This window comes from Mucilaginibacter sediminis, from assembly GCF_051903035.1.
Classification (GTDB): Bacteria; Bacteroidota; Bacteroidia; order Sphingobacteriales; family Sphingobacteriaceae; genus Mucilaginibacter.
The window spans coordinates 3,342,780-3,400,450 of record NZ_CP170602.1; the positions used below are offsets into that span (position 1 = coordinate 3,342,780).

The window sequence follows — 57,671 nt, forward strand, 5'->3', positions numbered from 1 at the left end:
CCTGTCGGCTTGTAATCCGCCCGCGGTAATTAAATATTTTGTATTAAAGGTACCTTTGCTGGCAATAACTGTGGTATAATCGGCATGGTGTTCAAATGCTTTGGCAGCGCAATTGGTAAGTACTTTGCTTTGGGGGAATTTAGCCTCAAACAGTTCGCGGTATTTACGCGTAACGGCAGCAAAGCCAATAATGCCGGTGCAAGGCACCCAGATGCCTTCAATCCCTTCACAATAAGGTTCAATTTCTTTAATCTGCGCACTGTTTATACGTTCAATCCCTTCTACGCCGTTGGCCAGGCCGTTATTAAAAACCTTGTTCATGTGGGCCAATTCCGATTGTTTGGTAGCTACAATGACTTTTCCGCAAATATCATGAGGTACCTTATGCTCTTTTGCGAACGCAACCAGTTCCCGGCGGCCATTTACGCATAATTTAGCCTTATATGAATTGGGTTTGTAGTAGATACCCGAATGAATAACGCCCGAATTATGCCCCGTTTGGTGGGCGGCCACCTCACCTTCCTTCTCCAGCACAAGGATTTTTTTATCAGGATTGCGTGTATTGATTTTATAGGCTGTCGCCATCCCAACAATGCCGCCACCTACAACAATAAGATCATATAGGTTTTCCATTGCTTGATTATTCCATGTTACTTTAATAACGTTAATTTACGCCTAAACTTTTAAGTCCGTCCAAAAATACAAAAAACGGATTGGCGCAGTCAATCCGTTTTCATTTTAAAACCCCATATAATTGGGTACTATGCTGCTATTCTTGTATACCTTGAATATATTTCCCGTATCCGCTTTTAATATATTTTTGAGCTAACACTTGCAGCTGTTCATATGTTATAAAGCCCATCCTGTAAGCCACTTCTTCAATGCAGCCTATTTTGGTACACTGTCGTTTTTCAATAACCCTCACAAATTCCGACGCATCGCTTAGCGAATCAAAAGTACCGGTATCAAGCCACGCGGTACCGCGGTCCATTACACCAACCTGGAGTTCTCCTTTTTCAAGATAGATCCTGTTTACATCAGTAATTTCAAATTCGCCCCGCGGGGATGCCGGGATGTTCTTTGCAATTTCTACAACCTGGTTGTCATAAAAATACAAGCCGGGCACGGCATAATTTGATTTTGGCTTTAAAGGCTTCTCTTCGATAGACAGCGCCTTAAAGTTTTTGTCAAACTCAACTACGCCATATCTTTCAGGATCAGCAACGGGGTAAGCAAATATAGCTGCACCATTTACGTCGTTAAAGCTTTGCAACAACTTGCTAAAGCCCGATCCATAAAATATATTGTCGCCAAGTACCAAAGCTACCTTATCAGTGCCAATAAAATCAGCTCCAATTACAAAAGCCTGCGCAAGCCCATTAGGTACTTCCTGCACTGCAAACTCAAAACGGCAACCAAGTTCGCTGCCATCGCCCAGCAAACGCACAAAACCAGGCTGATCTTCGGGAGTTGTTATTATTAATATCTCGTTTATCCCGGCAAGCATCAATACCGATAATGGATAATAAATCATTGGTTTATCGTAAATAGGCATCAGTTGCTTGCTGATGGCTTTGGTAATGGGGTAAAGGCGGGTTCCGGAGCCGCCTGCCAGGATAATTCCTTTCATATGAGGGTTGTTTAGATTTTTATTGTGCAGATTCAAGCGCTTCAATACAAACTTTAAGACTGTCACGCCAGTACGGGATACCAATGCCAAATGTTTTCTTGATCTTTGATTTATCCATTACAGAAAAAGCGGGCCTTGTTGCCCTTGTAGGATATTCGCTTGTACGAATGGGATAAACTTTCACCTGGGTATTTGATAAATCAAATATGCCCTTCGCAAAATCGTACCACGAGGTAACGCCTTCATTACTGTAATGATAGGTACCGTAGTTGCCTTGTCCCGAAGCAATGATATCCAATATAGCGCCCGCCAGGTCAATAGCGTATGTGGGTGTACCCACCTGGTCGACAATGATCTTCAACTCGTCCCTTTCGGCACCAAGCTTAAGCATAGTTTTAACAAAATTATTGGCAAATTCAGAATACAACCAGCTGGTACGGATAATGTAATGCGCCGGCAAAATTGTGGCAACCTCCTGCTCACCTTCTAATTTTGTAAGGCCATAAATGCTTATTGGTTCGGCAATATCATCTTCTGCAAGTGGGCTGGGTACGTCTCCCCTGAAAACAAAATCGGTTGAGATTTGTACCAATACAGCATCGTGTGCCTTACACTGAATTGCCAGGTTTTTGGCACCTGTCTTGTTTATTTTTCGGGCAAGGTCAATATCGTCTTCTGCTTTATCCACAGCGGTGTAAGCTGCGCAATTAATAACATAAGCAGGTTTATATTGTTCAAATACCTTATTTAGTAACCCTGCGTCCAGGATATTGGCTTCAGATTCGGGAGGAAAAAACATGGAGGTGATACCTTTAACGGCGGCTACCTTTTTCAAACACTGCCCCAACTGGCCAGAAGCACCGAATACTACTATATTTTGCATATCGAAATTTTATAATTTAAGTACTGGCGATAAATGTAATTATTAAAAACCCAGCTCGCCTGCATCTTTTAAAAATGGCAGTTCAAGGTCCTTTTCAGATACTAACAATTCGCTTGCCGGCATACCCCAATCAATATTCAACTCCGGATCAGCATAATGTAACCCGCCTTCGGCCGCTTTATGGTAATAATTATCGCATTTGTATTGAAAAACCGCAATATCGCTCAATACGATGAAGCCATGTGCAAAGCCACGGGGAATAAAAAGCTGCTGGTTATTTTCTTCAGATAGCCTTACCGAGAAGTGCTGGGCATAAGTGGGCGAGCCTGTCCGCAAATCGACAGCTACATCCAACACTTCGCCTTTAGTTACCCTCACCAGCTTTGCTTGCGCATATTCGCCTTTTTGCAGATGCAACCCCCTGAATACGCCTTTTGTTGAATACGATTGATTATCCTGAACAAAATTCACCTCGTAACCTACTGCATTATTAAAGTTTTGCGTGTTATAGGATTCAAAAAAGTATCCCCGGGCATCATTAAAAATCCTGGGTGTTATAATTATGCATCCTTCGAGCGGAGTGGGTGTGATTAGCATCGTGTATGGAAATGATTATTTGTCGGTTAAAGTTTTATATTTTGTATAATATAAGTAATTATAGCTTGTATCCTTATTAATGCAATATTATTGGTTATTTTGATGTTCGGGATGGCCTTTCAAAATAAGCATTGCCCATTTGTTTATTTATGCGTAACTTCTTTTTAATTTTGTAAAGGTACAAAATCAAAAATTTCAATACGGCTGCTTTACTGGTCTTGGCTATATTTAATCACCAATAAATAATTTTAACAATGTTTTCTGCCCGCTTGGTGCAGGAGACCACGCCATCGAAATAGCATAAGCTGTGTATCACAATAATTTATCTTTTTTTGTCCAAACATCGCCAATACTTTACTTTAAACATCCCCACACAAAAAAATGTTTTTCAGCAGAGCTGGCAGCTATTTCATCCAAACTATCCAAAAAAGATTACTTCCTGGCTAACCAACCCTAAAAAGCACACCTGCAACAAATTCCTTATCTTTGCGGCACAATGCAATTAACAGGAGAGAAAACAGCGGTTTGGGAAAAGGGTTATAACAATTATGGCCCCTGGCTTAAGGAAAAATACAAAGGTCACCGGGTATTTAAAGTTATTGTTGATGGCGGCTTTACCTGCCCTAACCGCGACGGCAGCAAAGGCTATGGCGGCTGCACCTATTGCAATGTCGATTCGTTTACGCCATCGGTAAGCCGTAATGCCCCAACCGTACGCCAACAGGTTATAGAAGGCATGGAGCGCGCCCGCAAAGGCAACAAGGCCGATAAATTCATCATCTACTTTCAGCCTAACACTAATACTTATGCTCCCGCGCATTATTTAAAAATGATGTACGACGAGGCGCTGAGCTACGGCACCGAAGATATTGTTGGCCTGAGCGTGGGCACACGACCCGATTGTATTGATGCCGAAAAAATTGCCCTGCTTGAAAGTTATACCGATAGGTTTGACGTTGACCTTGAAATGGGCATGGAATCGATATACAACGAAACCCTGGGCCAGATAAACCGCGGCTGTAATCACGAAGAATTGGTTAAAGCCCTTAAACTGGTTGAGAACAGCAAACTGGATATTTGTGTGCACACCATTTTTGGTTTCCCCTGGGAAACCCACGAAATGATGCTAAAATATGCCGATGAGATAAACCGTTTCCCGCAAATAAAATTTGTAAAATTCCATCACCTGCACATCGTAGAAGGATCTGTAATGGGCGTAAAATACAAACGTGAGCCATTTAAACTTTTCGGTATCGATGAATACGCCGACTTTTTATGCGAGCTTCTCCCCCGAGTTCGTCCTGATATCGTAATCCAGCGCCTGTTTGGCTTAAGCGACCGTGAACTACTGATAGCTCCAAACTGGGGCTTAAAAAAATCGGAGATCCAATATTATATTGATCAAAGAATTTTGAGCCGGGGTGTGGTGCAGGGGAGTGCGTTAGGTTAAACCTCATCATCATATCAGTATAAGCTCATTGCTATTTATGGTAGTAAAACTTATACATCCTGTCCATCTTTTTGTTGATATAAAAAATCATGGTATACAAAGTGCCGTCTGAGTTGTATATTAGTTTTTCGGTGTATTTGGTTCTCTGCAAACCAACAACTTCAAAACCTATTATTTCAGTACACTGATTATAGCGGTTAAATTTGTAGGTACACCAATAATCCTCGTCTTTTCCAGGTACAATTTTAGATATATTGATGATTTTATCTCCATACGCAGTTGTATCCGTTTTCATATTATAGCTAAAATCAGGCGTAGTTTGTTTGTAGAAGTAGTCTATCACTTCCAGGTTATTATCATCATTATAACTGGCCATATTGGAGACATATGGGGGTAAATTATTTGTCGTCTTTGTAATCCGGTAAAGACGTCCCTTCGTATCATAATCTCTTCTATCGCGGTTTACAAACAATGTATCCTGATTATAACTTACATGATATTGCAACCTGCCGATACTATCATACGCAAACTCATGCGTCATTTTTAAACTTTTGGGATACAACTTTCGCTTGGGGTATTCGTATTCGACCTTTTTACTAATCAAACCAAAATCATAGTAAAAATACACGTATTTTTCGTCTAAATAATTGTCTTTATCAAAGTGAACCTGGTCGGTCAACCGCCCTTCACTGTTATAATTAAAATTTATCGATCCCATATAAGTAGAATCAGCAATACCATGGCGATTCAGTTTATACTCATAGTTGACCCTTCGTACAATCTTGTTTGCGATAATAAATTTATTGGGGAAATTATCAATGCCCAAAAACTGTTCTATGATTTCCTGCCCCCGCAGGTTATTAAAACAAAAAAGCAAAAGCAGCGATAGTAAAAGTTTATGCATAAAGTTTAGTATGCTTCTAAAATATAAAATATTTTCTATTTGCAATCTTGCGATTGCTATTTTAGTTGGATAACAAATCTACAGGCATTAAATTTCCCTTTGGTACCAGTTTTGTTAACCCATAGTTGAAAAATCCCGTATAAAAATTTTAACTTAGATACGTTTTGTCACAAAGAGCGCAACAAAATTACATTCCAGCATTAACCGGTGTACGCGCGATGGCTGCTTACCTGGTTTTTATATCGCATTTTGCGTATGTTTTTGATGAAAAATTTCCTCACTCTGTGCAACGCTTTTTTAACGAGTTCCACATTGGGGTTACCATTTTCTTTGTACTATCGGGCTTCTTAATTGCTTTCAGGTACTTTGATAGCTTTAAGCTTACCAAAAATTGGTTTAAGCAGTACCTTAAAAACAGGGTTGCGCGCATATACCCCATGTATGCCATTTTAACCGTCGGCGCTTTCATTGCCTTTTATTTTACCAACAATCAAATTGTCACCGCGGGGCATAACCCCATAGCCATGTTCCTGATGAACATCGTTTTTTTGCGGGGCTTTTTTGATCAGCTTAAGTTTACCGGGGTAGCGCAGGGCTGGTCGTTAACGGTTGAAGAATGCTTTTACTTTTCGGCCCCTTTCATTTTCCTGATTGCTACCAAATACAAAAAGTTTTATATTCAGCCTATTGCTGTTACCGGCCTGGGCGTTGTGCTTGTGCTAATATTCAGCCATGTTAACTGGTATGGCTTTTTTGGCAACTTCACTTTTATGATGTTGTATACCTTTTTGGGCAGGTGCTTTGAGTTTTTTGCAGGCATACAGCTTGCACTTATAATACGCAGGCAAAAGCCGGAGGGTAATAGCAAAAAGAAACTTACCTATCTGGGTTTTTTCCTGATTTTCGTTTGCGTGTGGATTATGTCGGTACTACCTATTCCGAAGGGCCAGGAAGCCGGCTTGCATAACCCTTTGGGTATTATCACGAATAACTACCTGCTGGCCTTATCAATTACGCTGTTTTTTTATGGCATACTAACCGAGACAACTTTGCTGAAAAAAATCCTGGCCACCCCGTTTGTGGAACTTCTGGGCAAAAGCTCGTATATATTTTACCTGGTACACCTGGGCTACATGTACAACTTTTTACATTTTGGTTTTAACTGGCTTAACGATTATACTTTTACACTTTATGACAAATGGGGGGTCGACTGGCATTCGCCGTTTCAGTATGATAGCTTAAACCTTCTGTATGCTTTTATCGTTTTAAATATAATTTCTATCACCTTATTTAAGCTAATTGAGGAACCGTTAAACCATTATATCCGAAAATCAGATTTTCTGATCAAAAACAAATCACCCAAGCCCGAAAATGAACCGGCAAATATCAATGCTTAGTGAATATATTATGGTGCGTAAATTAAAAAGATACCTGATTCTAATCGGGGCGTTATTGGCTTTTCAGCAGGTACTTGCGCAGCACGATTCGCCGGTTAACCCTAAAAAAGAAGATGAAGAAAGCGTATCAACTATATTAAATATTAATAACAAAGACGGTATATTTAATTCGGTTGCGTCATTTACCTTCGACGTAAAAAACACCTATGATACCCAACAGGAAGGCACTGTTTCATACCTGATTACCGACGAAAAAGGTGTAAAAGTTAAAGCCCTTTCAAAACCTGTAAAAATTGAAAGAAAAAGCACAGAGCACTACAGCTTTGAAATCCCTGCGCTTAAAACCGGGTTTTATAAGCTTAACATGATGATCAATGTATCTGACTATGACGATACCACCCGCCGGGCTTTTGGCATCAGGGCCGATGAGATCAAATCAGCGTATCCTAAGCCGGCAGATTTCGACAGTTTTTGGGCCAATGCCAAAGCCGAGCTGGCTAAAGTAAAACCACAATTTAAGGTAACTGAGGATCCATCCCAAAACACCGATAACCGCAGGGTTTTCCTCATCGAAATGAAATCATTAGATAACCTGACTATCCGGGGTTGGATGACGGTTCCCAAAAACAATAATAAAAACAAGCAATTTTCAGTACTTTTAGGTTTACCAGGTTACCAGGTTAGTTTGCAACCCATTGTAGGGCGCGATGATGATTTAGTAATTATCACCTTAAATACCAGGGGACAGGGTAATAGCCGCGATGTTATACATACCGAACGCGATGCCTTTATATCATACAACATTGAAGACAGGGATAAATATGTAATGCGGGGCGTAATTATGGATTGCGTACGTGCGGTTGACTTTATTTACTCGCGTAAAGAGTTAAGGCACGATCAAATCCTGGCTACCGGCGGCAGTATGGGCGGCTATCTGGCCATTGCCCTTGCTGCATTAGATAAGAGGATAACTATTTGCTCGGCCCAAAACCCTATCCTGAGCGATGTGCACAATTTGGTTGGTACCGTGGAATGGCCAATAAAGGATATCAGAAAATATGTAGCAGGCAGGCCTGGCGTAAACTTTGACCAGGTACTGCATAATATGGAATATTACGACACTAAAAACTTTGCAACTGATATTAAGTGCCCTATTCTGCTGGGTTTAGGCCTGCTTGATCCCTATGTGCCGCCGGGCAACGGCTTTGCGGTTTACAACTCTTTAAATACCAATAAAAAAGTAATGGTGTTTAAAGACCTGGGACACGAGGTAAGCCAAAAATACAAAGATTACGAGGGTGCCTGGATGCGCGATACCTTTGGATTATTTTAACTATACACCTATGGATAAAAACATAACCGCAAACAAAAAATTATTCAAATACCTGCTTGCAGCGGCAATACTCATGGCTTTTTCACCACGCTATAGCTATGCCGATGGCTTTCCGGTAAGGCCGGGCCGGTTTATTTTATCACCGTCGGTAAGTTATTTTTTTGCCAACAAACAATTCGATTCAACAAGCCATAGGCGGGCGTTTGATGATAACGGGCGTTTTCATTCTGTTAGCTACTCGTTTTATAGCGAATATGGTATCAGCAGGAAGTTTACACTATCTGCCCTGGTGCCTTATTCCATGAATTACTTTAATACCGACAGTTTAACACATGCCATCACCACATCGGGTTTGCAGGATATTGAAATTGGCCTTAAATATTACCTGGCCAACATCAACTACAAATATTATTTCAGCATAAAAGCTACCGGTATTATACCTACCTACCGTAATAATGCAAGCCTGGGTTATGGTTATTATGGCTCCGAACTTAAGCTTGCCTTTGCGGGCAGCGGGCATTTATTTGGTAAGCAAAGCTATTTTGTTGCCGAAAATGCCGTTCGCGAATATTTTGGAAGCGAATCTGTTTTCCAGGACAGGTATAACCTTACGTATGGCTTAACGCTCGATAAAAAATTCAAGGAACAGCTCTCGATAAGTATCGGCGGCTTTTACGCAACAAGCAGTAATTCATTTATAAATCCTAATCCTATTATTTCGGCCAATCCTAATACCAGCAAAAACTTTGCGTTTAACCAGGTATCGGCAAGTTACGGGCATGCTTTTACTAAAAATTTATCGCTGTTTTTAACCGGCGGAACCTTTATAACCGGCCGCAATACAGGTGCGGGTACCAGCCTGTCGGCATCGTTGAATTACCGGTTAGATACCCGATAGTTTTAATACATATTTGAAACAGAATTATGAACAGCCTAAAATCCTTTATCCTCGTGTTACAACTTGTCCTGCTTTTAATAACAGGCAGCGCGAATGCAATAACAACTGTTCATAAGGCTGATCAGGAGATATCAACCACGCTCATAGCCGGCAGTAAAGATGCCATTTTTAATGGCCTCGCCAGTTATACCTTTAACGTAAAAAATGCGACGGATGTGCCGCAAACCGGCACTGTATCGTACATAGCAGTTACGCCTACAGGGGTTACGGTTGCAAAAGAAAGCAGGAAGGTAAATCTATCCAAACATAGCAGCGCCAGCTATGACTTTACCGTACCGGAGCAAAAACCAGGATTTTACAAGATCAATTTTATGATCAATGTATCTGACTATGATGATACAACACGCCGCGTGTTTGGCATTCGCCCGGAAGAGATCCAATCACAACATGGCCGCCCTGCCGATTTTGACAGTTTTTGGCAAAATACCAAAAGCGAATTGGCCACGGTTAAGCCGCAATTTAAGATGACCGAAAAAGCCGAGCAGGAAACAGAAAACCGCAAGGTTTATTTGATAGAGATGCGCTCGCTGGATAATATCACTGTACGGGGCTGGTTAACAATTCCTAAAACCAGCATCAGGAACAGACGCTTTAGCACCCTTTTGGCATTGCCGGGCTACCAGGTTGATTTAAAACCCATGTTAGGCGAAGACAATGATATCGCCATTATTACTCTTAATGTGCGCGGCCAGGGCAACAGCCGCGATGTAATTCATCCTAAAAGACCAGATTATATTAGCCTAAACGCCGAGGATAAAAACAAATATGTACTTCGCGGCGCCATTATGGATTGTATCCGCGCTATTGATTTCATTTATTCGCGTCCCGAGCTTGACCCTAAACGTATTGAGGTATCGGGTGGTAGTCTGGGCGGTTTTCTCGCTGCTGCGGTAGCCGGGTTGGATAATCGCGTACAGCTCGTATCGTCACAAAATCCTATCCTGAGCGATATCCGTAATCTTCCCGACCAGGAAGACTGGCCTTTGTATGATTTGCACAAATACGCAGGCGAAAAAGGGATTAAATTTGATAAAATATTGGATAACCTGGATTACTTCGACATCAAAAACTTTGCGCAAAATATTCAAATTCCCATCCTGTTGGGTATCGGTTTGCTTGACCACCTGGCACCGCCCAATAATGAGTACGCTTTTTACAACCTAATTCCCCAAAAGCACCGCGGCATTATGGTTTTTAAAGACCTTGGCCACGAAGTACCAATGACCTACGTGCTGAAAGATGGCCATATGATGCGGGATAAGTTTGGCTTATTTTAAAATGCTGCCGCGGGTTTAACGAAACGTAATCCGTGGTAAAAATAATATAAGCATCAAACGCTACCTTGTTTTATTACCCGATACTGATTAAATGATCGAGGTATCCAAGGGACTGGTAGTGGTCAAAAACAGGCACAAATATTTGGATGCGCCTAAATTGCGCTATCAGTTTAATGTTAACCATAATTAAATATAAAATATTGAATATAAGATATTTATAAATATTTTATCTAAAAAGTGTTAAGTTATGTTAACCCAATCAGATGCGCCCTGGGGATTGATTTAATGTTGATTTAAATCGTGTTTATTAATTTAAGCTGGAAGCTTAAATTAAGCCTTACCACGGGTTACGCTTCGCTAAACCCGCGGCAGCTTGTTTTAAAACGTTACAACAAATCCTTCAGATGTTTATAGTTGGCCTTAACGGTGTCCAATACCTCGTCCATATGGCCGTTAAGCATTAGTTTGGTCATGGAAACCGCCATGCCTGCAACCTGTTTCAGTTCAATTTTCGGCGGCATGGCCAGGGCATTAGGGTCGGTAAAAACGTTTAACAACGCGGGGCCGTCAAAAGCAAGGGCATCACTTATAGCCTGTCTTACCTCGCCGGGTTCGGTAACGGTGAAGCCTTTAATGCCCATAGCCTGGGCAACCAGTGCAAAATCGGGGTTGTACATATCGGTTTGCCAATCGGACAGGCCGGCAACTTCCATCTCCAGCTTTACCATGCCCAATGAGCGGTTATTAAAAACTACAATTTTAACCGGTAATTTATACTGAACGATTGTTGCCAGATCGCCCAAAAGCATCGAGAGGCCGCCATCGCCGCAAAGTGCTATCACCTGCTGCCCTGGCCGCGAAAGCGCCGCGCCTATGGCCTGGGGCATGGCATTGGCCATCGATCCGTGGTTAAAGGAACCTATCATTTGTCGCTTGCCAGTAGCATTAATATAACGCGAGCCCCATACGCACGACATCCCCGTATCTACCGTAAAAATCGCATCCTCGGCGGCGAGTTTATCCAGTACATGAGCCACAAACTCGGGGTGAATTTTGTCGGTTTCGCCGCTATCGTCAACATAAGTTTGCATTTTATCTTTAACATCGGCATACACTTTTAGCTGGGCCTGCAAGAAGATATCATCTTGTTTTTGGGCGATGAGGGGCAGCAGCGCTGTTAAAGTATCTTTCACAGTTCCGCATAAACCAATATCAACTTTGGCGCGGCGGCCAAGCCGTTCGGGCTTAATATCTACCTGCACTATTTTACAATCTGCAGGCATAAATGGTGTATACGGAAAATCGGTGCCCAGTAGTATCAGCAGGTCGCACTCATGCATGCTGTGGTAGGCCGATGGCAGGCCAAGCAGGCCCGTCATGCCCACTTCATTAGGATTATCATACTGGATATCCATTTTAGCACGAAACGAATAGGCAACCGTAGCATTCAGTTTTTGCGATAACTCCACCACTTCGTCATGCGCGTCGGCAGCGCCTATACCGCAAAATATAGTAATTTTATCATACCGGTTAATTAATTCGGCCAACTGCTGCAAATCGGCATCTGTAGGGCGGATAATAGGAGCCGGATTAAAGTTTTGGATTGATGTTTCGATATCAACGGCATCCATGCCGGATAAATCGCCCGGCAGGCCAATTACGGCAACACCTTTTTGATGCAACGCGCTTTGGATACCGGCCTGCAGCATGCGCGGCAATTGTTTTGGCGTGGTGGCTATCTGGTTATAGTAACTACAATCATCAAACAGCTTAATAGTATTGGTTTCCTGGAAATAGTTTGTACCAAACTCAAAACTGGCAATTGTTGACGCAATGGCTATAACGGGCGCGCCCGAGCGGTGGGCATCATATAATCCGTTTATCAAATGTACATGACCTGGCCCGCTGCTGCCTGCACAACAGGCAAGGCCGTTCAGCTGTGCTTCGGCACCGGCAGCGTAGGCGCCGGCTTCTTCATGTCGGACGTGGACCCACTGAATGCTGCCTTCGCGGCTTACGGCATCATTTACTTCGTTAAGGCTATCGCCTGTTACCGCGTAAATTCTTTTGATGCCGGCATCTACCAGCATCTGTACCAATTGGTCTGCAACTTTTTTTGCCATTGTAATCTTGATTATCTCCGTATAGCTTAACCAAATTACAAGGCAAGGGTTTTCAGTTTATCCCTTATTGCAAATAAAATATTTTAAAGTGCCGTCAGGCTTTTTGTTTATAAGCCACCGAAACATTTTTTAACTTCTCTATAATTTCGTTCAGTTTCATGGGCTTTGCTATATAATTATCCATACCGGCCTGCAGGCAGATTTCTTTATCTTCGGCCATGGCATTAGCCGTCATGGCTATTATATAAGGCTGCGGCCTGCCGTTTCTCCGGATATGGGAAGTTGCTTCAAGCCCGTCCATGCCGGGCATTTGGATATCCATTAATACTACATCAAAATCATTTTTCTCCATTTCATTCAAAACTTCAATACCATTTTGAACCATTTCGGGCATATAGCCCAGCTTATTTAAAACACGCTGTATCAATTTTTGATTTACAGGATTATCTTCGGCAACAAGTATTTTAAGCGGGTTTTCCGTTGCAAAATCAACCGAAAGCATTTGTTTACTTTTATCTTCAAACAACGGGTTGTTATTATTTAAATTTAAAGCTACCTGCAGGCTGCTAAATAAGTACTGCTGCTTGACAGGTTTTGTCAAAATGGCCGCGAATAATCCCGGGAACTTCTTTCTGCTCTCGTCGCCTATCGAGCTGAGCATAATAACAGGTATTAGCGGATTAACGCTTTTGATAGCTTTGGTTAAACCCACGCCATCCATTTCAGGCATCTCCATATCGGTAATAATCAACTGTATACTACTATCTGTTAACAATTGGTTAAGGGCATCTTTAGCCGAAGTAGTTGCAGCAACTTTCATCTCCCAATTTTCCAGCTGGTTTTTTAAAATTTTAAGATTTGTTTTATTATCATCTACAATTAATACCTGTATCCCATTAAAACCTGCTGTGGTATACATATCATCCCGGGGCGCTTTTGCATTACTTACACCCGCATTAATAGTAAAATTAAAAACCGAGCCTTCTGACGGCAGGCTTTGAACCCAGATTTCGCCGCCCATAAACTCAACCAGCTTTTTGCTGATTACCAAACCAAGCCCGGTACCCCCATATTTGCGCGTGGTTGAAGAATCAACCTGGCTAAAAGGTTTAAATAAATTTGATAACTTATTTTCCGGAACTCCAATACCGGTATCCTTCACGCTAAAACCAATTAGTATGTTACCGTCGTGAGCTTTGGATGCAGCAAATACCCTTATAAATATTTCTCCTTCCTCGGTAAACTTGATGGCGTTACTCACCAGGTTTATCAAAACTTGTTTAAGCCTAAGCTCATCGCCTACAATACATGCCGGTACATCTGTATCTATTTCATAAATTAAATCAATATGTTTTTCGGCAATTTTGGTCGAGAACACATCCATCACATTTTCTATGCTCTTACGAAGCACGAAATCCTCGTGTTCAATTTCAATTTTCCCCGATTCTATTTTAGAAAAATCAAGGATGTCATTAATCACATTCAACAGGCTTTCGCCGCAATTGATAATCGTATCGGTATACTCGCGCTGTTCGCTATCAAGGTTGGTTTCGGCCAATAATGATCCCATCCCGATAACACCATTCATAGGCGTACGTATTTCGTGACTCATGGTGGCCAAAAAAGTACTTTTTGCCAGGTTGGCTTTTTCGGCTTCTTCGCGGGCCAGGTGCTCCTGGTGTTTTTGTTCGGTAAGCTGCTGGTTAAGTATTTTCAGGTCGTCGGCCTGCTCAAGCAACTTATCTGATTTGATGGTCAATTCAGTATTTAACGAATGTAATTCTTCTGATTGTGCCTGCAATTCCTCGGCCTGTGCCTGCAATGCTTCTGATTGCGTTTGCAGTTCTTCGGCTTTATTGGCAATATCGGCAGTCCGTTCTTTAACCTGCTTTTCAAGCTCTGTTTTTTGCTTGTTGATACCGTTGATACGGTGGCGGTAGTAAGAATAAATACCGGCAATAAAACTAAGCGCGGCTAAAATGCGAAACCAAAGCGTTTGCCAAAACGGAGGCGTAATAATTATTTGAACCGAGGCTGTTTTTGGGTTCCAAAAGCCATCGTTATTTGATGCTTTTACGCTAAATGTGTAAGTACCAGGATCAAGATTGGTGTACGTTGCTTTTTTTGTCGCATCGGCAGTTGTCCAACCGGTATCAAATCCTTCCAGCTTATAAGCATAGTTGTTATTTTCGGGGATTACATAATTTAACGCGTTAAATTCAAACGTAAGGGATGTTTGCCTGTAGTTTAAATGCAGCTGCTTTGTTAAAGAGATATCGGTTTTTAATATCGAATCCTTTTGCCCCGGAACAATAGTTTTATTAAAAACTTGAAGCCCGGTAATAAAAACTGGCGGAAGAAAGCTATTGATTTTGATATTTTTAGGATAAAAAGTGGTAAGCCCTTTGGTGCCACCAAAAAACATTTCGCCATCTTTTGCCCTTAAAAACGAATTGGATTCAAATTCAATCCCCTGCAGGCCATCATGAATATTAAATTTTTTGTAGGTGTGCTTATCCGGATTAAACATAGACAGGCCATCATTTGCGGATACCCATAGGTTGCCAAATTCATCTTCGGTTATGCCTTTAATCACATCATCAAGCAGCCCTGGCTGTTGGCTGTAAGGTGCAAACACATTTTTTTTTGCATCAAAAAGATACAAGCCTGTTTGACCTATCCACAAACGCCCTTTATGGTCGGTAAATATTACCCTTATATCGGGTTTCCTGGCAAATTCATTAAAATAGTGCGAGAAGCGCCTGCTTTTTAAATTATAGCAGTTTAAGCCGCCATCGTCGCCGCCAAACCAAACATTGCCGGCTTTATCCTGGTTAATTACAAACACGTTATTGCCCAGGAAGCTGGTAACCCCATCGGGATCTTTGGTAACACGCCTGAATTGGTGAGTTTTAGCATTCAGCAGGTTAAGGCCCCCGCCAAAAGTGCCCACCCACAGGTTGCCCTCGCTATCCTGGAATGTTTTAAATACCATATCCGAACTAATGGTTGTTTTGTCATTCGGATTATTTTTAAAACGGGTAAACCTGGTGCTCCCCGGGCGGAGCAGGTTTAACCCGCCGGCCCAGGTACTTATCCACAGGTTTTTATCCATGTCTTCGGTAATATCAAGCACTGCGTCCGAGCCAATGCTGGCCGGGTCGGCCTCGTTATATCTGAAATGTTTAAACGATGCTTTTTCCCTGTTAAAAAGGTTTAACCCACCCCCATCGGTGCCAATCCAGATATTGCCCCTGCTATCTTCGCAAAACGATTTAACATCACTAAAACTTAAACTATTGGGATCTTTTTCCTGCCGGTAAACGTTAAACCTGTTGGCAGCAGGAGTGTATAAGCTAATGCCTCCACGGCCCGTACCAACCCATAAGTTGTCCTGGTTATCCTCAAATAAACCCGATGCCGAGGTTTGTGCAAGGCTTGTCGGGTCGTAAAACTTATGGGTATAGTGATAAAAGCTGTCATCAGCCGGATTATAAAGATTAAGCCCTTCGTTTATCGTACCTATCCAAACATGGCCTTCGTGATCAATGAGCAAACCGGAAAGCGCTATCTCGTTACCCGATAGGCTACCCGCCTTGCCGGTGATATGTTGATACTGTTTAAAGGAACCATTTTGCGGATCGAAAACCAGCACCCCCGCGGTTTTAGTGGCCAGCCAAAGTTTGCCATCCCGGGCCAGCTGCATTGATTGTATATTGTTAGCCGCGGATCCGAACTTGTTTTTTATCAGGTTAAATTTTCTGGCAGAGCGGTTGTAAACATTTAAACCAGAATCAGTTGCTATCCAAAGCCTGTTCTGCCTGTCTTCTAAAATATAATGAACGGCTCCTGCACTAATGCTGTTGCCATCCTTCTTGCTGTGGGCAAAATGTAAAAACTGTTTTGTTTGACGGTTAAAAATATCAAGGCCACCACCTTCTGAAACCACCCATAAAACATGCTGTGTATCTTCAAAAATGCAGGCAATCATGCTTCCGCTAACGCTATTCTTATCTGTAACATCATGAGTGTAACGTGTAAATGAATTGCTATATGGGTTAAAGCTATTGAGCCCGTTTGCAGTTCCAATCCATAAAATTTTATTGCTGTCTTCGTAAATATACTTGATCAGGTTGTCACTCAAACTATGATTATCGCCCGGTATGTTGCGATAAACAATCATTTGTTGCCCATCATAACGGTTTAAGCCATCCTGTGTACCAAACCACATGAAACCCCGGCTGTCCTGCCGAGTTGCAAAAACATAACTGTTTGATAAGCCTTGCTCGATACTAATTTGCTTGAATTTTATTTCGGGCGCTTGTGTTTTACCATCTGTTGGATATAAAAGACACACAAGCACTGCAATCCCAGAAACCCAACATGTAAACCATCTGTGCGGTTTAATCATCACTATATAAAAATTGGTTTAGCTATATACTTTTTTATACGATTGCTTTTAAGTAAAGTTGGCATTAAGTAACATTTTATATATTTATTAAAAAATTGATTCATAGGCATATATCCATATTAAAATCTGTTCATATTATTGCATTAATAAAACCCTTATGGCACGCATAGTTATTATAGCTTACAAACCAAAGCCCGGCAAAGCACTGGAGCTGAAAGAACTCACCAAAACCCATGTACCGCGTTTAAGGGCCGAAGGACTTGTTACTAACCGTGAAGCTGTAATTATGGAAGCCGTTGATGGCACCGTGATAGAAGTTTTTGAGTGGCTATCGGCCGATGCCATCAGGCAGGCGCATGCCAACCCTGTTGTACACCAGTTGTGGGCCGAGTATGCAGAGGTATGCGACTATGTAAACCTAAGCAGCCTTGCCGAGGCCGGCAACATGTTTGCAGAATTTAACGCAGTTGATTAACCAGCTAAATAACATGCTATCCAATTAAACAAATTACCCGTATGCCAACAAAGCGCGTGTTTTGTTGTTATGGTAGGGTTTTACAGATAAAATATCAATGCAGAATTTACTTTAATACCAGTGAATATGAAATTTAACCTTGCGCCAATCATCACAATTTTTACCTTTTGTCTTATAGCGCAAAACTCATTTGCCCTTGTACAAAAGGATACAGTTAAAACCAACACCGTTACAGTGGCACCAGTTGAAGTGTTGCCGCAATTTCCAGGCGGGCAAGAAAAGCTTACCGCGTTTATTAAATCGAAATTACACCCTGTAAAAGGTGCATCAGGAAAAGTTTTAGTTTATTTTGTTGTGGAGAAGACCGGAAAACTAAACCATATTAAAGTAATTAAAGGGCTTAGTGCCGAGGCAAATAAAGAGGCGGTGCGTGTTATCAAACTTTCGCCCAAATGGAAGCCGGGTACTCAAAATGGCGTTGTGCGTAGGATAGCCTATACCACTCCGGTAATTTTTAGTTAAAAGCTGGTTCATAACAGGCTTTATTGGCCCCGGTGGTCAATACAAAAGTGTGATGCCCTTATCTAAAATGAAAATTATCGGCCTTTAACCGCTTCTGCATTTCCTGTTTATAGTTGCGGCCAATGGGCAATTCGTGCCCGTTCACTTCTACACTGTAGGCGTAAAAGGAACTGATATGCGCAATGGCTATAATAAAAGACCGGTGCGCACGCACAAACTTATTTTCAGGCAACATCCCTTCCAGCAGGCTTATTTTTTGTTTGCTGATATAAGCGTTACCCGTAGTTATTACCTTAACATAATCACGCAAACTTTCCACCCATAAAATATCGTTTACATTTATTTTAATGGTTTTACGTTCAACCTTCAGGTACAGGAATGCCTCGGTATCGCCAACGTTTTTTTCATAGTTGTCGCCTGCGCTGGCTTTGTTGCCATTAAGCTGGTAAACCTTATCAATAGCGCGCATAAACCTGTCAAGCGGTATGGGCTTAACCAAATAATCAACCACATTTAACTCAAAGCCATCAAGGGCATACTGGCTGTAGGCTGTAGTAAAAATAGTTTTGGGTGGATTTTTAAGGGTCTTTAAAAAATCAATACCCGTTATTCCAGGCATCTGAATATCTAAAAACATTAAATCAACAGTTTTTTGCTGCAACAACTGAAAGGCCTGGATGGCGTTACTACATTTACCTACAATCTCCATATCATCAAAGTTGCGCAGGTAATTCTCCATCACTTCAATGGCATAAGGCTCGTCGTCAACTATGAGTATACGCAATTTCATGAGTGTTTATTTTAGATGGGCTTTGAGGTGCAAAATTAAGCCTGAGATCGAGCACGGCCAGAAAAGTATCATTGTCATCCATTATTTTAAGACTGTGGGTGATTGGGTATATCAGTTCAAGCCGTTTCCTAAGGTTTTGCAGCCCGATGTTGCCGGTTTTGCCGGCACCTTTATTTGCGCCCGCTGCTTTACTGTTTGATATTTTGAGCTTAAGTTCATCGCGCATAACATATAAATTGATGTTAATCCACGCATCGCCCATTTGCTCGCCGGCACCATGTTTAAACGCATTTTCAACAAGGGGCAACATTAGCAATGGAGCTATCAGCTTTCCATCAGTATCGCCATAAATATTAAAATTGATATCCAGCCTATCTTCATAACGCAGTTTTTCAAGGCTTATAAACTGTTGCAGCATTGTAATCTCCTGGCTTAACAATACCTCGCCAGTATTACATTCATATAACATGTAACGCAGAATATTACTCAGGTTAAGGATCAGCTGCGGCGACTTTGCAGATTGGTTTAAACTTAAAGCGTAAAGATTATTTAGCGTATTAAATAAAAAGTGAGGGTGTACCTGCGCTTTCAGCGCATTTAGTTCTGCCTGTAAAGTAGCCTGTTTACGCTTATACCACATTTTAAAAAGCTTAATGGCCAATACAAAGCCTATTACCAGGTTGGTGCCTTTTAATGCGTTGATCATGTTTTGTAAATCGAACAGCTTCACTAAAAACGGCCGCCGTGAGGCTTCAAAATAGTCGCCTTCGGTAAGGTGCATCATGCGGATGGTATAGGGCGTTACAAACAAAATACCAACTATACGTGTAACAACAACCGACAATACAAACACCCCCAATGCCAGTAAACAAAACTTCAGGTACTTGCCCGGGAACAGGTATTTAGGGATAAGCCAGCCGGCTATAGCGTAATAGTAGGCTATCTGTATAGGCATAAAAATAAAATTGTTACGTAGCGATACCATGAAATTGGTTGGTACCGAATACATCAGTGTTATGATAAAGCTCACGATTAGCCAAAACAATATGTGCTGCATGGGCCTTGGCATTTTAAATTGGGCAACATCAAAATCGGCAAGCTGTTTCATATAGCTAAATTACTTATAGTCAATCAAAAGGATGAACCATTTAGTACACTCATCGACGGATGACACGCCGGCGTCGACAAAACGCATTTCAACAGGTTTATCCGGCATGTTTTTGCACATTAATGCAATTTATGTATGCCACAAGGCTGTTTGTATCCGGTATCCTGCTATATGACGCTATTGGTTTATAAAGTGTTACCCGGCCTGTAATTTAGTTACCAGATTTAAAAAATAACCGACATGAAAAAGACCATATTAACACTTGCCATTATTTGTATGGCGGCTGCAGGCAGCATAGCCCAAACAAAAATCAATAACACCGCTACCTGGGTTGTGGAAAGCAACCTTAACAACCCGGACATCCAAACGGTAAGGTTTTATAATAATGATAAGCACCTTATTTACAGCGAAACCATTAAAGCCCGTATAAATGTGAGCAACAAAAAAGTACAACAAAAGCTCAATAGCATGCTGGACCTTTTAATGACAACTGGCAAACCAATAAGCGACGGCAGCATGCTTGCTGCATCCTTCAAAGTAAAAAAGAGCTAAACGTGAAAAACAGAATTGAGGGGTGTTCATTTGCACTAAATCAAAAATTATATAAAGATGCTTTTTAATTATACTCAGGGGAGCGCGAGGCGACCCTGTTTATTTTTACAGATGCCATCAATTAAACAAAAAAGGCAAACTTGTTATAAGTCTGCCCCTTTTTTATGTACCAATATATAGTGAAGCCTTTTAACGGCTGCTTGTTTTTGTAGTGTTTGTTACCTATAGTTCTTAATTATCTGATGCCTTAATATATAAACCGCTGTCCCAACAGGATATCGGCTTTCAGCCTTGAGCATTGTGCTTTAAGCTTTACTATTACCTGTAAATGATAGTTAATATCTGGTAAGTACCAAAGTACAATTGCAGTAACCTGCTTTTTATAAGTTCGATGTTTTGCTTTTTCATGACCGTATTGTTTGATTGACATGTCAAAGGTACTGCGCATAGCAGGGCGCATCAATCTCAATAAATCGGTTTTAACAACCAATTTTTCCTGAGGCTGGTTATTACCGTCAGCCGATAGTCATAACGGTGATTTGGGCAAGATAAACTGGAGAGAGTTTTATTGAAGCTGCTTAAACTCCGAAGGATTATTACCGGCAAAGCGTTTAAAAAAACGACTGAAATGCGAACTGTTGTCAAAGTTCAGCCGCTCGGCAATTTCTTTGATACTCAAACCCGATGAAGATAGCAGGTATTGCGCCTCCAGGTACATCCGGTTATGGATAACATGCAGGGCGTTTTGGCCGGTCTCGGCCTTTACAATTTCGGTTAAATATTTTGCAGATATAAACAAGGCATCGGCATATTCCTGCACCGTTTTAAGGGTCAGGAACTGATCCTCGACCAGCTTTTTGAATTTATAAACCAGTTGATATTGCTTGCTGAGGTGGCGGGTAGAATGCAGGAGGCAGTTTTCGCAAGCCCGATTCATTTCGTAAAGCAAATCCGTTAACAGCAATCGCAGTATGGGTAAATGGAAAGCGCCTTTCTCCCGGCTTTCGTCACTTATTTTTTCATAAAGCGCCTTTAAAGATGCGCAACTTTTTTGCGACAGGCCATAAATTGGCGGATAATCGGGGTTTACCTCCAGCAGGTTATCCAGTATGTTTTCCTTAAGCAGGTTGTTGGTCAGGAATTCCTTTTTAAACAACACCTCGTACAATAACAAATCGGGCGAGGCATCTTCAAAAGATGTTATAAACTGGGGCGATACCAGGTGGATAGAATTGGTATATACCTCGAACACAAAATGGCCGATTGTTTTTTTACAGCTGCCCCTTAAACATAAAATAACCGAGTAATAATCGGTTTTAACAGGCAGGCCATGTGTAAGCCCCGGCTGGTTATTGAGCACTGCAAAATCATCCTGGTTCCAGCCGCCGTTAATAATTCCAAAATCAGGCGCATGATCGCCTGCCGATGCCAGGTGCTTTTTTAGCGTTGATGGGATATCTAAAACGGTGATCTTATCGCTCATACATTAGGTTTATTCCTGCTCAACCCAGTTACCGTCGTCTTTAATGATGCCTATAAGCTCATCTAAAGCGTTTGCTGCGCTGATGTTTTTCTTTACGGCTTCTTTACCACGGTAAAGGGTGATTTTATCTGTGCCCGAACCAACATAGCCATAATCAGCATCCGCCATTTCGCCGGGACCATTTACGATGCAGCCCATAATACCAATCTTCAAGCCTTTAAGGTGACTTGTGCGGCTGCGGATCATCTGCGTAGTAATCATCAAATCAAACAAGGTACGCCCGCAGCTTGGGCAACTGATATATTCTGTTTTGGAAATACGTGAACGGGTAGCCTGCAAAATACCAAAGGCGGTAGAAGTGATCACTTTGGTATCAACCTCAGGTGCATCAATCCAAATGCCATCGCCAAAGCCATCAACCAATAAAGCGCCAAGGTCGGTGGCGGCGTAAAGCTGCAGTTTAGATGTGAGATCAGTTGTGTTACGCCCATGGTCCATGATCGATGGTCCATGGTCTTTTTCAAACCCATAACTCCTTTTCACAATTACCGGCACATCCAATCCCAGTTCTTCCATTTTGAAGAAGAAGCTGCGTTGATCGGCCATACCATGCAGGGCGTTGGTTTCTAAAACAAACACCAGCGAATTATCAAACGGTAACGAGCCAAATTCTTCCGAATCAATATCTTCCGGAAACAGCGTCACCAGGTTTAACACTGACGTTTTGTTGGTGGCCCCGATATATTCTTTCAGTGTAAATAATGGATGACAAAGGGTTTTATCGGCCAGTTTTAACCAGGTTTGGTAGTTATACAACTGCTTTAAGTTACCGGGTAGGTTAAACGACGGTAACTCATCAGCCAGGTAAACAAAATCAACCGACTGCTCGGCCATGTTATATTTATCCAGCAAGGGCGAGTAGATATAACCGGCATCGGCCATAATACCCGGATCTTTCAGGTTCTTTTTTGACAGATCAAGCACCACCCTTGGCACCATATGCCCGCCAATGAAAGCATTAGCTTCGTAGGTGTGGCGTTTTTTGTATTCGTAGGGATTATGGGTTTGAGGCGAAAGGTGAAAGGTGAAAGGTGAAAGGTTCTTATCGGTAATATTCTCATTGCCTTTTGCCTTTAACCTTTCGCCTTTAACCTCCTTCTCCCTCAAAGAGTAGCGCTTCACCAACTCGATAGCCACGGGCGCTTCTGCCTCAGGTTCTTCGGTTAATGATACGCGGACGGTATCGCCAAGGCCATCTTCCAATAAGGTGCCTATACCTACGGCTGATTTTATGCGGCCGTCTTCGCCGTCGCCGGCTTCGGTTACGCCAAGGTGCAGGGGATAGTTCATGCCTTCGGCAACCATGGTTTCAACTAACAAACGATAGGCCTGCACCATTACCTGCGGATTGCTCGATTTCATGCTGATCACCAAATTATAATAATTCAGCGTTTCGCACATGCGCATAAACTCCATAGCCGATTCAACCATCCCTTGCGGGGTATCGCCATAACGGCTCATGATCCTGTCGCTTAAACTACCGTGGTTGGTGCCAATGCGCATGGCGGTGCCATACTCTTTACAGATGTTTACCAGCGGCGCAAACTTTTGGTAAATGCGTTCCAGTTCGCCCTGGTACTCCAGGTCGGTATAATCAATCTGGTCGAATTTCTTTTTATCGGCATAGTTGCCTGGGTTAACGCGTACTTTTTCGACAATACGGGCGGCCACTTCTGCGGCGTTTGGTGTAAAGTGGATATCGGCCACCAAGGGTACATTGTAACCACGGGCGCGAAGCTGTTTTTTTATCTCGGCCAGGTTTTTGGCCTCTTTAATGCTGGGCGCGGTAATGCGCACGTACTCGCAGCCCGCATCAACCATACGGATAGATTGCTCAACGGTACCCATGGTATCCATGGTATCGGTAGTGGTCATGCTTTGTATGCGGATGGGGTTATTGCCGCCCATGGGCACATCGCCAATATTTACCTCGCGGGTAACAAAACGCGAATATTGGGTTAACGAATTACAATAACGGCCTTGCAGCAATTTAACAGCATCAGTATTCATGCAGCGGATAATTAATAAGCTGCAAATTTAACGATTATGTTGGGGAATAAGTTGTTTGGACGTAAATGATAAATTAATGGGCGGTTAAGTTATGGTGAGGATAAAATTTATATTTTAGGGGGTGAATAACCTTTAATTATCACAATGAAGAATATACTTATTTTAATCTTAGTGTCGGCGTTAATGGCTTCCTGTAAAAGCAATACAAAACGGGGAGTAAAAGATTCATTAATAATCGCTAAAACTGCATACCCATCGCCAGAACTTATCAAAATATTTGTACCCGCCATAAAAGGCACCTGGGTTAAAAAGGCATATATTGATAAGATAGCTAAAACAAAATCGCCTTTAGCGGCGGCGGATGAGGCGGATTTAACAACTTTTGTAATTAATACTGAACTGATAAAGGGAGATAGCCTAAAAGTACTTGCTGGATGGGGAAACCACGATGGCAGTGAGTTAATTCTGAAATTCAAAAAAGGGACACGCCCCATGGCGCTCATTTTTGGAGCAGGCGAATTAAGTTTGTCATCAATAAACGGAGAACCCATTTTAACATATTATCACCCCGACGAAAAAAGCAAAAAGACTATCGCAACCCAATATATAAAAGCTTTATCAGACAAACCAACCGAGTTGGGTGAAGGCACATACTATCTGGTAAATAAAGCGCTCATCGCAGGCGACTATGTTATGACAGATAGCCTGGGAGTTGTTTCAAAAATCAATTTTGATCCGTATGAAAAGGTGAAAGGTTTTTTTGACTTTAAAACCTACCATATAAATATCGATCTGAATTCTGATGTGATGGATAATCTTGACGAAATAGCATTTGACGGTTTTACTAAACACTATATATCATATTCTTTTAAAATTGACGCCGACACCTTAAAGATTTATGATACCCGGCCAAATGCTGATTCGACATTGTTGGTTTTGGATAAATTGAAGTATAGATTGGTGAGGGCAAGATAGTTAATTCTTTTAATAGTGTCCCTTTAAAGATAGAATGTAAACAATATCGCCCTCTATTTCATAAACTAATCTATGTTCCTGATTGATCCTTCGGGACCAAGCTCCAGACAATCCATGTTTTAATTGCTCGGGTTGACCTATACCACGATAAGGATCATTGGTTATAGCTTCAAGTAATTCCTTTATTTTTTTAATTGCCTGCTTATTTCCGCTCTTTTTGAAGTATACCAAATCTTCATCAGCTTGCCGGGTAAATTCTACAATCACAGGTTGTCAATATTTACAACTCTCGTTTCACCACGTTTTACCTGTCTCCTGCTTTCTTGAATTTTTGCTACAAATTCAGGATCATAAGGTTTTTCGGCCTCAAATGAAATTTTAAGCGCTTTCATAAAAGCTTTTAAAGCATCCAGTTGTTCTTTATTTTGCGGGTGTACGATTAGCGTTTCCATATTCAAATTTAAGCATTTAATTGATTAAATTTGATGAATGAAGCCCCAATTTATAACTAATGACAAAGGCGAAAAAACTGCTGTAATTATTCCAATAAGTGAATATGAGGATTTATTGCATAAGCGTCATTTAACACCCGAAGTAACCGAAGGGTACAAAGGTATGATAGATAAAATGCTGGCTGAGGAGAAAAATGATACAACCAAATATGTTTCTTTCGAAACCATCAAAGCCAAATTTCTAAAAGCCTGATTAACTATCCCCCCTAAAACAACCTCTCCTTAATCACCAGCGTGCCGGCCATCATATCATGTAAACATTGCTGCTTCTTGTTAAAAAAGGCCAGCAGGTAGCCGATAAAAAACGTAAGTACCGAAAATATTTTGCATAGGTTACGGGCTACAGCTTTGCCAAACGTAATGCGATCGCCATTCATATCAACCACTTTTATTTTGAGCATCAGTTTTCCGTAGGTGGCCTGTTTGGCCGAGCTTTCCATCACCATGTGGTAAATAATTTTGGCAAATGGTACGCAAGCTAATAAGCCAAAGCTGGCCGTCATACGCGTTTCTTTATCCTGCAATACCAACAGTACCACCACAAAAATAACGACCACAAACACACCGAAAACGATAAACCAATCTAAAAACGAAGCCAGCAGACGCTGATCGAAACTACCAAAATACTGCATCAGCAACGCCGGCTTTTTAAAACCAAAAAGTTCCCGCAGTTCGGCAATTTCCTGGGCCTCCTTGTAATCGGGCATTTCGGGCGTTTTTACAAAGTCGGCAGGTTTTATTTTTCTGGCTTTTAGTTCGTCAATACTGAAAGGGCCTTCGGGCTTACCATTGATCACTAAAATGTAGTTTGGATGCATGTGCAGGAGCTTTTCTGTTAAGAATACTTTTGGCGTGAAAAGTTACAAATTTAGTATCAAGTCGCAAGTATCGAGTATCAAGTACTTTGCATGTTGTTTAGAATTTTACTCTTCGATCCAAAAAAAATCTTGATACTTGATACTAAATACTTGCTACTATCCTATGCTTTACGAGGACGAAACATTTACCAAAGCCCCTGCCGCGCAGCTGACCGGGCGCAACCATAAGTACGAAAACTGTAAATTCATCAGCTGCGACCTGTCGCATGCCAACCTGTACGGTTTGGTTTTTATCGACTGTGTATTTGATGGCTGCAACCTGGCGCTGGCCGATGCCACCGATACCGGCTTCCAGAACATCCGGTTTAAAGATTGCAAACTGAGCGGACTAAACTTTGGCAAAGCCCGCGACTTTCTGTTCGAGGTGTACTTTGAGAACTGCATTTTAGATAACGCCATCTTCTACAAAAAGAAAAACAAAAAAGGCCGGTTTACCGATTGCTCCATGACGGAGACCGACCTCACTGAAGCAGATTTAACTGAAGCTAAATTCATCAACTGCAACCTTAACCGGGCTTTTTTCAGCCGCACCATATTGAAGGGGGCCGACCTGCGCAGTTCCTACAATTACACCATCGACCCGGATGATAATATGATTAAAAAAGCCATGTTCTCGCTCCACGGTTTGCCTGGCCTGCTGGCCAAATACGATATTAAAATTGAGGGATAATATTCTGGCAGATATTTAGTTATATCTTTCGAGATAAACCTTATGCGAAAAATTGTATTGTTTGTTGGATTACTTTTGTATTGGTATTGCGGTTTTGCGCAAACACATGATACAACTGAATTAAGATACAAATTAACCAGTTGCTGGGCACGTGAAATAGATACGATGGCCTACCCATCGTTAGTACTTGCCCCTGCAAGGAAACGCAAAAGTGTGTTCCGCAATCCGTGGAACATTCAAAAGATTTCATTTAATTTGGGGGAAGTCAAAAATTACGACCCCTACCCTGTTATATCAGTGCAAGAGGAACAATATGCCGAACGGATGGATACTATTCCAGTTTATCGGAATTTTGACAATCTCAACACCAAAGTTTTGCGTGGAGGCGTAAAAAAAGAGGAAGTTCAAAAAGCTGTCAAACAGCTGACGCACCATATTACACAATGGCTTCTTTTGCGCAGCCAGATAGATGAGTTAAATGACACGTGGATATTTCCGCTAAGGGGATACAACTACCATGCGATTGGAGGTAATGGGGATGGCTATTCAGATAAAGGCTATCGTTACCTTGATGGCAACAAACACGGTGCTCATCCCGCACATGACATATTTATTAATGATAAAAACCAGGATTGTATTGACGACCACTCTCATAAACCGGTAGATGTACTTGCCGTAGATCACGGTATTGTGATCGCCTGCAGCGACACCTGGGAGACGAATAGCGATCTTCGTGGTGGGAAATATATCTGGATCTATCACTTTGTTTATGGCTATCATAAGCCCGGAAGCAGGGTAAAGGATGATAATTCAATCGCTGGAGTAATTACCTACTACGCCCACAACAGCGCAATTTTTGTAAAACCCGGCAACGAAGTTAGGCCCGGTCAAAAAATAGCCGAGGTTGGCCGCACCGGCTACAATGCTTATAAAAAACGTTCGCCAACACATTTGCATTTTTCGGCGTTCCGGCTGGTTGATGATATTCCTGTGCCCTTTAACCCCTATCAGCAATTAAAAAAAGCTAAAACATTATGAAAGCGATTTTAATGCTCATGGTATTGGGGTTGATGAGCAGCCCGGTAAAAACCGACAATGTTATCACCCGTTTTAGGCCCCCCACTGGTTATAAACAAAGTGCCGTAACGCCCGGTAGCTTTAGTGCCTGGCTACAGAATGTACCGCTGAAACCTAATGGATCGCAATGCCTCACCTACCAGGGTAAGGTGGCCCGCACGGAGGGTTATACTGCGGGCATAGTTGATTTGAGCGTTGGCAAGTACGACCTGCAGCAATGCGCCGATGCTGTGATGCGCCTCCGCGGCGAGTACCTATATAGCCAAAAGAAGTACGATAAAATCTCCTTCAACTTTACCAGTGGTTTCCGTTGCGATTTTGTGCATTATGCCAATGGCTACCGTTACAGTAATGATCATTGGATACTGAAAGCAAAAAAAGACTATGGCTACGATAACTTTATGCGGTATATGACCCTGGTATTTAGTTATGCCGGCACCCTATCGCTGCAAAAAGAATTAAAAACCGTAAGTAATCCATCAACCTTAAAAACAGGCGATGTGTTTATTAAAGGCGGTTCGCCGGGGCATTGTTTTATAGTGATGAATGTGGTAGAAGATACGGCCCATCATAAAAAATTCCTGCTGGCACAAAGCTATATGCCAGCGCAAAGCATCCAACTGCTCCAATACCAGGAAAACCCCTGGTTTAGCCTTGATGAACCAGCCTATATCCTTTATGGCGAACTGGTAAGTCCCGGATATTTAAAACGTTTTGAGTGATCATGGTCATTTATTAAATTATACGCGGCCTGTACATTTGCATGCCCCTTTAAAACAATTGCGTTTGCCAAAGGGGTATGGATATTGATAATAAATGTATAGTTAACCAATAGTGATCATGATAGATTTTTTTATAAATAGCCTGCACGTTTTTGTTATCGTAATTGTAGGTGGTTTCTTCATATTCGGGACCATGGCATTAATGGGTAAGTTTGATCATTGGGATTCGCGTTTTATCAAAAAAGCACAACATGCTTTCAATCGCCTAAGGCGCTACCTCGACCGGAAACACACCAGGCAACAAGATGAAAACGTCGATGTGCGTCGTGAGCACCATGCACATCACGAAACTCATACAAACGACAATGAAACCATTAAGTAACCCCATGCTATATTATAAACACCACTAAATTATGGGATTACGAACAATTTAAATATTGAACACTGAATGCCCAATATCGAATAATGAAGGAAAAACTTCGATGTTGGACATTCAAAATTTATTATTCGATATTATTTGGCCATCTGTTTTTGTTAACCTATTACCTTTTCTCCACCTTGTCATAAAACCCGCCAAAGCTGTTATTTTTAACTGCTTCCTCGTTAAAAAAATCGCCAGGGAAACCTAATTCAATGGCGCTGGCATCACTCAGGCGTTTCATCTGATCGGCGTTTAAAACTACATCAACGGTTTTTAAATTATCAAGCAGCTGATTTACCTTGGTGGCGCCCACAATGGGGATGCAGGAAAAATATTGCTGGCGGGTCCAGTTAAGGGCAACGTGGCTTTCGGATACCCCCAGTTCGGCGGCAACTTCCATTACTACTTTTGTAATCTTTTCGGCGCGGGCGTTCAGGCGGTTGCTTTCGGGTTTTATACGGCCTTTATCGCCTTTTAAATATTTACCGGTAAGTGCACCTCCGGCAAGCGGGGCCCAGGGTGTAACCGTCATCCCAAAGTGTTTGGCCATGGGTATCAGTTCGCGCTCGGCAGTGCGGGCCAGCAGGCTGTACTCAACCTGTAAGGCTATAAACTGGCTCCAGCCCATCAGTTCGGCAAGGGTATTGCCTTTAGCTACCACCCAGGCGGGCGTATCGCTTATGGCGGCATAGGTAATTTTGCCTTGTTTTATAAGGTCGTCCATAGCGCGCAGTACTTCATCAATCGGAGTGATATTATCCCAGATGTGCAGGTACAAAACATCAATGAAATCAGTCTTCAGGCGCTTCAGGCTTTCCTCTATGCTGCGCATCATGTTTTTGCGGTTATTGCCCGATGCGTTTGGATTGGTTACGTTGTCTTTTAGCGTATACTTTGTTGCCAGCACAAAATAATCTCGGTCGTGATTGCTCATATAATCGCCTATGATCTTTTCGCTGGTGCCCAGCTTGTAAACATTGGCGGTATCCAAAAAATTGCCTCCTGCGTTGGCGTAGGCATCCATAATGGCAAAACTGCTTGCCGCATCAGCACCCCAGCCGCCTTCGGTGCCAAAACCCATAGTGCCCAGGCACAATTCAGAAACTTTAAGGCCCGAGCGGCCAAGTAATTTGTAGTTCATAAAGGAGATGATGTTAATAGTTCAATTGCAGGGCGGTCAGACTCACCCGACATCGCTGCGCTCGTCACCCTCTCTTCTGCTGCACAGGAAAGAGGGGCTTGAAAGTTTGCTTATATTGTTATTAATTTTTTTACCATTGTTCAAGCCCATCTTTCCACTGCAGGTGAAGAGAGAAGCGTGCCCCAGCGCAGCGTCGGGCGGTTGAGTATAACCGCCTTCCTTAACCAGGATGCTCAAACAATAACAAAGGTGCTTTGTAATATTAAACAATACAAATGTATTACCATGAAAATTATAACACTCCATACCCCAATACATATCCACGAGTTATTTAACATACTGCAACATAAGCTGAATGCGCTTTTTCACGAACGCAGGCAAAGTGCCATTAACTTCACCATCAGCGGGCATAATGATGTTATTGAAATAAGTCAGCCGGATTTGTACGAAGGGGTTTTGTTTAAGCTGGAAATAGTTGATCACGAACTACATATTACCCGCAATGAGCATTATGTAGACGATGTAAATTCGCTCACCGTAGAATCCATCCTGAACGACTTGTTTGCCGATGTGGCTGGCAAGTACGGCACCGACCTTGTGCAGGAAGGCTAAGCAAAAATTTGAAATATAATTTTTAGCTTTAACAGAAAAACTACCTATGCGTAATATTTGGTACCTGTTGATCTGTTTTTTATTAACATCTGTCAACCTGAACGCGCAAGCGCCTGTTAAAGCCAAAGGCCCGGCCCCTACTCCTTTGCAGGGCGAGCCGGTTATCATTAAGCGCGATACCCTGCTTAAATTATATACCGGCCAGGGCTTGTTTGACGTGCGGGAACGTGCGGCCATAGTTACCAAACGGATAGAGGCCCTTGTAGCGCGGATGGATTTTAATCCCGATTCGCTCACTTTAAAAAACGACAGCACATTATCGGTTATTTATTATAACTCGCAAATTGTGATGGCCGTAAATAACCAGGACGCTACTTTTACCGAGCTTAACCGCCCGCAACTTGCCGCCAGCTATTTACTCGTCCTTAAACAAAAACTGGGCAACTACTTTACCAATAATGGCACCCAACAGGTTATAGTTAATATTTTAGAAGCTATAGCCGTTATTATACTGTTAATAGCGCTTATTTGGGCACTATTTAAAGCCTCGCGATGGTTAAAGCTGAAACTATTAACGGCTTGGGAAACCCGGATGGATAAACTGGCATCGCAGGGCGCGCCCGTGGTTTACGCACACCGGCTGCTGCCCGTTATTACCGGCCTGCTGCGCATAGCACGCATCATTGTTATTATTATGCTGGTGTATCTTGCACTCCCGGTTTTGTTTTATATTTTCCCTTCGTCGAAACCAATATCGGTACAGTTGCTTGGCTATGTGATTACGCCGTTTAAAAGCATATTGCTTGCTATTGTGCATTATATCCCCAACCTGCTTACTATTGCGGTTATTTACCTGGTAACACGTTACATTGTTAAGCTGGTAAAATTTATAGCCAACGAAATAGCCCTGGGCAATTTTACTATCAAAGGTTTTTATGCCGAGTGGGCCATGCCAACCTATAACATCATCAGGGTGTTGCTTTTCGCATTTATGTTTGTGGTGATATTCCCTTATTTGCCAGGGTCTGATTCCAAAATTTTCCAGGGTGTTACTGTGTTCCTGGGAATATTGTTCTCGTTGGGGTCATCGTCGGCTATATCCAACATGGTAGCAGGAATTGTACTTACCTATATGCGCCCCTATAAAATTGGCGACCGCATAAAAGTAGGCGAAGTTATGGGCGATGTGGTAGAAAAAAACTTATTGGTAACGCGCCTGCGCACCATCAAAAATGAAGATATCACCATACCCAACGCCACTATATTAAGCGGCCACACCACCAACTATACAACCGTGGCTAATACAATGGGCCTGATATTGAACACCACAGTTACCATTGGTTACGATGTGTCCTGGCAAACGGTACATCATCTTTTAATCAGCGCAGCCGAAGCCACCGAAGGCATTATGGCCGATAAAAAACCTTTTGTACTGCAAACCGAATTAAACGATTTTAACGTGAGCTACCAGTTGAATGCATACACAGCCTTATCAAACCAAATGGCCGCCATCTATTCGCGATTACACCAAAACATACAGGACAAGTTTAACGAGGCGGGGGTCGAGATCATGTCGCCGCATTATACATCGTTACGGGATGGCAACCATATCCAGATTCCGGATGGCTATGTGGCCGACGGGTATGTTAAACCAGGGTTTAAGGTGGAGTAGGAATATTAAATGACAATGGGTCTTTTTGAAGGTAAATATTTTCAAACCACCCCCTAAACAAAAAAAGACGCATATAATGCGTCTCTTTAAAAATCTTATCGGTTTAAAACTTACCCGTTTATCCAGCTAAACTTGTACTCCAGCATCGGGTTTTTCATCCTATCGGCAACGCGTAGTAAGCGGCCGGGCAGGTTCATGATATAATCGCGTGCTTTTTCGCCGCTTTCGTTAAGGTCGGTAACGCTTTCGATGTGCCAGTCTTCAATCAACTCTTTTAATATGTCAACATAATCAATTGCGGTGTAAATACCTAAACGCTGGGCGGCATCGGTAAAGTGGCCAAAAGTTTGGCCTATTTTTAAACCTACTTCGCGCAGGAAGTGGGCCGGCATTACAATTTTTTTACGCATCATATCCTCAAAGGCTATCATGGCTTCGTTAGGGTCAACCTCAAATATTTTTTCGATAAAGTATTTGTAAGCCTTGGCGTGGCGGGCCTCATCGCCTGCAATTACACCACACATTTTTGACAATAAAGTATCGCCATCTTTTTTGGCCTGCGATGCTACACGCCTGTGCGATACATTGGTTGCCAGCTCCTGGAAAGAGGTATATATAAAGTTGCGGTACGGGTCGGTACCGGTGCCTATATCAAAACCGTCGGCAATAAGGTATTGGGTAGATACCTCCATCATGCGCATATTAACACGGCCCGATAAATAAAGATATTTATTAAGCAAATCGCCGTGGCGATTTTCTTCGGCAGTCCAGTGGCGTGTCCATTTCATCCAGCCACCTTCTTCGTTTTTTGAAACACCATCAACCATGGTTAACCATGATTCGTAGGTTGGCAACGCTTCTTCTGTAATGGTATCACCTATCAATACCGCAATAAGGTCATAGCTTAATCCCTGTGCGCTTTCCTGCAGTTCTTTAATTTCGTTAAAGAAGGTATCTCTTGAAGAATCGGGTAAAAAATCTGAGGGCTGCCATATCGTATCAACAGGTTTTAAAAAATCATACATCTTTTCGAGCATGAATTTTTCAATGTGGCTCATTACTTCCCTGCGTTTTTCTACAAAAAATTCCATAACAAATTATTAGTGTTCAAAGGTAACATTTAAACCACAATAAAGTTACATCATTTTAAGGCTTAATAAGCTATTGCGTCTTTCATACACGCAGGCAAATTATCCATCGAGGGCTTGCCCGTGAATATCGAGAACGAATCATTATAGTCCCAAAGCATCCCGGGGATACCCAGCTTTTTTAGTGCCGCCCTTAACGCTTTAATATACCTGCAGCGGCTGTCTAAATCTGCGTATTTATTATATACGCCATACTCGCCGCAAATTATTGGTACGCCATATTTATCGCCCCAGGCCTTCACAATTTGCAGCTTATCATTTACCGACTGTTCGTTACCATCACGTTTATACATTTCGTGGTTGCTTTCGCCCGGCGTTCCTTTTGCCCTGGGATCAAGGGCTGGAAAATTTTCCGCACTATAAGGAAATGATACCCCGGTTGTGGCAACCTGGTTACCTACCCAACTGGCCCCCTGGTGGGTAAAAAAGAAAGGTTCGTAAAAGTGAAATGTGTATATAATGTTATCATCGGCAAGCCGCGCAAAGCGGCTTAACTCATATATACTGTTGTAGTTACTGGCACCTATGATAAATGTACGCGTTTTATCAACTTTTCGCAGTGCGGTTACAACGTTATATGCTACGTCTTTCCACACATCGGGGTTCATGTGGGGCGGCTCGTTGTATAGCTCAAAAAACAGCTCGCCGGCATCGATATGTTTATACCTTTTGGCCAGTTTTGTCCACAAAGTGATAATTTTAACGGTTTCGGCATTGCCGTTTATATCATTTAAATTGCCATAATGGTAATCCAATACCAATTTAAATCCGTACCTATGACATTGCTTAACTACGTTATCAATGTATTCCAATATTTCGGCAGCCGGCACGCCTGCAGATTCAAAATATGTAAAAGCTACCGGGAGCCTGATACTCCTAAACCCCAACCTTTTTATTAGTTTAAAATCGGTATCGTTTATAGCGCCCTGCCTCAATGAATTTTTATTCCAGGTTTGCTCGAGCCATGAAAAGCTAATGCCGTTGTTGAGGGTTGCGGCCCGTTTAAAGACCAGTGCACGCGCGTTCATATTTTTTGGACTGCTTTTTGCAATCGGGCATGTTGTTGCTATACATAATAATATTAACAAACAGTATAATAACCGCGTATAACACATAATTTTATTTTTCACAATAAAGCATTTACACCGATTAACTTAAAGCTTTTATTTTTGATCATAATTTCAAGATAACGAATAATGTTTGTTCAAATTACAAAAGAAGAATTAATAAAAGAGACCTCAAAAAAAGCATGGTTCCAAACCAACAATATTGTTTGGATGATCATATTTCTTTACCCGCTTTTTAGCATAGTCGATTTTATTTACGCGCCCGACATCTGGATACAGTTTTTTATTGTGAGGATAATTACCTGCCTTATAATTTATGCTTTATATACTTACATTCAATACAAAAAATACGACTATCGCATATTGTTACATGTTAGTATGTTACTGTTATCGGTAACATCGGCACTGCTTTGTAATATAGTAGGAGTGTCCAATTTAAATATATATTATTCGCTTTTTGCTACACTTGTACTGTTTTTTAACCTGCAGGTTTTTTGGGAGCCTATACATTCAATCATCCAGTTTTTGCTGGCCATTTTGTTGCTTGCTGTGTTTTTTAACATGCAGCACGAGTACAACCTGGATATTGTGATAAACGGTGGCGGGCAGCTTTTTTTCATTATATCGGCCATTTCGTGTATTGTGCCTAATACCCGCTTTAAGATAATGAAGCGCGATGCGCGTTCGGCAATACTTATCGAGAAGTCAAACGAGCAGCTGAAGGAGCAAAATACATCTATCAACGAGAAAAACAACCTTATTGATTTACAGTATGCAGAACTGCGCAAACTGGATGAGCAAAAAAACAGCTTCATTAATATAGCAGGGCATGATTTAAAAAACCTGATCGGTTCAATCACCATGAGCAACAACATGATCAAAGAAGAGGATTACCGCTTGAGCAATGATCAGAAAGAATATGTGGGCTACATAGCCGAATCGGCCGATAAAATGCAATATATGCTTAATAAGCTGATGGATGTTAAAGAGATCGAATCGCCGGAGATTAAGTTCAACACCGAGATTTTTGATATTAATGTTGAGGTAATGCATGTTTTCAGGGGCCTGTATGATACCGCTCAAATGAAAAATATCCACCTGGTTGATAACATATTAAAACTGCCTTTAAACGTAAAACTTGATAAAGTATTTGCCGGGCAGGTATTCCAAAACCTTTTATCAAATGCCATTAAGTTTTCGCAAACCAATAATACCATCAAAGTTGTAACCAGCCTGCAGCGCCAACGCTTTGTTTTTGAAATTATTGACGAAGGTATTGCCATAGGGCAAAGCGAATTGGATATGATGTTTAATAAATTAAAAACATTAAACGATACATCGGGCATAACCGAAAGCCGTTTGGGGCTTGGCCTGTCAATAGCCAAATTAATGGCCCAGGAAATGGGCGGCGATTTATCATACCGCAGCGATGAAAATGGCAATTATTTCCGGGTAGAATTTTACGTTATAAGTTAATTATTTACAATCAGATGAATAAATTTTTTTCCCTCTTAGCCTTTGTATTTGTTATTAGTACAGCGTCAAAAGCACAGCAGCTTATAACCTTTAAGTCGCTGGGCCACGATGATGATATGATATACGGCATGAGCGGTGCCAACTCATTTTATTTTAAAATTACGCCGCTTACCGAGATGAACGGAAGCAAAGTGGTGTTGTTTTTTGAGCCCTCTCAGGCCCTGCTTAAAGATCATTCGTACATTAACATCGTTATAAACAACAAACCCGCTTATAGCGCCCGGATGACTAAGGATTCTATCCAAAAAATAGTACTTACCTTAACCAGGGCCGATTTATCGAACGATAAGTTCCTTAAAATTCAGATTAAAACACTGCTAACCATCACCGATGATGAGTGCCGCGATCTTGACAACCCGGGCATGTGGCTGAAAATTAAAAATTATTCATACCTATCATTATTGCGCAGCAATAAAGGTTTTTTTGATAATGTAAACATTAGCAATTGCTTCGATTCAAAAAAGGCCATTGTTTACCCTGCAAACCCAACCCTTTCCGATCTTAAAGCGGTTGCATGGGCCTACTCCAGGTTAAAAAAGACACAAACCAGAGACATTATGGTTTATGACGAAGCCCATATGCCCGATACTTTACGGAACTATATTAAAGTTGGTTTGGTTGGCAAGTTGAATGCCGATGCACGCCAACTGATAAAAGTAACCCCACAAAATGACCAGGGTTTATTTTACCTGCATAAATCAATGAGTTTGGTTACTGATACCAATACCCGCCTGGTTGATGTTAAAGGTGTACTTACAGCGGTAAAAACCGCAACGCAGGAAATGCAGCCAAAAGAGATTTTATTTGTAACCGGCGGCGACGATGCTGGCTACGAAAAAGCCATTACCGCCCTGGGTAACATGAATATCTTAAATTCGACCTTTGGCGATTACCTGCTGATAGAAAAAGCACAAAACACCTTTTCAAAAACTATCGACGAAAACCGTTCAAAACTTTCATTAAAACAAATTGGCGGTGTAGCCGACTTTTTATCGGGTATAGGATCGTTAAAAAGTGCATACTCATTTAAAAACAGCGATTTTAGTTTTACTCCAAAAGAGGTGGAGATTCGTTTTGTGGCCAATTACAGCGCTTTAAGCGCAGGCGACCGTGGTTTCTTTAATATATACCTTAACGGCCTGCTTATTAACAGCGAAAAGCTTGATGGTACCGGTAAATTAAATACAGCCATTACCATTAACCGTTATCAGCACCACAAGTACAACACGCTGGAAGCCGAATTCAGGTTTTACCCAACCAGTGGCCATTGCAAGGATAGCTTCACCAACTTTTTTGCCGAAGTTGATGTAGACAAATCATACCTGGAATCAAAAAATCCTTTTATAACCACCGATCTTAGCTTTTACCAATACCCCGAGGCATTTAATACCGGCACAACACGCATCATCGTATCTAAAGAATATGCAAAATACGCGGCCGGCGCTATGGGCGAAATTATTTATGAACTAAACAACAACATTAACGCCAACAACTTCCCAGAGTTTGCTTACTCAGCCGATTTTCCGTCAAACGACCTGAAAAAATATAATATCATTGCGTTGTTATCCAAAAATGACAAGTTAATGAAAGAATTTCCTGATGCCCCCATCCGCTTCGACAAGGATTTCAGGCTATATAAAACCGACGATAACACTGTAGTATACTCCTTAAATGATACCGTATCAAATGGGCTTGCGCAAATATTTTATGGCCGCAGCAATAACGCCACGCTGGTACTCACCGCAACCGGAACACACATAGCCGAAGCTTTTCTGGCCGCGTCAAAATCAATCACCGAGCAGCTTTCAACCCTGTCAAGCAACGTATGTATATCTGATGTAAACTCCAACAAATACCTGTTTAATATCAATAAATCGAGCGAAAACCTGGAGTATATTGATACTAAAAGTGGTTTAACCCGTTTCTGGGATAGTTATAACCTTTACATTTTGCTGGGGATACTTATATTGATATTGCTATCGTTCCTGTACGTTCGTTCAAGAGTTCAAAGGTCACAGGATTTGTTTAACGATTAACTTTTTAAGTATCAAGTAGTAAGTATCAAGTAGTAAGATAGCTGCAAAAGCTGCCTTCAGTACCAGCTACTTGATACTTACTACTTGATACTAATCTTACATTATATATAATGAGTATTTCAATTCCTGAACTTTTGGTTAATGACGGGTTTATAACACCAGGCGATCAGGTAAAAATTAAAAGTTTTGCGGAAAGATCTGGAATGGCCTATATTAAAATAGCGCTAAACTTCGGTTACATTTCGCGCAAAAACTATGAACGCTCATTAAGTAACGCAGGTTATCATTTTGAACAAATAAGGGAGGAAGCTTTTGATACCGAAGTATTAAAAAAAGTTGAACTCAAATTTGCCAATGACCACCTTGCCCTACCCCTGCGTATCGAGAACAACCGGGTGGTTACGCTTATGGCCGATCCCTCCGACCAGCTTTTTGTAGACTTCGTCAGGTTTACTTATGATATGGAACCCGATATTATTGTTGCCTATGATTTGGATATTACCTGGCTTAGTCACAAACTATTGGGCGAAAAGTATGTTAAAGCATCCGTTTATGAGCTTATGAGGCGCGATCCTAAAAGTTCGGCCTCTACCACTTTTACAACCCCGCAGTTGGCATTCCTGTTTATACTGCTGGGTATCATAGCGGCCGGGATGGTTTTGAATTTTAAAAATACATCCATCGCCATCAATGTGGTTATCAGTATGTTTTTCCTGGTTGCCATCACCTTCAAATTATTTTTGGCACTGGTTGGCTCGCGGTTTGAATTGCACCAGGCCGTAACAAAGGATGAAGTGCGCGATGTTGTTAATACCGACCTGCCGCTATACACCGTATTATTGCCGGTGTACAAAGAGGATAAGCTTATCAAAAAGCTCATTTGGAACTTGCAAAGTCTTGACTATCCGCGCGAAATGCTGGATATAAAGCTATTGATTGAGGAAGATGATGATAAAACATTAAAAGCTGTTCAAAACCTTGATTTCCCGGCTGTATTTGAAGTAATTGTGGTACCTTTTCACATGCCCAAAACCAAGCCCAAGGCTTGCAATTACGGCCTGCATTTTTCAAAAGGCAAATTTTTAACCATTTATGATGCCGAGGATATCCCGGATACCGACCAGCTTAAAAAAGTAGTTACCCTGTTTGGCAAACTGCCTGATCATTATATTTGTATCCAAAGCGCACTTAACTACTTTAACCGTAACGAGAACTTCCTTACCCGCATGTTTACACTGGAATATTCGTATTGGTTTGATTATATGCTGCCCGGATTAGATACCCTTGATATCCCTATCCCATTGGGCGGCACCAGCAACCACTTTAAAATGGATGCCCTTGTTGAACTTGGTGCCTGGGATCCCTTTAACGTAACCGAAGATGCCGACCTTGGCGTGCGCGCCTATGCCAAAGGCTATAAAATAGCCATTATCAATTCAACCACTTACGAAGAGGCCAATAATGAGCCTTTTAACTGGATAAGGCAGCGATCAAGATGGATAAAAGGTTATATGCAAACTTACCTGGTGCACATGCGCAATCCCGCCGAATTAATAAGAAAGATTGGTTTTAAAGGCTTTTTAGGCTTTAACTTTTTTATCGGCGCCACATCGGCCACGTTTTTAGTTTACCCGCTGTTGCTGGCCATATTTATCAGTTACCTAATATTTGATTTTTCAACCATCCGCACCCTGTTTCCTGATTGGGTTTTGTTTATGGCTATATTTAATTTAATGGTAGGCAACATCCTGATGATATATGTAAACATGATGGCTGTATTTAAACGCCGCTATTTTGAACTGATATTGTTTGCCCTTGCCAACCCCGTTTACTGGTTAATGCACTCGGCAGCCGCTTACATGGGCTTATACCAATTGATAACCAATCCGTTTTATTGGGAAAAAACCAATCATGGTTTAAGCAAAGTTAATAACCCTACAAACGTTGTTAAATAAAAAATGAGGATCTCTAAAAGTCAATATCTGTTTATAATAACCGCAGTGCTTGCCGTTTATTACCTGGCAGTCGGCATTTATATGAACCATTTGGGCTATTATAACCAGGAGAGTATTTTTTATATCGAAAAAACCAAAATTATTTTTGAAGGTCTTGGCAACCGCATCAAAGTAATGGGGCTTACATCGCCGCTATTGCCTTTTTATTGTTCCATCATATTTAGCTCCATCAGCACTTTCCTGGCCCCGGTAATAGCATCTGCGTTGGGTACAGCCGCTTTATTTTACATCCTTGCATCCACGCTGCGCACCCGCATACCAAATGACGACTTTTATTTTTACCTTTTAATAGTCCTGTTTTTTTTACATCCCGGTTTGCTGTATGTGGCCACGTCGGGCAAGGCCATTTACCTGGTGCTTATCAGTTTTTTCCTGTTCTTTTTTAACCTGTTAAAGTTTTACCGGTCAAATACAACCTTCCATGTGTCGTTGGCCAGTATAGCGCTGGTTACTCTTATTTTTTGCGATTATAAGTTTGTATGGCTTTGCCTGTTCTTTATCCCGCTGGTATTGGCCATTACTTTACAAAGCTTAAACCTGGGCGAAAAGGAATCCATCTTCCGGCTGTTTTTAAGCTTTAACAGCCCATCATTGCGCCGTAAGCTGGTAAGCAAAACCTTTGCTATTTATATCATCCTGTTTATTTTGCCCATAGCATCTATCATTTGTTATAAACTACTCAATTTAACCCACGCCAGCGATCTTAATTACTTTATTGAAAGCCCTTACGCAACCTGGAATGTATTGGTTGATAAACTTAATTATGACATCACCACAGCCGCTACCAATTACCAGTTGCCCGAGCTTTCGGTACTGGTATCGGTAAGGGTTGTTTATTTTTGCCCGCTCATTTTGGTTGCTATATATCTTTTCCGCGAAAGCACCTACCAGGCTTTAACCATTTTAAGCCCATTCGCTTTTATCGAGTTTTTACATATCAAATACGATAAACTATATATTACCTACGAGTACTATCTCATTTTCCTGGTGCTATCATTGCTTTGCCTTACTTTTAAAGCGCTGGTAGTTAAAAATCAAAAGGTATTTAAAATAATTGTGTCGGTTGCCGTGCTCGCCCAGCTTTATACGGGCTATGCATTCCTCAAGGGGTCATTCATTCATGATGAAAAAGCATTTATCACCACGCTCTTCAGCGGTAAGCATAATATGGACCAGGCCGAAATTATGGACATGGCTGGATACATCAATACCCTGCCCAAAAGTTCGCACGTGCTCATGGACGATGCCGTAGCTTATCCGGTTGCAGCATTTACAAACGACATCAGAAAGCTGACCCTGCCTTACCAGGACTTGTTTTTAAGTGCTATAGAAACGCCTTACCGCTATGATGATTATATTCTGATTGCCACAGCAAAAAATCCATTTACCGGCTATACGCAGCTCAATAATAAGTACATCCCGGCCATACGCATTGTAAACAGCGGTATAAACTACAGGCGTGTGCACGAAAGCGACAACTGGGTACTGTACAAAATCATCTCTATTCAATAAAGCCGAACTATTAACTATTGACTGACTTATATTAACTAAGACCTGCTCCACAAAGCAGGTCTTTTATGTTTAAAGGCAATCCATTTCAGGCTGCAGTATCCGGTATTGGCGTGCCCATTACAAACCAGGCTTTGGTAATTTTATCACCTGCCACCTCATAAATACAAAGCGCATCAATATAGCCCGGCCCATCAGGAAAAGTACGGGATACCAGCTCAAAGTCGACAACTTTATTATGGAGTACTGTTCGGCTAATCAGCTTACCGAATAAATTTGGCTCCTGAAACCTTACCAGGTGCCTTTCGCGGATGGCTGCAGCGCCGCTGGCCAGCAGAGTATCCGGAAATTCATAATACAAGGCATCGTCGGCCCAACAGGTCATGAACAAATCAATATCTTTTGAATTATAGGCATCAAGCTGTTTTTTTACCACTTGTTCCATAACGGTTTGGGCTGTATTTTCCATTGGCGATTTATATAGTTACAGCTAATATAGATGTTGTGGGGTAATTATACGCACAGCGTGTTTTATTAGGAGTGAAGCTTTTCTGGATTAAGTGTAATTAAACACAACCAGAAGAAAAAAGGGGAGACAATGCTGGATATTTATCGTAATAATCAACCGATAACTCCCCCTATCACAAATTAAACATCACCTTAGCCAGCACCATTCTGCCAGGGATACTGTATGTGCTTGATGTAAACACATTGGCTGATAAGTACAGCGAGGTGTAATTTTTTACGTTGAACAGGTTTTGGGCGGTTAGCTGTACATCTATTTTGGGTTTGCTGAATTTGTAGCGTATAGTTGCATCGGCAAAAAAGTATTTAAGATCATTGGCCTGCTGCTGGTGGGTGTAATAATGATCGGCAGCAAGGTTAAACTGCAGGGTATTAAGCGGATTATATTCGATAGCGGCGGTTTGGATAAGCCGCTGAAATTTGCTGCTGCCAGCAACCGCTGTTGATTTGCTGGTGGTTTGGCTGTAATTGGCCTTATAGCTTAAATTAACTTTACTGCTCAGTTTGCTTTCGGCACCCACGTTCAGTGTTTCGCCTACGGTATTGAAAGGCAAGACAAGCCCGTTTTGCAGCTGGTTTAGCCGGGCGGTTTGCCAGGAAGCCCCAGCGCTGAAAGTGGTTTGTAAATCAAAATTATACTTGCTGATGTAGCCGCTAACCGCCCAGGCATCCGTTTTATTATCATAGGGCAGTACAACCCGTTGCTGCAGATTATTGGTTAATGTGCTGGATGCAATATTGTTGGCGTAAATATGGCTGTAATTAACATTCAGGCTAAAAAAGAACAGCGTAATGGCTTTGCGGTAGTTAAAACCCAGTCCTGCATTTTGGCTCTGCCGCTCAGTAAGGTCGGCGCTGTTGGCATACAGCGTGCGGTAATTGGTCAGGATATAGCCACGGTACACATCCTGGATGCTGCCAATGTTATTGCGCAGGCCATAATTCAGGGTAAAATAGTTTTCGATGCCGCTTTGATATTTTACATACAGCCGCGGGTTAAAGTACAAGCGGTTAAGGCTGTTGCTTAACTGGTAATAATCATCACTGTAATGGGTTTGCTGCCAGCTCAGGGGCAGGCTGGCCTCTATCTTCAGGATTTTGCCGGGTATGTCAAAATCCGCCTCGGCGTATGCCTTGTTACGGCTCCAGTTTAAGCTATTGCGGGTACTATCGCCAACCGGGTTAACCGTATTGTTTTGCTGGGTAGCTGATAGCGCCGAATTTAAGGTTTGCGACTGGCTGCTGAATCCTGCCTTATAGCTTTGTGTTATATGCTGGCCCGGTATTTTATAAGCCAGGTAATTATTGCTGAACCAGGTAGGGATATTCACCGTTTGAGTAAGCAGCGAATAATTAACACCATTGTTAAAAATATCCGGATTAAGGTTTGGCTCAATAACCCTGCTCTCGGGTTCAGATGTGCGGTTAATGTAGCTGTACACCTCCATAATTTTATCGGAATGGAAGGTTTTCATCCAATTAAGCTCGTTTGAAAAATTGAACAAATTATCCTTAAACGTTTGGTTTACGGGTACGCCATTGCTCACCAGGTTTGAGTACGAGGTATTGTGGTTATAATCGGTTACCAGGTTATCGTTCAGGTAATATTTGTTTTGGTTAACGTTCAGGGTAAACTGGGTATGAATTAAATCGGGCCGCCATTTGTTGTTTTGCTTTTCGGTGTAACGTATGGTATCGCCGGGCAGGTAAACCTCGCTCAGGCGGCTGTAATCCTGGTGTTGGCTATCCCGCAGGTATGATATATTGGCCCGCAGTTGCACATCTTTTTTCAGGTTAACCAGGTTGTTAAGGTTAACTATACCCGATTGGTTAAACAAATACCTGTTGCGTGGCAGATCCGGGTCGCCGGCGGTGCCTAAGGACAATACGGTACCGGGCTGATCATTATCCAGGCGTTGCATGTGCTCGGCCGAATTATGCGATACTAAATCGCCGGCCACATCATAGCCCGTGTTGTTGCCGCGCAGGTAATTAATAGCCTTGTATTTATCCTTAAACATCATGGCATTAAGGTCTTCATCGTACTTTTTGGGCAGGCCCGCGCCTATTGTTTCCTGCCCTATCAGCTGTAGTTTGGCATCTTTTTTTATGGTGAGGTTAAGGGCCACATCCTCGCTTACCACCTTATCGCGCAGCATTTTTACAGGCTGATGGTTTTCCATTACCTGCACCTGGTCAACCACCCCATGCGGTATGGTGCCGGTAGCAATGTTGTATTTATCGTCCAGCAGGTTATCGCCGCCTATATACAGGTTAGATATGGCCTTGCCGTTGTAGCTTATTTTGCCATCTTTAGCTACATCAATGCCCGGCAGTTTTTTAATTACATCGCCAATAACCCTATCCTGCGGGCTGCTAAAATCCGACACCTTGTAGCTGGTAGTATCGCCGCTAACCCGCAGCCGCGGCCGGTTATTTTTTATGGTAACACCCTGCAGCTGATGCACCGCGCCTGCAAGCTTAAAGTTGTAGGGTGTTATAAAGCTGCTTACCGGTAGCCCCGCCTTTTTAAAGCCTATGCAACTGGCCTCTAAAGTAAGGCCGCTTTTATCGGCATTAGCGGGAATGCCCAGGCTGTATAGCCCCCCGGCATCGCTGGTGGTATAGGCTATAATTAATCCCGTGCTGTTTTTAAGGTTGATGCCGGCGTAGCTTATTGGCTTGCCCAGGCTATCAGTTACTTTGCCTTTAATGTTTTGGCCAAGGCATACCATGCCCGTGAGCATCCAAAATATGAATACCCCGGCGCTTTTATGCAGGCCACTCATTTTTTTTCGGGAAGCTCTAAAGGATTATTAATCACCGGTCCTGTGCCATTTATTCGAATTTTTACCTGGTCGCCACCACCCGGGCCCTGACCTGGCCCGCCGACCCGCATGCCGCCACCCGAGCCTGCCATGGCCGACTGTGCAAAAGCATTGGGGTCTTTCCGCATGGCGGCTTCCAGGTTTTTAAATTCCTTTTCGGTGGTTTTAACCGCGTCGGTTGGCAAGGCGATTACGTTGGGATCGTCGTTGTCATCGTCCATGCCAATTAGTTTAATTGTTGCGCCACCCGGAACCGGGGCCTCTGCGGCCGGTTTTGGCGTGTTAGTTACCTCGTCGAGTCCGTCAAACTTAAAAACCACCTCTTTATTGGTATCATAAGCCTCCACAATTAAGCCCGGCAAACCGTTCAGTTTCCACGGCCCGGCGTGAAAAGGCAGATCCGGGCAAAACCAGGCAGTATAATCCCTGCCCTTGAAATGGCCGGTTGCTTTTTGGCAATGAAGCCCTGAAAAACTGGCCGTATCGGCGCTTATCTTCCAGTCAATCACCGGCATAGGCTCTTCAATCATATACGGGGTTATCAGCCGCTCTTTACGTACCAGTTTATGTTGCAGCGGAAACTGGTAAAACTCATTCCGTGTGGTAGGTGCGCCGCCGGTTATTTTAATATTGACGCTACCACTTCCCTTTTGCTCGGCCATCTGGTCGGCAACCTGCTTTTTCATTAGGGCCTCCTGCAACTTACGGTCGTAACTTTTGTAGGCACTGGAAGTTGCGCCCACAAACAGTACCATATTTTCGGTATATGGCTTATCGCGATGCGCAGTATCGCGCAGGTGCGAAAACTTGTAATGCACAACAGCCCTGGCGGTATCTGGGTTTTGCGCCTGTGCCCCAAGTGCAAAACCAAGCAGGCAGGCTAAAGAGAATATTGTTTTTTTCATGATGGTTATAAGGTTATATCTGTTTTTTAATAATTACAGATCAAATATAACTAACATAATAGTTAAACTACGAAACTCTCGTAGAATTAACAAATTTTAACAATTAGGCCATTGTTCATTGGTTCACTGGTTCATCGTTGGATAGTTGGATAACTGATCGGCGCAGTATCCTTTACCCCTAAATCTTCCAACCATAAAAAAGTCTTAATTCTTGATTCTTGACTCTTGCATCTTCTTCACCAACCTATTTCACCACCGTAACGGCTATCCCCTTTTCCTGCAATACTTTCAGCATGGCCGGGCTTATGCCGCTATCGGTAATAATATGCTGGACCTGGTCGAGAGGACAAATTTTTCCTAAGCCGCGTTTGCCAAATTTGGTGCTGTCGGCCAGTACAACTACGGTTTGGGCGGCTTCTATCATTTTTTGGTTCAGGCGGGCTTCCATTAAATTGGTGGTGGTAAGGCCAATTTCGGGGTCGATGCCGTCGACACCTAAAAAAAGCATGCTGCATGCCATATCCTGCAGCATCACTTCGGCATATGATCCGGTTACCGATGATGACGAGCTGCGCAACTGGCCGCCTAACTGAATTACCTCTATATTGGGGTGATGCGATAGTTCGATAGCCACATTGAGGGCCGATGTGATCACCGTTAAATGCTTCCCCGCATTAACCGACCGCGCCAGGGCCAGCATGGTAGTACCCGAAGCGATAATAATGGAATCGTTATGGCCAATAAGCGCGGCGGCGGCTATGCCTATCTGTTGCTTTTCGGCAGCATTCAGCTTTTCCTTTTCGGCAACGGGCCTGTCGTTGGTGTAGGGGTTGCTTTTGGTAGCCCCGCCATGCGTACGGAATAGTAGCTTTTTATCCTCCAAAAGTTTCAGGTCTTTTCGAATGGTCACTTCTGAAACATTTAACTGCTTGCCCAATTCCTGTACGTTTACAAAGCCGCCGTCTTCCAGTTGCCTGAGTATGATTTTATGCCTGTCGGTATTTTTATTCATAACAAACAAAAATAAGTAAAAAACCGACATGGGCTAAATTGAAACAAAAAATAAGTTTCGATTTGTTATTTTATGTTTCGATATTGTATATTTGAAGCATTATCGAAATACAACATAACAAAAATGAGTATTTTCAGCAGGGATTCAATTTTGCAATCCATCCATGATCAGGATAAAATTTGGGACATCGTCATCATTGGCGGTGGCGCAACCGGACTTGGCGCTGCGGTTGATGCAGCCTCGAGAGGACTATCAACCCTGCTACTGGAACAGGCTGACTTTGCCAAAGGCACATCCAGCCGCGCTACTAAACTGGTACATGGCGGCGTACGTTACCTGGCGCAGGGCGATATTGGCCTGGTGCGAGAGGCACTGCACGAACGGGGCTTACTGTTAAAGAACGCGCCGCACCTGGTAAAAAACGAAAGTTTTATTATTCCTAATTACAGTTGGTTTGATGGTGTATTTTATACCATCGGGCTAACGATATATGATTTGCTGGCCGGTAAGCTGGGCTTTGGCCGGGCGAAGCATATCTCGAAAAAAGAAACCGTAAGCAGGCTGCCCGGAATTGATGAGAAGGGCCTGCATGGCGGTGTTGTATACCACGACGGGCAGTTTGATGATTCGCGACTGGCTATAAACCTGGCACAAACCGCTTTGGAACAGGGCGCCACCGTGTTAAATTATTTTAAGGTTACCGGGCTGATAAAAGATGGCAACCACAAAATAGCGGGCGTTAAAGCCATTGACACCGAAACCGGACTTAGCTACAGGCTAAAAGCCAAAACCGTGATTAACGCTACCGGGGTTTTTGTAGATGATGTGCTTAAAATGGATGTGCCCGATAAAAAACCTTTAGTAAGGCCAAGCCAGGGCGTTCACCTGGTTTTCGACAGGCGGTTTATGCCTGGCGAGGATGCCATCATGATCCCCAAAACCGAGGATGGGCGGGTACTGTTTGTGGTGCCCTGGCATAACAAGCTTTTGGTAGGCACCACCGATACACCTATTGACGAACATAGCCTGGAGCCTGTAGCCCTCGATGCCGAAATAGATTTTATTTTGCGCACTGCGGCTAAGTACCTTAAAAAGGTACCCGCCCGTGCGGATGTGCTAAGCGTTTTTGCCGGACTAAGACCATTAGCTGCCCCGCAGGACGATTCATCCAAAACAAAAGAAATTTCGCGCAGCCATAAACTGATAGTTTCTAAATCAGACCTCATCACCATTACCGGCGGCAAGTGGACCACCTATCGAAAAATGGGCGAGGATACCATTGATAAAGCCATAGAGGTGGGCAAATTGCCAGCCAACCTTTGCCACACCGCCGGCTTGGCAATCCATGGCAGCCGGCCGAACCCGGATAGGAGCAACCACCTATACGTTTACGGGAATGATATAGAAAAGGTACTGGCCCTGGCAAACGAGGATGACGACTGGAAAAACCCGGTGCACCCGGATGATGAGTACACCAAAGGCGAGGTGATCTGGTCGGTAAGGTACGAGATGGCGCGTACCGTTGAGGATATACTGGCCCGCCGCACCCGGGTATTATTTTTAAATGCCCGCCTGGCCATAGCCATGGCGCCCGAAGTTGCCCGGTTAATGGCTGGCGAATTAAATAAAGATGCCCAATGGGAGAAAGAACAGACAGAAGCCTTTAATAAGGTGGCCGGAAACTATATATTAGCATAGAAAAGAATCAAGAGTTAAGAGTCAATAATCAGGAATCAGGAAAAAAATCGGATGGGATAGGAATCTATTAATAGGTACCCGGAGTATTGCAATAAACGAACAGCTTTTTCTCTTGATTCCTGATTCTTGACTCTCAAATAACCAACCAATTATAAACACTTAGTAATGGAACAATACATTTTGGCCCTCGACCAGGGGACAACCAGTTCGAGGGCGATCATATTTGATCATGCGGGGCAAATTATAGCGCTGTCGCAAAAAGAATTCAAACAGTATTTCCCAAAACCGGGCTGGGTTGAGCACGATCCGAACGAGATCTGGTCGACCCAGGCGGGTGTTGCTGCCGAGGCTACAGTTAAGGCCGGGCTTAATGGCAAAAATATTAAAGCCATTGGCATCACCAACCAGCGCGAAACCACCATTGTATGGAACCGCGAAACCGGCGAAGCCATTTACAACGCCATAGTTTGGCAGGACAGGCGCACCGCGGCTTACTGCGATAAATTGAAACAAGACGGACACAGTGATATGATCCGCTCTAAAACCGGGCTGGTGATAGATGCCTATTTTTCGGGCTCCAAAATAAAGTGGATCCTGGATAATGTGGATGGCGCACGAGCGCTGGCCGACGCCGGTAAACTGGCCTTTGGCACGGTTGATAGCTGGCTGGTATGGAAATTTACCCGCGGCCAGGTGCACGTTACCGATGTAACCAACGCCAGCCGTACCATGCTGTTCAACATCCGCACCCAGCAATGGGACGATGAATTACTGCAATTGCTGGATATTCCCAAAAGCATGCTGCCCGAGGTAAAGCAATCAAGCGAGGTTTATGGCGAAACAGCCACCACCATATTCGCCAGTAAAATACCTATCGCGGGTATAGCCGGCGATCAGCATGCCGCGCTGTTTGGGCAAATGTGTATTGACAAGGCCATGGTTAAAAATACGTATGGCACCGGTTGTTTTATGCTGATGAACATTGGCAACCAGTTTATCGAATCAAAAAACAACCTGCTTACCACCATTGCCTGGAAAATTAACGGCGAAATACAGTACGCCTTCGAAGGCAGCATATTTATTGGCGGCGCCGTGGTACAGTGGCTGCGCGATGGCTTAGGCATCATCAAAACATCTGCCGATGTTGAAGAGCTGGCCACCAGTGTTAAGGATACCGGCGGCGTATTTTTTGTACCTGCCTTTGCCGGCCTGGGCGCCCCTTACTGGGATCCCGAGGCGCGGGGCACAATAGTTGGCCTTACACGCGGAACTACCGCCGGTCACCTGGCCCGTGCGGCCCTGGCATCAATAGCCTACCAAACTATGGATGTACTAAAAGCCATGGAGGCCGATGCCGGGATGCCTATTAAAGAATTGCGGGTAGATGGCGGCGCTACTGCCAACGATTTGCTGATGCAGTACCAGGCCGATGTATTGAATTGCAAGGTGATAAGGCCAAACGTAGTAGAAACAACCGCTTTGGGCGCGGCATACCTTGCCGGCCTGGCAGTAGGCTTTTGGAAAGATGTGGCCGAAATACAACAACTGTGGCAATCCGAAAAAGAATTTATCCCCGCCGGCAACTCGGAGGATATTAAAGCGGATATTGAAGGCTGGAAAAGGGCCATTCATGCGGCTAAGAGTTGGGCCGATAAAGGCTAAAAGCGAAAGGCAGAAAGCCTGGAAGCAAGAGGGATTAATTATCAAAGCGGCAGGCTGATGCATCTGGAATATTTTATTATAACCCGTTAAAATTATTTAAACCTATAAATTTTATTACCATGTCTCCATTTATTGCCGAACTGATTGGCACCATGTTACTCATACTTTTAGGCGATGGCGTTGTGGCCAACGTAGTATTAAAAGATACCAAGGGAAATAACAGCGGCTGGATAGTTATTACCACGGCCTGGGGCCTGGCCGTATTTGTTGGGGTGGTGGTTGCGGGGCCCTACAGCGGCGCTCACCTTAATCCCGCGGTTACCATAGCGCTGGCCATAGCGGGTAAGTTTGCCTGGGCGCAGGTGCCATTGTATATAGCCGCGCAATTTTTAGGTGCTATGATAGGCTCGTTCCTGGTATGGATGATGTATTACGATCATTTTAAACGCACCAATGATCCGGCCTCGATACTGGCCGTGTTTTGCACCGGCCCGGCCGTACGCAATTACATCTCCAACATTACCAGCGAAGTTATTGGCGCCTTTGTACTGTTATTTACCATATTTTACATTGCGGGCGCGCAAATTGTGCCTACAAATACGCCTATAGGCCTCGGCTCCGTTGGCGCCATACCCGTGGCATTGCTGGTATGGGTAATAGGCTTATCGCTGGGAGGTACTACCGGCTACGCCATTAACCCCTGCCGCGACCTTGGCCCGCGCATTATGCACATGATACTCCCCATCAAAAACAAAGGCACCAGCGACTGGCCCTACGCCTGGATCCCTGTTTTTGGACCTATAGCAGGCGCAGCGATAGCCGCCGGCTTGTATTTATGGATAAGGTAAATGCTCACAGTATTAAAAGGCGTAATACATTAACAACGGGCATCGGCCCTACTTACCCGGTAGCTTTGCAAGTCCGGTCTCCATAGTCGGGGATTGCTTCGTATCTCGCAACGACGGTCTGTTGTTTTATTTTTAGACAGCTTCTTATTTAAAAGAGGTGCTCACAGGACAGCCCGAGAGAGGAAAACCGCACATTTCCAACGCTTTTTTAAAGAGCGCCCGGTCACAAAACCTTTCATTTTAAAAACACATTTTTAACAGCCTCCAGGTAACCGTAGCCGTGTTTTTTATCCGGTTCAAGGTAGCTGCCTTCGGCCCACTCGTTCCAGGCGTTTATGGTAATTAGTGGCGGCTGGTTAGGGTGCGCGTCAACATATTCTTTAGCTTTTTGAAGATACACCTGAAAATATTCGGGCTTGTTGTTTACAACCAGGTCTTGCTTTTGTACCGGGAAACGCGGGTTGCTGTCCCAGCCTATAGAAACATGCGGGCAGTACGGAATTTTAAAGGTAGTATCCCACTCGGCCCATTTGGCTATGGCTTTTTGGCCCCAGGGAATATAATCGCCGCTTGGCGCTACAAAATGGCACCACTGGTAATTGGTCATGCTGTTAAATCCAAAATACTCCAGCGTCGAATTTTGTGTTTGTACCTTATCGCCGGGCACATCTTTTAACGTCGACGGGATATTACCCCAAAGTGTAGCCTGCAAATGCAAACCGGGGAAACCAGCGTCTACCGTCTTTTTACGGAAGTAATCTATAGCCTCTTTTGCTTTTTCGGAGCCACCTATGCCTTTGATAAAGGTCGACAGTTCGTAAATGCTGAACACCGGCCGGCCGTTTATTTTATAATAGTTGGGCTTTTTAAAGTAATCGTTAATGATATGCGCTACCATCTCCTCAAAAGTTTTCCTGTCTACTCCGCCATAAAAATACACCTTGCTTTTATCGGGGTTCGATGGATCTAAATACGAGTTATGATCATGGTTGGCCCACATCAGGTAAAACTTCATATCGTTGGTGTTTTTAGCCTTCAGGAAACCCTTGTTCAGGGCATCCTCCAAAAAAGGTTTTTTATCGTACCAATACCAATCAAATATCATTACGTTAACGCCATACTTTGCAGCCGTAGCTATTTTTTTACCCATCACTGCAGGGTCTGTTTCATCTTCGTAACCCCAAAGTGGCACCTTGGGCACTTCGTGGCCTGCAAACTTGGGCTTCGCCTTGTAAATAGCCTCCCACTCCCCTTTTCCATCGGGAAAAACGCCAATATCCTTAAACCTGGCATCGGGGTGGTAGGCTGGCCAATAAAACGCGGCCACGTCATAATGTTTAGCAGGGCTTTGGCCATTTGCCTTAAAAACAAAAAAGCATGCCTGCATAAGCGCTAAACAAAGCAACAATTTGGTTTTATTCATTATTATCCGGTATAAATTAAATGAGAACATATCACACCTCCGCCAGGCAGATTTAATGGTTATAATAACTGGTTGTTTTAAAAGTAGTTCTTTGATTTCGACGCGCTATCCTGTACTGTCTTTTTTATTTCTTCAAAACACTGTTACATTATACTAAACCTCAGCCATTTTAGTTTGTCTGATAAGTTATGACTAAATCATTTTTAAGCACTATATATTTGTTTGCCATATTGTTAATCTGTGGCAAGGCCTATGGGCAAACCGAAGAATTTAAAAGCGAGTTTTTAAACCGGATAAACCAAACCCGCACTAAGGGCTGCAATTGCGGCGATAAGTATTTCCCGCCCGCTCCTGCCCTAACCTGGAACGATAAACTGTTTAATGCAGCCACCGGCCATGCAAAAGATATGGCCAAGCGAAGTTATTTTAGCCATACCAGCAAAGACGGCCGCAGCATGGAGGATAGGATAGTTTTGGCTGGCTATAAGTTTAAAGGTTTTAAAAGCTTTGCCATAGGTGAAAACATTGCACAGGGTCAGCAAAGCATAGCAGAAGTAATGGATGGCTGGTTCAAAAGCGAAGGCCATTGCCGAAACCTGATGAACCCCGACTTTAAGGAAGTTGGCGTAGCAGAATATAAAAGCTACTGGGTACAGGATTTTGGCGGCCGTACCTCGTTTTCGGCTGAGCAACAAAAACTAATCAAATCCGGAAAGTATAAGCTGATACAGAATTGATTCTTTGATATGCAGATTTCAGATGTGCAGATGAAATAGCAGACGTAAAAATATGCGGGTGCCAATGATGAAACATTTGTTGTACCGATATGCAGTCTGCTATTACATTTCTGAATCTACAGATTTAAAATCTGCACATCTGAAATCTGCACATCTGCACACCTGAAATCTGCACATCTGAAATCTGCACATCTAAAGATCCCCTGCTTTCACCCTTCTTTCCATTACCTCGCGCCAGGTGGTTAGTATAAATCCTTTATCTTTTAAAAATGCTTTTAATCGTGGATCGAGCATGGCCAGCAAGTCGCCTTTGCGTTTTTTTCCGGTATCGGATATCTGGTCAAAATTTGGCGAGGGATTGGTACAATGCATAATTACCATGGTTAGCCCCGGCGAGAGGCGGCCAATGCTTTCGATATAGTGATCGGTATACCATTTTTGAATTTGGGCGTCGCTCATTTTATCGATATTAGGCATCTGCCAGTCGTAACTTGAGTTATGCAGATCGTCGAGTACCGGCAGTCCGGCCTTCCAGATCATAGCTCCGATTTCTTTCACATTGGCCAATACCGCCGGATCGGGTATCGGCATACCTTCGGTATATTTACCTTGTTGTTTTAATTCGGCTATGGTAGCGGCCCGGGCTTCGGCACGGTAAAACAGGTCATCGCCGCCGGGGAACATTACCGGAATTTGCTTTTCAATTCCAAGCTTAATATATTTTTCGGTAAATATCGGCTTGGCAAACAAGGTACCCATGTGCGAATCAAGGTGCGTGGGCTTAAAGCCCATTTTTAAAGCCCTGTCCAGTTGCGCCCTTATTTCCTTGTCAACTTCATCGGCCGATGCATTAAAATAAACAGCCACAACACTGGGGTATAAACATCCTTGTTTATCGGTAAGGCCGGGCACTATACTTTTGCCCGCCAGCGGCCCCCAGCGGTAATTATCCCATTCGGATGTTAAGGTTAAATGCAGGCCGGCATCGGTATTGGGGTGCTTATCCAGGTACTTTACAAATTCGGGCACCCATGGGCAGGGCATCATAACACTGGTTGAGGTAGCTACACCCTTTTCAATAGCTGTCTCTACCCCATCGTTCGATTCATGCGACATCCCGGCATCGTCAACATGCAAAATAATTACACGTGCGCCTTTTGGCCAGCCCAGCTTTTCGGCATAGGTTTTTGTTTGCTGTGCAAAGGCTACAGTACTGCAAATTATGCAAACAGCAAAAAGGATATTTTTTTTCATGAGGGTATAGGATTACAATTGATTGATTTATAAATATACCCATACAAGCTATTTAAACCAAAGGCATGCATATCCAAAAATGAACCTGTAATTACACTTAATTTACTACTTTTGAAATAATGCTACCCGCTACCAACCACACACTCGAAAAATTAGAGATGCTGCTCAAAACAGCAGGCTACAAGGTGCGGTACGAGAAAGGCAACTTTAAAACCGGGGCCTGCCTGCTACTAAATAGCCGTATGGTGATTGTAAACCGGTTTTCGAACCTGGAAAGTAAAATTCTGGCCCTGGTTGAACTGCTCCGCGAACTGGAAGTGGATTTTAGATTGCTTGACGAAAAACAGGTTGCATTTTTACAGGAAATAAAACAAACAAAATTGCAGCTGTGATCATAACATTTTTAGGTACCGGAACATCGCAGGGCGTACCTGTTATTGCCTGCGGGTGCGAGGTGTGCACATCTGCCGATGCATACGATAAGCGTTTACGCACCTCTATTTTAATTGAAGCCGAAGATAAAACCATCGTTATTGATTCGGGCCCCGATTTCAGGTACCAGATGCTACGTGCAGGCGTAAAACGTTTGGATGCCATTGTATACACCCACGAACACAAAGATCATATAGCCGGTATGGATGACATCCGGGCATTTAATTACTTTCAGCAAGGCCCTGTAGATGTTTATGCCGATTTTAGGGTACAACGTGCGCTTGCCCGCGAATTTCCCTATGTGTTTGATGGTACAGGATACCCGGGCATCCCACAGGTTACCGTACATCCTATCGGTTTAGATCCCTTTAATATCGGCAGTGTAAAATTTATCCCCATTGAAGTTTTGCATTACCTGCTGCCGGTACTGGGTTTCAGGATAAATGATTTCACTTATATCACCGATGCCAAAACGGTATCAGAGGCCGAAAAGGAAAAAATAAGAGGCTCAAAAATATTAGTGATCAACGCGCTGCAAAAGCAAACCCATATTTCGCACTTTACACTTGACGAGGCTATTGATTTCGCCAATGAAATTGGCGCCGAAACTACGTATCTTACCCATATAAGCCACCGCCTGGGCAAACACAAGGATATATCGGCCGAGCTGCCACCCAATATCCGGCTTGCTTACGATGGTTTAAAGCTGGAGATTTAAAAGAAGGGCTTAGAAGCTATCTAAAAATGGTTTATTAATATTTTTAAACTTCGAATGAAGCAATATTCATGCGTCATTGCGAGGTACGAAGCAATCCCGAGCTATGTAGGACTTAGCATATCGGGGATTGCTTCGTACCTCGCAATGACGGTGTTTAAGACTTTGTTTTAATGATATTAAACAGCCCGGCAAGGCTTATTTATAAATCGATATAACTAATTCTTTCAATAGCTCCTTTGTATTGGTTCAGGTGCCCCGTATCGTGGGCATCAACCCGCCCCTTTATAGTTACATGCTTATCATTTATTTGTGTAAACTGGCCGTTATTATATTGAAAAAGACCAGTTCGCGTTCCCTCTAAATAAAGCGGGCAATCGGGGTTAAAATCTATCCAGATAGCATGCCCTGCCGAGTGATCGGCAAAAAGGCTATCATTAAACAAAGCGGATTGCTCTGGCGCTTCTATATATTTGCCGGTAACCTCTACATATTGCCGATCATACTTTTTTAGGTTTTTTACCAGCTCGGTAAAAGGAACACGCTTATAAACGGGCGAGAAATCATCATTGCAATCGCTCTTAAACACCTGTTTACCATGGCTGCAGCCCAGCAAACTTGCCGTTAAAATGACCGGAGATACTATTTTGATCAGACATTTTAACATCATCAGGAAGCAGTTATGTTTTTAAATATGAAGTTACCTAAAATTAACGCCGCCTGCATTTTGTAATGGAATTTATACAGATATAGTGCCGCCGCCCTTTTGCAGCTACTATCGCTTAGGTAAAGTAAAGTACAGGCTTGCAGTATTGGCAAAACTGTTTCGATATTGATAACAACGTTAAACCGCATCCAAACTAAAATATATTTTTTATAATCTGCCGAAAGCTTATATTAGACTCAGAGTTACATTAATAACCCGGAAAAGATCATCAATATATACCATGAAAAAAATCATAATTTACCTGTTCGCCATTGCTATTTTGCCATTAAACGTATTAGCCCAGGACACTGCTACGGTAAAACAGCAGGCAAATATTTTGGCCCAGGCCATGATAGCCGGCGATTATGCAACTATTATAAACCATACTTATCCTAAAGCTGTGCAAATGGCGGGTGGTAAGCAAAAAATGGTATCGATAGTTAACAAGGGTATGGCACAAATGAAAACCCAGGGAGTAATTTTTGAAAGCGCAACAGTAGGCTCTCCCGGAAAATTTTACAAAGCAGGTGCCGAAACCCATTGCCTTGTGCCCGAGAACTTAACCATCAAACTGCCAAATGCTCATATAATCAGCCACAGCTATCTATTGGCAATAAGTAAGGATGGTGGCAAAACATGGTCTTTTTTGGATTTAAACAACTCCACCAGCGATAAAATAAAACAGCTAATTCCTGATTTTAACCCGGCTTTGCAAATCCCAAAATCTACTACCGAGCGAATATTATAGTTGGAATTAAAAGTTTTGCCGGTAGATTTAACCTACAAAGAGATGAATTGATGACCAACATTTACATACCCCAGGCTACCGAAAACCAACAGCGTATAACTGCCGGTGATATTTCATTTGTATATTATACCGAAAAAGATAGCCTGCAAAACAGCAGGGTTGTATTCAACTGCTATGCCATCAGTTTTGTAATTAATGGCGAGAAAGCAATTTTTCGCCTGGCC

General features: G+C 42.8%; 52 protein-coding genes (2 of these 52 cut by a window edge). 28 read left to right on the forward strand and 24 right to left on the reverse strand.

The features are described from left to right. From lhgO to rfbC, 4 genes are all read right to left on the reverse strand, one after another. Nucleotides 1–633 carry the 5' portion of an L-2-hydroxyglutarate oxidase gene (gene lhgO / locus ACFGVS_RS13350; protein ID WP_090651334.1) on the reverse strand. The gene continues 585 nt to the left of window position 1, outside the view, so only the first 633 of its 1,218 coding nucleotides appear in the window; it begins with the start codon at nt 631–633; the stop codon falls past the left edge of the window. 136 nt (nt 634–769) lie between these two features. Then, on the reverse strand, nt 770–1,630 hold the full coding sequence (gene rfbA, locus ACFGVS_RS13355) for a glucose-1-phosphate thymidylyltransferase RfbA (protein ID WP_274211990.1): 861 nt from the start codon (nt 1,628–1,630) through the stop codon (nt 770–772). Between the two features lie 19 nt (nt 1,631–1,649). Next, nucleotides 1,650–2,513 (reverse strand): dTDP-4-dehydrorhamnose reductase, encoded by an 864-nt coding sequence (gene rfbD / locus ACFGVS_RS13360; RefSeq protein WP_439698996.1) that lies wholly within the window; start codon nt 2,511–2,513, stop codon nt 1,650–1,652. Between the two features lie 42 nt (nt 2,514–2,555). Further along, nucleotides 2,556–3,110, reverse strand: coding sequence for a dTDP-4-dehydrorhamnose 3,5-epimerase (gene rfbC / locus ACFGVS_RS13365; RefSeq protein ID WP_274211988.1), 555 nt, complete (start codon nt 3,108–3,110; stop codon nt 2,556–2,558). Nucleotides 3,111–3,606: 496 nt separating this feature from the next. On the opposite strand from rfbC, the gene ACFGVS_RS13370 reads away from it, so the two are divergent. Continuing rightward, a complete protein-coding gene (locus ACFGVS_RS13370; RefSeq protein ID WP_439698997.1) occupies nt 3,607–4,560 on the forward strand; it encodes a TIGR01212 family radical SAM protein in 954 nt (317 codons plus the stop codon). Between the two features lie 31 nt (nt 4,561–4,591). Here ACFGVS_RS13370 and ACFGVS_RS13375 read toward each other — a convergent pair whose 3' ends face one another. Continuing rightward, nucleotides 4,592–5,464: a hypothetical protein gene (locus tag ACFGVS_RS13375; RefSeq protein ID WP_274211986.1), complete on the reverse strand. Its 873-nt coding sequence runs from the start codon at nt 5,462–5,464 to the stop codon at nt 4,592–4,594. Nucleotides 5,465–5,628: 164 nt separating this feature from the next. Here ACFGVS_RS13375 and ACFGVS_RS13380 point away from each other — a divergent pair, with 164 nt between their 5' ends. Genes ACFGVS_RS13380 through ACFGVS_RS13395 form a run of 4 tightly spaced genes read left to right on the forward strand, consistent with a single transcriptional unit; the run spans nt 5,629 to nt 10,429 of the window. Then, complete coding sequence (locus ACFGVS_RS13380; RefSeq protein ID WP_439698998.1) at nt 5,629–6,861, forward strand: acyltransferase family protein; 1,233 nt, start codon at nt 5,629–5,631, stop codon at nt 6,859–6,861. Further along, entirely contained in the window at nt 6,836–8,194 is a 1,359-nt protein-coding gene (locus ACFGVS_RS13385; RefSeq protein WP_439698999.1) for an acetylxylan esterase, read from the forward strand. The genes ACFGVS_RS13380 and ACFGVS_RS13385 overlap by 26 nt, the downstream gene beginning before the upstream one ends. Nucleotides 8,195–8,204: 10 nt before the next feature. Continuing rightward, nucleotides 8,205–9,092: a hypothetical protein gene (locus tag ACFGVS_RS13390; RefSeq protein ID WP_439699000.1), complete on the forward strand. Its 888-nt coding sequence runs from the start codon at nt 8,205–8,207 to the stop codon at nt 9,090–9,092. A 26-nt stretch (nt 9,093–9,118) separates the two neighbouring features. Further along, entirely contained in the window at nt 9,119–10,429 is a 1,311-nt protein-coding gene (locus tag ACFGVS_RS13395) for an acetylxylan esterase (protein WP_439699001.1), read from the forward strand. 386 nt (nt 10,430–10,815) lie between these two features. Here ACFGVS_RS13395 and ACFGVS_RS13400 read toward each other — a convergent pair whose 3' ends face one another. Both ACFGVS_RS13400 and ACFGVS_RS13405 read right to left on the reverse strand, forming a co-directional pair. Beyond that, nucleotides 10,816–12,552, reverse strand: coding sequence for a thiamine pyrophosphate-dependent enzyme (locus ACFGVS_RS13400; protein WP_439699002.1), 1,737 nt, complete (start codon nt 12,550–12,552; stop codon nt 10,816–10,818). Between the two features lie 94 nt (nt 12,553–12,646). Further along, the gene (locus ACFGVS_RS13405; protein WP_439699003.1) at nt 12,647–16,963 is read right to left on the reverse strand and encodes a two-component regulator propeller domain-containing protein; all 4,317 of its coding nucleotides are present in this window, start codon (nt 16,961–16,963) and stop codon (nt 12,647–12,649) included. Between the two features lie 157 nt (nt 16,964–17,120). Between ACFGVS_RS13405 and ACFGVS_RS13410 the strand changes: the two genes are divergently transcribed. Together ACFGVS_RS13410 and ACFGVS_RS13415 are read left to right on the forward strand one after the other, a co-directional pair. Next, a complete protein-coding gene (locus tag ACFGVS_RS13410) occupies nt 17,121–17,438 on the forward strand; it encodes a hypothetical protein (protein WP_090651346.1) in 318 nt (105 codons plus the stop codon). Between the two features lie 126 nt (nt 17,439–17,564). Further along, entirely contained in the window at nt 17,565–17,960 is a 396-nt protein-coding gene (locus ACFGVS_RS13415; protein WP_090651347.1) for an energy transducer TonB, read from the forward strand. A gap of 58 nt (nt 17,961–18,018) precedes the next feature. Here the strand turns inward: ACFGVS_RS13415 and ACFGVS_RS13420 are convergent, their stop codons facing one another. Continuing rightward, complete coding sequence (locus ACFGVS_RS13420) at nt 18,019–18,750, reverse strand: LytR/AlgR family response regulator transcription factor (protein ID WP_090651348.1); 732 nt, start codon at nt 18,748–18,750, stop codon at nt 18,019–18,021. Then, nucleotides 18,725–19,858, reverse strand: a complete 1,134-nt coding sequence (locus tag ACFGVS_RS13425) for a sensor histidine kinase (protein WP_439699004.1) — start codon at nt 19,856–19,858, stop codon at nt 18,725–18,727. The genes ACFGVS_RS13420 and ACFGVS_RS13425 overlap by 26 nt, the downstream gene beginning before the upstream one ends. 240 nt (nt 19,859–20,098) lie before the next feature. On the opposite strand from ACFGVS_RS13425, the gene ACFGVS_RS13430 reads away from it, so the two are divergent. Then, nucleotides 20,099–20,410, forward strand: a complete 312-nt coding sequence (locus tag ACFGVS_RS13430; RefSeq protein ID WP_439699005.1) for a hypothetical protein — start codon at nt 20,099–20,101, stop codon at nt 20,408–20,410. Nucleotides 20,411–20,975: 565 nt separating this feature from the next. On the opposite strand, the gene ACFGVS_RS13435 is transcribed toward ACFGVS_RS13430, so the two are convergent. Both ACFGVS_RS13435 and ispG read right to left on the reverse strand, forming a co-directional pair. Continuing rightward, nucleotides 20,976–21,893, reverse strand: a complete 918-nt coding sequence (locus ACFGVS_RS13435) for a helix-turn-helix domain-containing protein (RefSeq protein ID WP_439699006.1) — start codon at nt 21,891–21,893, stop codon at nt 20,976–20,978. A gap of 9 nt (nt 21,894–21,902) precedes the next feature. Beyond that, the gene (gene ispG / locus ACFGVS_RS13440; RefSeq protein ID WP_439699007.1) at nt 21,903–23,963 is read right to left on the reverse strand and encodes a (E)-4-hydroxy-3-methylbut-2-enyl-diphosphate synthase; all 2,061 of its coding nucleotides are present in this window, start codon (nt 23,961–23,963) and stop codon (nt 21,903–21,905) included. A 144-nt stretch (nt 23,964–24,107) separates the two neighbouring features. Between ispG and ACFGVS_RS13445 the strand changes: the two genes are divergently transcribed. Next, nucleotides 24,108–24,938: a hypothetical protein gene (locus ACFGVS_RS13445; RefSeq protein ID WP_439699008.1), complete on the forward strand. Its 831-nt coding sequence runs from the start codon at nt 24,108–24,110 to the stop codon at nt 24,936–24,938. 9 nt (nt 24,939–24,947) lie between these two features. Here the strand turns inward: ACFGVS_RS13445 and ACFGVS_RS13450 are convergent, their stop codons facing one another. Both ACFGVS_RS13450 and ACFGVS_RS13455 read right to left on the reverse strand, forming a co-directional pair. Next, nucleotides 24,948–25,205 (reverse strand): Txe/YoeB family addiction module toxin, encoded by a 258-nt coding sequence (locus ACFGVS_RS13450; RefSeq protein WP_439699009.1) that lies wholly within the window; start codon nt 25,203–25,205, stop codon nt 24,948–24,950. Beyond that, on the reverse strand, nt 25,202–25,390 hold the full coding sequence (locus ACFGVS_RS13455; RefSeq protein WP_439699010.1) for a DUF2683 family protein: 189 nt from the start codon (nt 25,388–25,390) through the stop codon (nt 25,202–25,204). Before ACFGVS_RS13455 ends, ACFGVS_RS13450 begins: the two co-directional genes overlap by 4 nt. Before the next feature lie 37 nt (nt 25,391–25,427). Between ACFGVS_RS13455 and ACFGVS_RS13460 the strand changes: the two genes are divergently transcribed. Further along, nucleotides 25,428–25,643 (forward strand): hypothetical protein, encoded by a 216-nt coding sequence (locus tag ACFGVS_RS13460; protein WP_439699011.1) that lies wholly within the window; start codon nt 25,428–25,430, stop codon nt 25,641–25,643. A gap of 13 nt (nt 25,644–25,656) precedes the next feature. On the opposite strand, the gene ACFGVS_RS13465 is transcribed toward ACFGVS_RS13460, so the two are convergent. Further along, nucleotides 25,657–26,268 carry an RDD family protein gene (locus tag ACFGVS_RS13465; RefSeq protein WP_439699012.1) on the reverse strand — a complete coding sequence of 204 codons (612 nt, stop codon included), beginning with the start codon at nt 26,266–26,268 and terminating at the stop codon, nt 25,657–25,659. A 163-nt stretch (nt 26,269–26,431) separates the two neighbouring features. On the opposite strand from ACFGVS_RS13465, the gene ACFGVS_RS13470 reads away from it, so the two are divergent. From ACFGVS_RS13470 to ACFGVS_RS13485, 4 genes are all read left to right on the forward strand, one after another. Further along, complete coding sequence (locus ACFGVS_RS13470) at nt 26,432–26,998, forward strand: pentapeptide repeat-containing protein (protein WP_439699013.1); 567 nt, start codon at nt 26,432–26,434, stop codon at nt 26,996–26,998. 42 nt (nt 26,999–27,040) lie between these two features. Beyond that, nucleotides 27,041–28,036 (forward strand): M23 family metallopeptidase, encoded by a 996-nt coding sequence (locus ACFGVS_RS13475; RefSeq protein ID WP_439699014.1) that lies wholly within the window; start codon nt 27,041–27,043, stop codon nt 28,034–28,036. Then, complete coding sequence (locus ACFGVS_RS13480) at nt 28,033–28,797, forward strand: DUF4846 domain-containing protein (protein WP_439699015.1); 765 nt, start codon at nt 28,033–28,035, stop codon at nt 28,795–28,797. The genes ACFGVS_RS13475 and ACFGVS_RS13480 overlap by 4 nt, the downstream gene beginning before the upstream one ends. 118 nt (nt 28,798–28,915) lie before the next feature. Beyond that, nucleotides 28,916–29,179: a hypothetical protein gene (locus tag ACFGVS_RS13485; protein ID WP_439699016.1), complete on the forward strand. Its 264-nt coding sequence runs from the start codon at nt 28,916–28,918 to the stop codon at nt 29,177–29,179. Between the two features lie 160 nt (nt 29,180–29,339). Here ACFGVS_RS13485 and ACFGVS_RS13490 read toward each other — a convergent pair whose 3' ends face one another. Continuing rightward, complete coding sequence (locus ACFGVS_RS13490) at nt 29,340–30,359, reverse strand: aldo/keto reductase (protein WP_439699017.1); 1,020 nt, start codon at nt 30,357–30,359, stop codon at nt 29,340–29,342. A 285-nt stretch (nt 30,360–30,644) separates the two neighbouring features. On the opposite strand from ACFGVS_RS13490, the gene ACFGVS_RS13495 reads away from it, so the two are divergent. Together ACFGVS_RS13495 and ACFGVS_RS13500 are read left to right on the forward strand one after the other, a co-directional pair. After that, nucleotides 30,645–30,971 (forward strand): hypothetical protein, encoded by a 327-nt coding sequence (locus ACFGVS_RS13495; protein ID WP_439699018.1) that lies wholly within the window; start codon nt 30,645–30,647, stop codon nt 30,969–30,971. A gap of 46 nt (nt 30,972–31,017) precedes the next feature. Next, complete coding sequence (locus ACFGVS_RS13500; RefSeq protein WP_439699019.1) at nt 31,018–32,643, forward strand: mechanosensitive ion channel family protein; 1,626 nt, start codon at nt 31,018–31,020, stop codon at nt 32,641–32,643. A 110-nt stretch (nt 32,644–32,753) separates the two neighbouring features. Here the strand turns inward: ACFGVS_RS13500 and ACFGVS_RS13505 are convergent, their stop codons facing one another. Beyond that, the gene (locus ACFGVS_RS13505; RefSeq protein ID WP_090653297.1) at nt 32,754–33,734 is read right to left on the reverse strand and encodes an acyl-ACP desaturase; all 981 of its coding nucleotides are present in this window, start codon (nt 33,732–33,734) and stop codon (nt 32,754–32,756) included. Nucleotides 33,735–33,796: 62 nt separating this feature from the next. After that, nucleotides 33,797–34,819, reverse strand: coding sequence for a glycoside hydrolase family 5 protein (locus ACFGVS_RS13510; protein ID WP_439699020.1), 1,023 nt, complete (start codon nt 34,817–34,819; stop codon nt 33,797–33,799). A gap of 168 nt (nt 34,820–34,987) precedes the next feature. Here ACFGVS_RS13510 and ACFGVS_RS13515 point away from each other — a divergent pair, with 168 nt between their 5' ends. The 4 genes from ACFGVS_RS13515 to ACFGVS_RS13530 all read left to right on the forward strand — a co-directional run bounded on the left by ACFGVS_RS13515 (nt 34,988) and on the right by ACFGVS_RS13530 (nt 41,957). Continuing rightward, entirely contained in the window at nt 34,988–36,334 is a 1,347-nt protein-coding gene (locus ACFGVS_RS13515) for a sensor histidine kinase (RefSeq protein WP_090653295.1), read from the forward strand. 14 nt (nt 36,335–36,348) lie between these two features. Beyond that, complete coding sequence (locus tag ACFGVS_RS13520) at nt 36,349–38,430, forward strand: cellulose biosynthesis cyclic di-GMP-binding regulatory protein BcsB (protein ID WP_439699021.1); 2,082 nt, start codon at nt 36,349–36,351, stop codon at nt 38,428–38,430. A 110-nt stretch (nt 38,431–38,540) separates the two neighbouring features. Beyond that, the gene (locus tag ACFGVS_RS13525; RefSeq protein WP_439699022.1) at nt 38,541–40,385 is read left to right on the forward strand and encodes a glycosyltransferase; all 1,845 of its coding nucleotides are present in this window, start codon (nt 38,541–38,543) and stop codon (nt 40,383–40,385) included. Nucleotides 40,386–40,388: 3 nt separating this feature from the next. After that, nucleotides 40,389–41,957 (forward strand): hypothetical protein, encoded by a 1,569-nt coding sequence (locus ACFGVS_RS13530; RefSeq protein ID WP_439699023.1) that lies wholly within the window; start codon nt 40,389–40,391, stop codon nt 41,955–41,957. 85 nt (nt 41,958–42,042) lie between these two features. Here ACFGVS_RS13530 and ACFGVS_RS13535 read toward each other — a convergent pair whose 3' ends face one another. From ACFGVS_RS13535 to ACFGVS_RS13550, 4 genes are all read right to left on the reverse strand, one after another. After that, on the reverse strand, nt 42,043–42,423 hold the full coding sequence (locus tag ACFGVS_RS13535; protein ID WP_143065565.1) for a nuclear transport factor 2 family protein: 381 nt from the start codon (nt 42,421–42,423) through the stop codon (nt 42,043–42,045). Nucleotides 42,424–42,595: 172 nt separating this feature from the next. Further along, on the reverse strand, nt 42,596–45,268 hold the full coding sequence (locus ACFGVS_RS13540; protein ID WP_439699024.1) for a hypothetical protein: 2,673 nt from the start codon (nt 45,266–45,268) through the stop codon (nt 42,596–42,598). Beyond that, nucleotides 45,265–46,212: a GLPGLI family protein gene (locus ACFGVS_RS13545; protein ID WP_439699025.1), complete on the reverse strand. Its 948-nt coding sequence runs from the start codon at nt 46,210–46,212 to the stop codon at nt 45,265–45,267. The genes ACFGVS_RS13540 and ACFGVS_RS13545 overlap by 4 nt, the downstream gene beginning before the upstream one ends. Before the next feature lie 244 nt (nt 46,213–46,456). Beyond that, nucleotides 46,457–47,224 carry a DeoR/GlpR family DNA-binding transcription regulator gene (locus ACFGVS_RS13550; protein WP_439699026.1) on the reverse strand — a complete coding sequence of 256 codons (768 nt, stop codon included), beginning with the start codon at nt 47,222–47,224 and terminating at the stop codon, nt 46,457–46,459. 123 nt (nt 47,225–47,347) lie between these two features. Between ACFGVS_RS13550 and ACFGVS_RS13555 the strand changes: the two genes are divergently transcribed. The 3 genes from ACFGVS_RS13555 to ACFGVS_RS13565 all read left to right on the forward strand — a co-directional run bounded on the left by ACFGVS_RS13555 (nt 47,348) and on the right by ACFGVS_RS13565 (nt 51,432). Beyond that, on the forward strand, nt 47,348–48,922 hold the full coding sequence (locus ACFGVS_RS13555; protein WP_439699027.1) for a glycerol-3-phosphate dehydrogenase/oxidase: 1,575 nt from the start codon (nt 47,348–47,350) through the stop codon (nt 48,920–48,922). Between the two features lie 165 nt (nt 48,923–49,087). Beyond that, nucleotides 49,088–50,584, forward strand: coding sequence for a glycerol kinase GlpK (gene glpK / locus ACFGVS_RS13560; protein WP_439699028.1), 1,497 nt, complete (start codon nt 49,088–49,090; stop codon nt 50,582–50,584). Nucleotides 50,585–50,703: 119 nt separating this feature from the next. After that, entirely contained in the window at nt 50,704–51,432 is a 729-nt protein-coding gene (locus ACFGVS_RS13565) for an MIP/aquaporin family protein (protein ID WP_274211956.1), read from the forward strand. A 235-nt stretch (nt 51,433–51,667) separates the two neighbouring features. Here ACFGVS_RS13565 and ACFGVS_RS13570 read toward each other — a convergent pair whose 3' ends face one another. Next, a complete protein-coding gene (locus ACFGVS_RS13570) occupies nt 51,668–52,855 on the reverse strand; it encodes a glycosyltransferase WbsX family protein (protein ID WP_439699029.1) in 1,188 nt (395 codons plus the stop codon). 188 nt (nt 52,856–53,043) lie between these two features. On the opposite strand from ACFGVS_RS13570, the gene ACFGVS_RS13575 reads away from it, so the two are divergent. Further along, entirely contained in the window at nt 53,044–53,592 is a 549-nt protein-coding gene (locus ACFGVS_RS13575; RefSeq protein WP_439699030.1) for a CAP domain-containing protein, read from the forward strand. A gap of 192 nt (nt 53,593–53,784) precedes the next feature. Here the strand turns inward: ACFGVS_RS13575 and ACFGVS_RS13580 are convergent, their stop codons facing one another. After that, a complete protein-coding gene (locus ACFGVS_RS13580; RefSeq protein ID WP_439699031.1) occupies nt 53,785–54,846 on the reverse strand; it encodes a polysaccharide deacetylase family protein in 1,062 nt (353 codons plus the stop codon). Nucleotides 54,847–54,965: 119 nt separating this feature from the next. Between ACFGVS_RS13580 and ACFGVS_RS13585 the strand changes: the two genes are divergently transcribed. Further along, nucleotides 54,966–55,238: a hypothetical protein gene (locus ACFGVS_RS13585; RefSeq protein ID WP_090653283.1), complete on the forward strand. Its 273-nt coding sequence runs from the start codon at nt 54,966–54,968 to the stop codon at nt 55,236–55,238. Next, on the forward strand, nt 55,235–55,996 hold the full coding sequence (locus ACFGVS_RS13590) for an MBL fold metallo-hydrolase (protein WP_439699032.1): 762 nt from the start codon (nt 55,235–55,237) through the stop codon (nt 55,994–55,996). Before ACFGVS_RS13585 ends, ACFGVS_RS13590 begins: the two co-directional genes overlap by 4 nt. Nucleotides 55,997–56,195: 199 nt before the next feature. Here ACFGVS_RS13590 and ACFGVS_RS13595 read toward each other — a convergent pair whose 3' ends face one another. Beyond that, nucleotides 56,196–56,663, reverse strand: coding sequence for a hypothetical protein (locus ACFGVS_RS13595; RefSeq protein WP_439699033.1), 468 nt, complete (start codon nt 56,661–56,663; stop codon nt 56,196–56,198). 277 nt (nt 56,664–56,940) lie between these two features. Here ACFGVS_RS13595 and ACFGVS_RS13600 point away from each other — a divergent pair, with 277 nt between their 5' ends. Together ACFGVS_RS13600 and ACFGVS_RS13605 are read left to right on the forward strand one after the other, a co-directional pair. After that, complete coding sequence (locus ACFGVS_RS13600) at nt 56,941–57,447, forward strand: hypothetical protein (protein ID WP_439699034.1); 507 nt, start codon at nt 56,941–56,943, stop codon at nt 57,445–57,447. Nucleotides 57,448–57,497: 50 nt separating this feature from the next. After that, nucleotides 57,498–57,671: the 5' portion of a helix-turn-helix domain-containing protein gene (locus tag ACFGVS_RS13605; RefSeq protein WP_439699035.1), read on the forward strand. Its footprint extends 681 nt past the window's final position; 174 of the gene's 855 nt are visible here — the first part of the coding sequence; its start codon is at nt 57,498–57,500; the stop codon falls past the right edge of the window.

Excerpts from the sequence above, each read along its gene's own strand:
- ACFGVS_RS13530 (WP_439699023.1), top strand. The coding sequence starts at position 40,389 with ATGAGGATCTCTAAAAGTCAATATCTGTTTATAATAACCGCAGTGCTT.
- ACFGVS_RS13385 (WP_439698999.1), top strand. The coding sequence starts at position 6,836 with ATGAACCGGCAAATATCAATGCTTAGTGAATATATTATGGTGCGTAAA.
- ACFGVS_RS13555 (WP_439699027.1), top strand. The coding sequence starts at position 47,348 with ATGAGTATTTTCAGCAGGGATTCAATTTTGCAATCCATCCATGATCAG.
- ACFGVS_RS13485 (WP_439699016.1), top strand. The coding sequence starts at position 28,916 with ATGATAGATTTTTTTATAAATAGCCTGCACGTTTTTGTTATCGTAATT.
- glpK (WP_439699028.1), top strand. The coding sequence starts at position 49,088 with ATGGAACAATACATTTTGGCCCTCGACCAGGGGACAACCAGTTCGAGG.
- ACFGVS_RS13515 (WP_090653295.1), top strand. The coding sequence starts at position 34,988 with ATGTTTGTTCAAATTACAAAAGAAGAATTAATAAAAGAGACCTCAAAA.
- ispG (WP_439699007.1), bottom strand. The coding sequence starts at position 23,963 with ATGAATACTGATGCTGTTAAATTGCTGCAAGGCCGTTATTGTAATTCG.
- ACFGVS_RS13475 (WP_439699014.1), top strand. The coding sequence starts at position 27,041 with ATGCGAAAAATTGTATTGTTTGTTGGATTACTTTTGTATTGGTATTGC.
- ACFGVS_RS13505 (WP_090653297.1), bottom strand. The coding sequence starts at position 33,734 with ATGGAATTTTTTGTAGAAAAACGCAGGGAAGTAATGAGCCACATTGAA.
- ACFGVS_RS13430 (WP_439699005.1), top strand. The coding sequence starts at position 20,099 with ATGAAAAAGACCATATTAACACTTGCCATTATTTGTATGGCGGCTGCA.
- ACFGVS_RS13390 (WP_439699000.1), top strand. The coding sequence starts at position 8,205 with ATGGATAAAAACATAACCGCAAACAAAAAATTATTCAAATACCTGCTT.
- ACFGVS_RS13425 (WP_439699004.1), bottom strand. The coding sequence starts at position 19,858 with ATGAAACAGCTTGCCGATTTTGATGTTGCCCAATTTAAAATGCCAAGG.
- ACFGVS_RS13375 (WP_274211986.1), bottom strand. The coding sequence starts at position 5,464 with ATGCATAAACTTTTACTATCGCTGCTTTTGCTTTTTTGTTTTAATAAC.
- ACFGVS_RS13510 (WP_439699020.1), bottom strand. The coding sequence starts at position 34,819 with ATGAACGCGCGTGCACTGGTCTTTAAACGGGCCGCAACCCTCAACAAC.
- ACFGVS_RS13435 (WP_439699006.1), bottom strand. The coding sequence starts at position 21,893 with ATGAGCGATAAGATCACCGTTTTAGATATCCCATCAACGCTAAAAAAG.
- ACFGVS_RS13490 (WP_439699017.1), bottom strand. The coding sequence starts at position 30,359 with ATGAACTACAAATTACTTGGCCGCTCGGGCCTTAAAGTTTCTGAATTG.
- ACFGVS_RS13540 (WP_439699024.1), bottom strand. The coding sequence starts at position 45,268 with ATGAGTGGCCTGCATAAAAGCGCCGGGGTATTCATATTTTGGATGCTC.
- ACFGVS_RS13595 (WP_439699033.1), bottom strand. The coding sequence starts at position 56,663 with ATGATGTTAAAATGTCTGATCAAAATAGTATCTCCGGTCATTTTAACG.
- ACFGVS_RS13525 (WP_439699022.1), top strand. The coding sequence starts at position 38,541 with ATGAGTATTTCAATTCCTGAACTTTTGGTTAATGACGGGTTTATAACA.
- ACFGVS_RS13415 (WP_090651347.1), top strand. The coding sequence starts at position 17,565 with ATGAAATTTAACCTTGCGCCAATCATCACAATTTTTACCTTTTGTCTT.
- ACFGVS_RS13545 (WP_439699025.1), bottom strand. The coding sequence starts at position 46,212 with ATGAAAAAAACAATATTCTCTTTAGCCTGCCTGCTTGGTTTTGCACTT.
- ACFGVS_RS13465 (WP_439699012.1), bottom strand. The coding sequence starts at position 26,268 with ATGCATCCAAACTACATTTTAGTGATCAATGGTAAGCCCGAAGGCCCT.
- ACFGVS_RS13460 (WP_439699011.1), top strand. The coding sequence starts at position 25,428 with ATGAAGCCCCAATTTATAACTAATGACAAAGGCGAAAAAACTGCTGTA.
- ACFGVS_RS13600 (WP_439699034.1), top strand. The coding sequence starts at position 56,941 with ATGAAAAAAATCATAATTTACCTGTTCGCCATTGCTATTTTGCCATTA.
- ACFGVS_RS13495 (WP_439699018.1), top strand. The coding sequence starts at position 30,645 with ATGAAAATTATAACACTCCATACCCCAATACATATCCACGAGTTATTT.
- ACFGVS_RS13455 (WP_439699010.1), bottom strand. The coding sequence starts at position 25,390 with ATGGAAACGCTAATCGTACACCCGCAAAATAAAGAACAACTGGATGCT.
- rfbC (WP_274211988.1), bottom strand. The coding sequence starts at position 3,110 with ATGCTAATCACACCCACTCCGCTCGAAGGATGCATAATTATAACACCC.
- ACFGVS_RS13570 (WP_439699029.1), bottom strand. The coding sequence starts at position 52,855 with ATGAATAAAACCAAATTGTTGCTTTGTTTAGCGCTTATGCAGGCATGC.
- ACFGVS_RS13420 (WP_090651348.1), bottom strand. The coding sequence starts at position 18,750 with ATGAAATTGCGTATACTCATAGTTGACGACGAGCCTTATGCCATTGAA.
- ACFGVS_RS13480 (WP_439699015.1), top strand. The coding sequence starts at position 28,033 with ATGAAAGCGATTTTAATGCTCATGGTATTGGGGTTGATGAGCAGCCCG.
- ACFGVS_RS13470 (WP_439699013.1), top strand. The coding sequence starts at position 26,432 with ATGCTTTACGAGGACGAAACATTTACCAAAGCCCCTGCCGCGCAGCTG.
- ACFGVS_RS13500 (WP_439699019.1), top strand. The coding sequence starts at position 31,018 with ATGCGTAATATTTGGTACCTGTTGATCTGTTTTTTATTAACATCTGTC.
- ACFGVS_RS13370 (WP_439698997.1), top strand. The coding sequence starts at position 3,607 with ATGCAATTAACAGGAGAGAAAACAGCGGTTTGGGAAAAGGGTTATAAC.
- ACFGVS_RS13585 (WP_090653283.1), top strand. The coding sequence starts at position 54,966 with ATGCTACCCGCTACCAACCACACACTCGAAAAATTAGAGATGCTGCTC.
- ACFGVS_RS13580 (WP_439699031.1), bottom strand. The coding sequence starts at position 54,846 with ATGAAAAAAAATATCCTTTTTGCTGTTTGCATAATTTGCAGTACTGTA.
- ACFGVS_RS13575 (WP_439699030.1), top strand. The coding sequence starts at position 53,044 with ATGACTAAATCATTTTTAAGCACTATATATTTGTTTGCCATATTGTTA.
- ACFGVS_RS13445 (WP_439699008.1), top strand. The coding sequence starts at position 24,108 with ATGAAGAATATACTTATTTTAATCTTAGTGTCGGCGTTAATGGCTTCC.
- ACFGVS_RS13410 (WP_090651346.1), top strand. The coding sequence starts at position 17,121 with ATGGCACGCATAGTTATTATAGCTTACAAACCAAAGCCCGGCAAAGCA.
- rfbA (WP_274211990.1), bottom strand. The coding sequence starts at position 1,630 with ATGAAAGGAATTATCCTGGCAGGCGGCTCCGGAACCCGCCTTTACCCC.
- rfbD (WP_439698996.1), bottom strand. The coding sequence starts at position 2,513 with ATGCAAAATATAGTAGTATTCGGTGCTTCTGGCCAGTTGGGGCAGTGT.
- ACFGVS_RS13395 (WP_439699001.1), top strand. The coding sequence starts at position 9,119 with ATGAACAGCCTAAAATCCTTTATCCTCGTGTTACAACTTGTCCTGCTT.
- ACFGVS_RS13565 (WP_274211956.1), top strand. The coding sequence starts at position 50,704 with ATGTCTCCATTTATTGCCGAACTGATTGGCACCATGTTACTCATACTT.
- ACFGVS_RS13405 (WP_439699003.1), bottom strand. The coding sequence starts at position 16,963 with ATGATTAAACCGCACAGATGGTTTACATGTTGGGTTTCTGGGATTGCA.
- ACFGVS_RS13535 (WP_143065565.1), bottom strand. The coding sequence starts at position 42,423 with ATGGAAAATACAGCCCAAACCGTTATGGAACAAGTGGTAAAAAAACAG.
- ACFGVS_RS13400 (WP_439699002.1), bottom strand. The coding sequence starts at position 12,552 with ATGGCAAAAAAAGTTGCAGACCAATTGGTACAGATGCTGGTAGATGCC.
- ACFGVS_RS13520 (WP_439699021.1), top strand. The coding sequence starts at position 36,349 with ATGAATAAATTTTTTTCCCTCTTAGCCTTTGTATTTGTTATTAGTACA.
- ACFGVS_RS13550 (WP_439699026.1), bottom strand. The coding sequence starts at position 47,224 with ATGAATAAAAATACCGACAGGCATAAAATCATACTCAGGCAACTGGAA.